This window comes from Arthrobacter sp. SE2 (genome assembly GCF_058244265.1).
On record NZ_JBZAYA010000005.1, the window covers coordinates 1 to 57,671 of the forward strand.

The 57,671-nt window shown below is 64.2% G+C and carries 46 protein-coding genes; 17 read left to right on the forward strand and 29 right to left on the reverse strand.

Annotation, left to right across the window (positions count from 1 at the left end; all coding sequences use genetic code 11):
• Positions 1–98: 98 nt before the first annotated feature.
• From AC4CS3_RS08465 to AC4CS3_RS08490, 6 genes are all read right to left on the reverse strand, one after another.
• Positions 99–3,284 carry an efflux RND transporter permease subunit gene (locus AC4CS3_RS08465; RefSeq protein WP_490783059.1) on the reverse strand — a complete coding sequence of 1,062 codons (3,186 nt, stop codon included), beginning with the start codon at positions 3,282–3,284 and terminating at the stop codon, positions 99–101.
• 1 nt (position 3,285) lies between these two features.
• Complete coding sequence (locus AC4CS3_RS08470) at positions 3,286–3,750, reverse strand: hypothetical protein (RefSeq protein WP_490783060.1); 465 nt, start codon at positions 3,748–3,750, stop codon at positions 3,286–3,288.
• Positions 3,747–6,914: an efflux RND transporter permease subunit gene (locus AC4CS3_RS08475; protein WP_490783061.1), complete on the reverse strand. Its 3,168-nt coding sequence runs from the start codon at positions 6,912–6,914 to the stop codon at positions 3,747–3,749. Before AC4CS3_RS08475 ends, AC4CS3_RS08470 begins: the two co-directional genes overlap by 4 nt.
• 273 nt (positions 6,915–7,187) lie before the next feature.
• Complete coding sequence (locus AC4CS3_RS08480; protein ID WP_490783062.1) at positions 7,188–8,180, reverse strand: hypothetical protein; 993 nt, start codon at positions 8,178–8,180, stop codon at positions 7,188–7,190.
• A 422-nt stretch (positions 8,181–8,602) separates the two neighbouring features.
• Positions 8,603–11,368, reverse strand: a complete 2,766-nt coding sequence (locus AC4CS3_RS08485) for a PAS domain S-box protein (RefSeq protein WP_490783063.1) — start codon at positions 11,366–11,368, stop codon at positions 8,603–8,605.
• A gap of 140 nt (positions 11,369–11,508) precedes the next feature.
• A complete protein-coding gene (locus tag AC4CS3_RS08490; protein ID WP_490783064.1) occupies positions 11,509–12,399 on the reverse strand; it encodes a ribonuclease Z in 891 nt (296 codons plus the stop codon).
• 104 nt (positions 12,400–12,503) lie between these two features.
• Here AC4CS3_RS08490 and AC4CS3_RS08495 point away from each other — a divergent pair, with 104 nt between their 5' ends.
• Entirely contained in the window at positions 12,504–13,478 is a 975-nt protein-coding gene (locus AC4CS3_RS08495) for a dienelactone hydrolase family protein (RefSeq protein WP_490783065.1), read from the forward strand.
• 33 nt (positions 13,479–13,511) lie between these two features.
• On the opposite strand, the gene AC4CS3_RS08500 is transcribed toward AC4CS3_RS08495, so the two are convergent.
• The 3 genes from AC4CS3_RS08500 to AC4CS3_RS08510 form a co-directional block, all read right to left on the reverse strand.
• Positions 13,512–14,039, reverse strand: coding sequence for an LGFP repeat-containing protein (locus AC4CS3_RS08500; RefSeq protein WP_490783285.1), 528 nt, complete (start codon positions 14,037–14,039; stop codon positions 13,512–13,514).
• Positions 13,937–15,124: a polysaccharide deacetylase family protein gene (locus AC4CS3_RS08505; RefSeq protein WP_490783066.1), complete on the reverse strand. Its 1,188-nt coding sequence runs from the start codon at positions 15,122–15,124 to the stop codon at positions 13,937–13,939. Before AC4CS3_RS08505 ends, AC4CS3_RS08500 begins: the two co-directional genes overlap by 103 nt.
• 117 nt (positions 15,125–15,241) lie before the next feature.
• The gene (locus tag AC4CS3_RS08510; protein WP_490783067.1) at positions 15,242–16,372 is read right to left on the reverse strand and encodes a PDDEXK nuclease domain-containing protein; all 1,131 of its coding nucleotides are present in this window, start codon (positions 16,370–16,372) and stop codon (positions 15,242–15,244) included.
• A gap of 188 nt (positions 16,373–16,560) precedes the next feature.
• On the opposite strand from AC4CS3_RS08510, the gene AC4CS3_RS08515 reads away from it, so the two are divergent.
• The 5 genes from AC4CS3_RS08515 (at position 16,561) to AC4CS3_RS08535 (ending at position 21,280) form a co-directional block, all read left to right on the forward strand.
• The gene (locus AC4CS3_RS08515) at positions 16,561–16,755 is read left to right on the forward strand and encodes a DUF1918 domain-containing protein (RefSeq protein WP_236811241.1); all 195 of its coding nucleotides are present in this window, start codon (positions 16,561–16,563) and stop codon (positions 16,753–16,755) included.
• A 67-nt stretch (positions 16,756–16,822) separates the two neighbouring features.
• Positions 16,823–17,311, forward strand: coding sequence for a DedA family protein (locus AC4CS3_RS08520; RefSeq protein ID WP_490783068.1), 489 nt, complete (start codon positions 16,823–16,825; stop codon positions 17,309–17,311).
• Between the two features lie 32 nt (positions 17,312–17,343).
• Positions 17,344–18,147 carry a thioesterase family protein gene (locus AC4CS3_RS08525; protein WP_490783069.1) on the forward strand — a complete coding sequence of 268 codons (804 nt, stop codon included), beginning with the start codon at positions 17,344–17,346 and terminating at the stop codon, positions 18,145–18,147.
• On the forward strand, positions 18,147–18,923 hold the full coding sequence (locus AC4CS3_RS08530) for a lipoate--protein ligase family protein (RefSeq protein ID WP_490783070.1): 777 nt from the start codon (positions 18,147–18,149) through the stop codon (positions 18,921–18,923). Before AC4CS3_RS08525 ends, AC4CS3_RS08530 begins: the two co-directional genes overlap by 1 nt.
• Before the next feature lie 56 nt (positions 18,924–18,979).
• Positions 18,980–21,280 carry an FdhF/YdeP family oxidoreductase gene (locus tag AC4CS3_RS08535; RefSeq protein ID WP_490783071.1) on the forward strand — a complete coding sequence of 767 codons (2,301 nt, stop codon included), beginning with the start codon at positions 18,980–18,982 and terminating at the stop codon, positions 21,278–21,280.
• Positions 21,281–21,295: 15 nt separating this feature from the next.
• Here the strand turns inward: AC4CS3_RS08535 and AC4CS3_RS08540 are convergent, their stop codons facing one another.
• Both AC4CS3_RS08540 and AC4CS3_RS08545 read right to left on the reverse strand, forming a co-directional pair.
• Positions 21,296–21,553: a mycoredoxin gene (locus AC4CS3_RS08540; protein ID WP_441429747.1), complete on the reverse strand. Its 258-nt coding sequence runs from the start codon at positions 21,551–21,553 to the stop codon at positions 21,296–21,298.
• 124 nt (positions 21,554–21,677) lie between these two features.
• On the reverse strand, positions 21,678–22,067 hold the full coding sequence (locus AC4CS3_RS08545; RefSeq protein ID WP_437770321.1) for a hypothetical protein: 390 nt from the start codon (positions 22,065–22,067) through the stop codon (positions 21,678–21,680).
• A gap of 205 nt (positions 22,068–22,272) precedes the next feature.
• Here AC4CS3_RS08545 and AC4CS3_RS08550 point away from each other — a divergent pair, with 205 nt between their 5' ends.
• Entirely contained in the window at positions 22,273–23,472 is a 1,200-nt protein-coding gene (locus AC4CS3_RS08550; RefSeq protein WP_490783072.1) for an MFS transporter, read from the forward strand.
• Here AC4CS3_RS08550 and AC4CS3_RS08555 read toward each other — a convergent pair.
• The 3 genes from AC4CS3_RS08555 to trxB all read right to left on the reverse strand — a co-directional run bounded on the left by AC4CS3_RS08555 (position 23,462) and on the right by trxB (position 27,106).
• Complete coding sequence (locus AC4CS3_RS08555; RefSeq protein WP_490783073.1) at positions 23,462–24,709, reverse strand: APC family permease; 1,248 nt, start codon at positions 24,707–24,709, stop codon at positions 23,462–23,464. The genes AC4CS3_RS08550 and AC4CS3_RS08555 overlap by 11 nt on opposite strands.
• Positions 24,710–24,713: 4 nt before the next feature.
• On the reverse strand, positions 24,714–25,964 hold the full coding sequence (locus tag AC4CS3_RS08560) for an Nramp family divalent metal transporter (RefSeq protein ID WP_490783074.1): 1,251 nt from the start codon (positions 25,962–25,964) through the stop codon (positions 24,714–24,716).
• Between the two features lie 164 nt (positions 25,965–26,128).
• Positions 26,129–27,106 (reverse strand): thioredoxin-disulfide reductase, encoded by a 978-nt coding sequence (gene trxB, locus AC4CS3_RS08565; protein WP_490783075.1) that lies wholly within the window; start codon positions 27,104–27,106, stop codon positions 26,129–26,131.
• A gap of 66 nt (positions 27,107–27,172) precedes the next feature.
• On the opposite strand from trxB, the gene AC4CS3_RS08570 reads away from it, so the two are divergent.
• Positions 27,173–27,691 carry a GNAT family N-acetyltransferase gene (locus AC4CS3_RS08570; protein ID WP_490783076.1) on the forward strand — a complete coding sequence of 173 codons (519 nt, stop codon included), beginning with the start codon at positions 27,173–27,175 and terminating at the stop codon, positions 27,689–27,691.
• Positions 27,692–27,710: 19 nt separating this feature from the next.
• On the opposite strand, the gene AC4CS3_RS08575 is transcribed toward AC4CS3_RS08570, so the two are convergent.
• The 3 genes from AC4CS3_RS08575 to AC4CS3_RS08585 all read right to left on the reverse strand — a co-directional run bounded on the left by AC4CS3_RS08575 (position 27,711) and on the right by AC4CS3_RS08585 (position 31,221).
• Positions 27,711–28,307, reverse strand: a complete 597-nt coding sequence (locus AC4CS3_RS08575) for a TMEM175 family protein (RefSeq protein WP_490783077.1) — start codon at positions 28,305–28,307, stop codon at positions 27,711–27,713.
• A gap of 182 nt (positions 28,308–28,489) precedes the next feature.
• A complete protein-coding gene (locus AC4CS3_RS08580; protein WP_490783078.1) occupies positions 28,490–29,533 on the reverse strand; it encodes an NAD(P)-dependent alcohol dehydrogenase in 1,044 nt (347 codons plus the stop codon).
• 125 nt (positions 29,534–29,658) lie between these two features.
• Positions 29,659–31,221 (reverse strand): CehA/McbA family metallohydrolase, encoded by a 1,563-nt coding sequence (locus AC4CS3_RS08585; protein ID WP_490783079.1) that lies wholly within the window; start codon positions 31,219–31,221, stop codon positions 29,659–29,661.
• Between the two features lie 233 nt (positions 31,222–31,454).
• On the opposite strand from AC4CS3_RS08585, the gene AC4CS3_RS08590 reads away from it, so the two are divergent.
• Complete coding sequence (locus AC4CS3_RS08590) at positions 31,455–31,697, forward strand: hypothetical protein (RefSeq protein WP_490783080.1); 243 nt, start codon at positions 31,455–31,457, stop codon at positions 31,695–31,697.
• Positions 31,698–31,787: 90 nt separating this feature from the next.
• Here the strand turns inward: AC4CS3_RS08590 and AC4CS3_RS08595 are convergent, their stop codons facing one another.
• The 4 genes from AC4CS3_RS08595 to AC4CS3_RS08610 form a co-directional block, all read right to left on the reverse strand.
• On the reverse strand, positions 31,788–32,390 hold the full coding sequence (locus AC4CS3_RS08595; protein ID WP_490783081.1) for a DUF305 domain-containing protein: 603 nt from the start codon (positions 32,388–32,390) through the stop codon (positions 31,788–31,790).
• Between the two features lie 155 nt (positions 32,391–32,545).
• Entirely contained in the window at positions 32,546–32,974 is a 429-nt protein-coding gene (locus tag AC4CS3_RS08600; protein WP_490783082.1) for a hypothetical protein, read from the reverse strand.
• Positions 32,975–33,065: 91 nt separating this feature from the next.
• Positions 33,066–33,896, reverse strand: a complete 831-nt coding sequence (locus tag AC4CS3_RS08605; RefSeq protein WP_490783083.1) for a slipin family protein — start codon at positions 33,894–33,896, stop codon at positions 33,066–33,068.
• Between the two features lie 208 nt (positions 33,897–34,104).
• Entirely contained in the window at positions 34,105–34,290 is a 186-nt protein-coding gene (locus tag AC4CS3_RS08610; protein WP_490783084.1) for a hypothetical protein, read from the reverse strand.
• Positions 34,291–34,388: 98 nt separating this feature from the next.
• Between AC4CS3_RS08610 and hrpB the strand changes: the two genes are divergently transcribed.
• From hrpB to AC4CS3_RS08625, 3 genes are all read left to right on the forward strand, one after another.
• Complete coding sequence (gene hrpB, locus AC4CS3_RS08615; protein ID WP_490783085.1) at positions 34,389–37,103, forward strand: ATP-dependent helicase HrpB; 2,715 nt, start codon at positions 34,389–34,391, stop codon at positions 37,101–37,103.
• Positions 37,104–37,172: 69 nt separating this feature from the next.
• Positions 37,173–37,925, forward strand: coding sequence for a M50 family metallopeptidase (locus tag AC4CS3_RS08620; protein ID WP_490783286.1), 753 nt, complete (start codon positions 37,173–37,175; stop codon positions 37,923–37,925).
• A gap of 112 nt (positions 37,926–38,037) precedes the next feature.
• Positions 38,038–40,215 carry an elongation factor G-like protein EF-G2 gene (locus AC4CS3_RS08625; RefSeq protein ID WP_490783086.1) on the forward strand — a complete coding sequence of 726 codons (2,178 nt, stop codon included), beginning with the start codon at positions 38,038–38,040 and terminating at the stop codon, positions 40,213–40,215.
• Positions 40,216–40,236: 21 nt separating this feature from the next.
• Here the strand turns inward: AC4CS3_RS08625 and AC4CS3_RS08630 are convergent, their stop codons facing one another.
• From AC4CS3_RS08630 to AC4CS3_RS08650, 5 genes are all read right to left on the reverse strand, one after another.
• Entirely contained in the window at positions 40,237–40,902 is a 666-nt protein-coding gene (locus tag AC4CS3_RS08630; RefSeq protein ID WP_490783087.1) for an alpha/beta hydrolase family protein, read from the reverse strand.
• Positions 40,903–40,904: 2 nt separating this feature from the next.
• On the reverse strand, positions 40,905–41,525 hold the full coding sequence (locus AC4CS3_RS08635; RefSeq protein WP_059389303.1) for an L-threonylcarbamoyladenylate synthase: 621 nt from the start codon (positions 41,523–41,525) through the stop codon (positions 40,905–40,907).
• A 27-nt stretch (positions 41,526–41,552) separates the two neighbouring features.
• The gene (locus AC4CS3_RS08640) at positions 41,553–42,353 is read right to left on the reverse strand and encodes an ABC transporter permease (RefSeq protein WP_490783088.1); all 801 of its coding nucleotides are present in this window, start codon (positions 42,351–42,353) and stop codon (positions 41,553–41,555) included.
• A gap of 76 nt (positions 42,354–42,429) precedes the next feature.
• A complete protein-coding gene (locus tag AC4CS3_RS08645; RefSeq protein ID WP_490783089.1) occupies positions 42,430–43,416 on the reverse strand; it encodes an ABC transporter ATP-binding protein in 987 nt (328 codons plus the stop codon).
• Positions 43,413–44,498, reverse strand: a complete 1,086-nt coding sequence (locus AC4CS3_RS08650; RefSeq protein ID WP_490783090.1) for a LolA family protein — start codon at positions 44,496–44,498, stop codon at positions 43,413–43,415. The genes AC4CS3_RS08645 and AC4CS3_RS08650 overlap by 4 nt, the downstream gene beginning before the upstream one ends.
• A gap of 506 nt (positions 44,499–45,004) precedes the next feature.
• Between AC4CS3_RS08650 and AC4CS3_RS08655 the strand changes: the two genes are divergently transcribed.
• Positions 45,005–46,597, forward strand: coding sequence for a S8 family serine peptidase (locus tag AC4CS3_RS08655; protein ID WP_490783091.1), 1,593 nt, complete (start codon positions 45,005–45,007; stop codon positions 46,595–46,597).
• Between the two features lie 16 nt (positions 46,598–46,613).
• On the opposite strand, the gene AC4CS3_RS08660 is transcribed toward AC4CS3_RS08655, so the two are convergent.
• From AC4CS3_RS08660 to kynA, 3 genes are read right to left on the reverse strand one after another with little or no spacing between them, the layout of a single operon-like run.
• Complete coding sequence (locus tag AC4CS3_RS08660; protein WP_490783092.1) at positions 46,614–47,444, reverse strand: PaaX family transcriptional regulator; 831 nt, start codon at positions 47,442–47,444, stop codon at positions 46,614–46,616.
• On the reverse strand, positions 47,441–48,679 hold the full coding sequence (gene kynU, locus AC4CS3_RS08665) for a kynureninase (RefSeq protein WP_490783093.1): 1,239 nt from the start codon (positions 48,677–48,679) through the stop codon (positions 47,441–47,443). Before kynU ends, AC4CS3_RS08660 begins: the two co-directional genes overlap by 4 nt.
• A gap of 46 nt (positions 48,680–48,725) precedes the next feature.
• Complete coding sequence (gene kynA, locus AC4CS3_RS08670; protein WP_490783094.1) at positions 48,726–49,610, reverse strand: tryptophan 2,3-dioxygenase; 885 nt, start codon at positions 49,608–49,610, stop codon at positions 48,726–48,728.
• 166 nt (positions 49,611–49,776) lie between these two features.
• On the opposite strand from kynA, the gene AC4CS3_RS08675 reads away from it, so the two are divergent.
• The 4 genes from AC4CS3_RS08675 (at position 49,777) to AC4CS3_RS08690 (ending at position 57,513) form a co-directional block, all read left to right on the forward strand.
• Positions 49,777–51,243 (forward strand): aspartate kinase, encoded by a 1,467-nt coding sequence (locus AC4CS3_RS08675; protein WP_490783095.1) that lies wholly within the window; start codon positions 49,777–49,779, stop codon positions 51,241–51,243.
• Between the two features lie 112 nt (positions 51,244–51,355).
• Positions 51,356–52,774, forward strand: a complete 1,419-nt coding sequence (locus tag AC4CS3_RS08680; protein ID WP_490783096.1) for a diaminobutyrate--2-oxoglutarate transaminase family protein — start codon at positions 51,356–51,358, stop codon at positions 52,772–52,774.
• A 33-nt stretch (positions 52,775–52,807) separates the two neighbouring features.
• Positions 52,808–56,962 carry a Pls/PosA family non-ribosomal peptide synthetase gene (locus tag AC4CS3_RS08685; RefSeq protein ID WP_490783097.1) on the forward strand — a complete coding sequence of 1,385 codons (4,155 nt, stop codon included), beginning with the start codon at positions 52,808–52,810 and terminating at the stop codon, positions 56,960–56,962.
• Between the two features lie 53 nt (positions 56,963–57,015).
• Positions 57,016–57,513: an HAD domain-containing protein gene (locus tag AC4CS3_RS08690; protein WP_490783098.1), complete on the forward strand. Its 498-nt coding sequence runs from the start codon at positions 57,016–57,018 to the stop codon at positions 57,511–57,513.
• Positions 57,514–57,671 lie beyond the last annotated feature (158 nt).

A 57,671-nucleotide genomic window follows, 5' to 3' on the forward strand; every position in this document is an offset into this window, starting at 1 on the left:
TCCAGGCTGTCCTTCGATCCATACCCTCAGCATCGCAGGAGGCACCGACAATTTAATATTGGCGCCGCTGGGCGCGTGCGCGAGGCAGACACACTCGGCTAACTATGTTCCTGCGCTCGGGAAGGAACCATTCGCCTGAATCCCCGGAAAAGGAAGGTGAGTCCCCTCCGTGAAGCTCCGCTCGGGATGGACGCTGCTTTTGCGAAGCGGAGGTAGAGCGAAGGAACAATGAACAAATTGAGCAGTGTGGACGTGACCAGCCCGCCCAGAATGACCACGGCCATGGGGTGTTCGATTTCATGGCCCGGGATGTTGCCCATGACTACTAAGGGCACAAGGGCAAGTCCGGTAGCCAAGGTGGTCATGAGGATCGGGGAAAGCCGTTCCGCAGCCCCGCGCATCACGAGGGCGCGGCCGAAGGCTTCGTCCTCGTTCCTTTCCAGATGCTGGCAGTGGCTGATGAGCAGGATTCCGTTGCGGGCTGCGATGCCCATGACCGTGAGGAACCCGACGAGTGAGCCGAGCGAGAGGACCCCGCCGGTGATGTAGGCGGCGAAAACTCCGCCGACCAAGGCTATGGGGAGTGTCAGCAGCGCGAGTAGGGCCAGCCGCCAACTCCGGAACGATGCCTGCAGTAACAGGAAGATCAGGGCTAGGGCCGCTATGGCGAAAATCGTCAGGCGTTCGGTGGCCGCCTGGCGTTCCGTGTACTCACCGAGGAGTTGGACGCTGTAACCCGGCGGCAGTTTCATCTCTTCGAGGCGTTCCTGTAGCGTGCGGACAACGGTCCCGAGGTCCGCCCCCTGATCGATAAAGGAACCGACCTCCACGCGGCGGGATCCGTTGGTGCGGTCAATGAGGTTGGGTGTCGATTGCACACTGACAGCGGCGACGTCGGCCAGCCGGACACGCTGTCCGCTGGGGGTGTCGAGCGGCAGTTCCTCGATGCTGGTGACGCTGGCGCGGGTCTCCGGTGTGCTCCAGACTTGGACGTCATAGGCGCGTCCGTCCCTGAATACGTCGCCTACTTCTTCCCCGGCCACGAGTGTCGCGGCTGCCCGCCTGACGTCGCCGGGTTTCAGCCCGTACTTTTGCGCCGCGGCAAGATCCACCTTGACCGTGATCTGCGGCACCTCGACTTCCAGGGAAATGTGGGGTTCATTGGTGCCCTGGATGTGGTCAAGGATGGATTTGATCTTCTGGGCCTGATCCCGAAGCACGTTGAGGTCATCCCCGTAGACCCGGACCAGGATTGGTTCGCTGGAGCCGGTCAGGACCTCTTCGATTCTCTCTTTCAGGTAGGTCTGGACGTCGCGGTGTAGGCCCGGATAGCCGTCGACAACCTCCTGGACAGCTGCCACCGTTTTATCGTAGTCAGCGTGGCGGTCGATGCTGATCCAGTTTTCCCCGGCGTTGACGCCGACAATCTCGTCTGCGGTGAATGCTTGGCCTATGTGGGTACCACAGTTCAGGACTCCGGGCACCTTGAGGAGCTCCTCACAGCCCCTCTGTGAGATGCGGTATTCCTCCGCTGCCGAAGTGCCGGGCTCTGAGACCCAGTGCATGAGGAAGTCCCGTTCCTTGAAGGTGGGGAACAAGGACTGGCCCAGCAGGGGAGCGACCACCAGGCCCGCCAAGGCGACGGCACCGAAACCGGCGTAGCCGTAGCGGGGCCGGTTCATGGTCCGGGACAAGGCGGCGTGATATCCGCGTTTGAGCACCCGGACCAGGGGAGGGTCACGCTGCTCCAGTTTCGCCTTGCCGAGCAGAATCAGTGCCAGTGCCGGTGTCACGGTCAGCGCGACCAGCATCGAGGCGAGGACGGCCAGGGTATAGGAGACAGCCAGCGGCCGGAAAAAGACGCCGGTCAGTCCGTCGAGGAAGAAAATGGGAACGGCCGCGACGACGATGATCAGGGTCGCGTAGACAATGGGACTTCGCATTTCCAAGGAGGCCCTGAGCACCACCGAGGCCGTTGGTTCCCCGCTGCCCATGGCCCTATGTTGCTTGAGCCGGCGCATGATGTTTTCGACGTCGATGATCGCGTCGTCGACGACCACACCCACTGCGATGACTAGCCCGGCCAGGACCATGGTGTTGATGGAGCTCGCTGTGTAGTACAGCACGAGCGCCGCCGTCAGGAGGGAGAGCGGAATGGCCACGAGACTGATCAGCGCGGTGCGCCACTGGAAGAGGAAGGCGCCGAGGATCATGACCACCAGCAGGCAGCCAAGGAGCAGGGCGAGGCTCAGGTTGGAAATCGCCTCCTCGATGAAGCTCGCCGGACGGAAAATGGTGGTGTCAAAGGTGATTCCACTCAACCCTGGCTGGAGATGGCGGAGGGCGTCCTCAACTCCTTTGGTCACATCGAGGGTGTTTCCCCAAGGAAGCTTTTCGACGATAAGCATGAGCCCGTGACCGTTGTTGATGACCGCGTCGCCGATGAGCGGCTGGTGGTCCTCCACGACCTTGGCCACGTCGCCCAGATGAAGCGCAACGCCGTCCTTTTCCCTGATGGTGACCTGTGCCAGATCCTCGGGGCTGGAAACCGCCTGGACATGCTGGACGCCCATTCTCTGGTTCGGACTATCAATGAAGCCTCCCGTGCCGATGAACCGGCCGGGGGAATACTTCAGCAGTCCGGCGTCCACGGCTCCGGCGGTGACCTCCATGACCTCGTTGAGCGAAACGTTTTCAGCCTTCAGCCGGTCTGGCTGCACCTGGACCTGCAGCATCTGGAGCCGTTCACCCCAGATGGCGACATTGGCCACCCCGGGCACCCGGAGCAACCGGGCTCGGATCGTCCAGTAGGAGAGCATGGACATCTCGATGAGGGACCGGTTGGAGGAGGTCATGCCGATCTTCATCACGCGGCTCGTCGACGACAAAGGCTGAAGCATGACCGGCGGTGCTGCCCAGGTGGGCAGGGCGGAGGTCACTGCCGCCATCCGTTCAGAGACCACCTGGCGGGCGTTCAGCAGATCGGTACCCTGCTTGAAGACGAGCACAATCGAGGACAGCTGGGGCACGGACTTGGAGCGCAGCTCATCAAGGCCGGGCATGCCGCTCAGGGAAGCCTCGATGGGGACGCTGACCAGCTCTTCCACTTCCTGCGCAGTCAGGCCGAGGCAGGCCGTTTGGATTTCCACGCGCGGGGGCGCGAATTCCGGAAAGACATCGATGGACGCTGAGCTCAACTGTACGGAGCCCAACAGCATCACCGCGCAGGCCAGTGCAACAACCACCGTCCTGAATTTGAGGCTGATGCCTATGATCCAACGCATCTCAGTGGGCCGTATCGAATTCCTCGCCGAACAGCTCCTCGGCCCCCAACGTCACCACAACCGTGCCGACCGGCGGACCGTCCTTCAGCAAGGCGGCTTCGCCGGCGATTCGCTCGACGCTTACGGCCTGGCGGACATACACGCGTACGTCCGGATTTGTGTAGACCCAGGTCCTGCCTTGGCTGTCGTACAGGATCGCCCCGTACGGGACTGTCAGCTTCCCCTGCGGACCCGACGCCGCCATCCCGGTCTTCAGCCCAAGGCGTTCGACGGCGCGTTCCGTCAGGGTGATGCGGTGCAGGTCCGTCCCCGGGACATCTTCCAGGGTGGCAGGGGTGTCTGCGGCAGGCACGGCCTCGGCTTGCGGCTGGGAACAGGCCGGCAGCGACAGCGTCAGGAACGCGGCCACCACCAGGGCGACCAGGACCTTGGTGATGTGGCCCCGTCGGGAAGCTAACTTTTTCATGGTGTGTCCTCGCTCTGTGCCCGGAGCAGCGAATCGTTCCGGCGTGCGGTCCTGGGCGCCCGTTCCGGTCCGAATCGAAGCAACAGTGCGGGCAAAACAAATAGCAGGAAAAGAGTCGTGGTCAGCAGGCCGCCCCAGATGATGACGGCGAGCGGTTGGATGATTTCCGTTCCGACCACGCCACCGATGAGCACGAGCGGCAGCAGGGCAAGAGCCGTGATCAGGGCTGACATCAGCACGGGCATCAACCGGTCCCGCGCGCTTCGGATCACGAGCGCGGGTCCATAGGCCGCGCTGTCCTCGGACGTCAATCTTCGGACGTGCCGTATCAGCAGAATGGAACCACGCACGGCGATGCCCAGGACGGCAGAGAAAGCAGGAAGCGAGATCAAGGAGTTGATTCCGCCCGTCATCCCTGCCGCGAGCACCCCGCCCGAAAGTGCCGCAATAAGGCCCAGGAAGACGGTCGCACCTAGGCGCCAGCTCCCGAGCGCGGTCTGGAGGAGCACGAGGATTCCGGCCGCAGCGACCGCCGCCAGGAGCCACAGCCACCGAGCGCTGTTTTGCTGCTCTGCGTACTGGGTGAGGATTTCCGCATGGTAGGAGAGCGGGAACTGAAGCTGTTGGAGGCCCTTCTCGATGTCCTGCTGCACGTCGTTGAGAGCGCGCCCCTGAATTTCAGCCTTCACGTCGACCCGGCGCGAGGTGTCATCGTGCAGGATGACCGCCTCGTTCCCGACGATGTTGACCTGGGCAACGTCGCCGAGGCGTACATGCCCGCCGCCGGGGGTGTCGATCAGCAGCTCGCGGACGCTGGTGAGGCTGTTCCTGGTGGACGGGGTTCCTTTGACGATCACCGAGAAGACTTTTTGTTGCTGGTAGATGTTGCCGACTTCGATCCCCTGCAGCAGGGCAGCGGCCGCGCGCCTGACGTCGCCGGGGATGACGCCGGCCTTCTGGGCCGCGGCCAGGTCAACCTGGACTTCCACGATTGGTTGTTGCGCGGGCGCGTCGACATGGGGATTGACGACGCCGCCGGTCCGGGCCAGGATCTGCCGCACTTCCTCGGCCTTCTGGCGGAGCGTGGCCATATCCAGGCCGTAAACCCGGACGGTGAATCCGGGGTCGGAGGCCTGATGGATCTGGTCGATCTTCTCCTGCGGATACGTGGATACTTTGCTGGTCAACCCCGGATACCCATTTACCACGTGCTGGACGGCCGCCGCCGTGTCGCGGTAGGAGGCCTCCGCGGAAACTGTTACCCAGAGCTCCCCGGCGCTGATGTCACCCACCTGGTCCGAGGTGATGGCGCGCCCGACGTGTCCCCCCACATTGGCGACGCCGGGAAGTGCCCGGAGCTCTTGGGCAGCCGCATCAGTGATCCGGCTCATTTCCTGGTCTGATGTGCCAGCAATCGCATTCCACTGCACCACGAGGGTCCTGTCCGGCAGGACGGGCACGGTCGGCTGGCCGGTGGCCAGCTGGGGCGCGAGGGCAAGTCCGGCGACGGCGATGGCCGCGGCGCCCGCGAATACCCACCGGGCCTTTCCCGCCACCCGGCCCAGGGTGCGGCGGTATCCGCTGTGAACCCGGCCCAGGGTGCGTCCTTCCCTTGCGGTGGTCCGGCTGACGGGCAGGACGAAGACCAGTGCCGCGGTGACAGTCAGCGCCACGATAATCGCGACAGCCAGGGTGAGCAGGTAGGAAAGGAGTAGCGGGCCGAAGAGCGCTCCGTCCTCGCCCGGTACGAAGAACACGGGCAGCACCGACAACGCCATGATCAGGAAGGAGTAGAGAATCGGCGTTCGCACTGCCCGCAGGGACCCCGTCACCAAGGTGCCGCTCGACTCCGCGACGCCGGGCCCGACGCCGGATCCGACGCCGGCCCTGCCAGCGCGGACAGCGCCATTGAGGTCTTCGGCGACGTCTCCGACGATGACGGCCAAGGCCAGGATCATGCCCGCGAGGACCATGGTGTTCATCCCGTTGCCCGTCAGATACAGCACCAAGGCCGCCGCCGTCAGTGAGACCGGAATCGTGACCAGGCTGATGATCGCGGTTCGCCAGGATCGGAAGAACGCTCCAAACATGGTGACTATCAGCAGCAGCGAGGCAATCAGTGCGACACCAAGCGTGCCGACCTCTTCCTGGATGAACGCTGCTTGTCGGTAGACAGTGGTATCGATCGTGACGCCGGACAGCCCGGGCTGGAGGGCATGGAGCGCATCATCGATGCCCCGGGTCACATCCCTCGTGTTCGTCTCCGGGAACTTCTCGATGACCAGGAGCAATTCGGCATCCTTGCCGGAAAGTGCATCCCCGATCAGCGGCTGGTGATCGGTCACGACGTGGGCGACATCGCCCAACACCAGTTTTCCGGCCGGCCCCTCCAAGCTGACTTGGCCCAGATCCTCGGGCGTGGTGATCGGCAGGACGTGCTGAACTCCGAGCCGCTGGTGGCCGGTCTCCAGAAAACCGCCGGTGCCGGGTGTGGACGCCTCAAGGTAACTCAAAGGCGACACCCACACGGCGTTGCCCGTGGTAGTAATGACCTCGTCCAGCGTCACGCCCTTGGACTCAAGTTCCCCAGGATCGACCAGGACCTGCAGTTGCTGGTCGCGGAGGCCCCAAATAGCCACGTTCGCGACGCCGGGCACCGCCAAGAGGCCGGGCTTCATGGTCCAGCGGGCCAGAACAGACAGGTCAATGGCGGACAACTCTTTGGAGGTCAGCCGAATCATCATGACCCTGCTCGTCGATGAGAGCGGCTGCATCAGGACGGGCGCGGCAGATACGTTCGGCAACGCGCGTGCCTGGGTCAGACGTTCAGACACAAGCTGGCGGGCCCGAAAAAGGTCGGTCCCAGGCTTGAACACCATCTGGATCGATGAAAGGCCCGGGACGGATCTGGAATGAATGGCTTCCACCCAGGCCACACCGTTCAACAGGTCCGCCTCCATAGGGGAAGTGATCAGCTGTTCAACTTCCGCGGCGGAGAGCCCCAGGGCCTCAGTCTGGATTTCAACCTGTGGAGGGGCGAATTCCGGGAAAGCATCCACTGCCATGCCCGGCAGGCTCGCGAAGCCGAAACCCAGGATTCCCACTGCCAATGCCAGGACCAGAAACCGGAACTGGAGTACCCACCGGAGAATCGTGCTCATCATGGCCGGTCACCCGGTTCTTGGGGTGGGACGGTGGAGAAACCGTAGCGGGGAGGAGACACCCCGGAATCGACGTCCGGTGAGTGCCTGCTGAAAAAGTTAGATCCCCGGTACCTGCCCACCACGCCGCTCCTTGGAACAGTGCCAAAGCGCCCCCAGACGTGTACGTCAATAATGAGCCTCGGGCAAACCCCGGGTCAACGCTCAGTGCAAGGATTCTCAGGATAATGACAGGAAATTTTCCGTCTTTTCATAATTGATAGTGGTATGCGCGCACTAGCCAGCAGAGGCCGGCGTCGCAACCTCGGCGTGGGGCGTCGTGGCGTAAACACTTCCACTGACCTGGTAGGCGTGCCCGTCCAATTCCAGTGCCTGCCGATTGATCTCAGTCAACGCGGAGTCTGCGAGCGCCTCCGCTTTGACGAGGTCCAACGACTCCTGGTCCACACCGCCAACCGCTGTCACTTTCACCAGCCCCGTGCCCGCTGAATAGAGCTTTTGCTGGTGGCCCACAGACGGTTCCAGCGGATTGTATTCATCAACAATCAACACATCGTCGTAGCACGCGGTGGGGACGCATACCCGCTCGTGCTGCTTGAAGACAGTTCCACAATCCAGGAAGCCCACGTCGGGTGCATGGGCCTGCACGTATCCCGGGGTACCGGTCACCGGCTGATCCTGCATGGCGATCCCTGCCTGGGCCTTGGAAATGCCGCTAATGAAAGTGCGGGGGGCGCCGGTGAAAGTGCCGTTCTCGTACTCTTCCGGATACTCCCCGAAGAGCCAGACCGCGCCCTTTGCCGTCTGGGCGAAGAAGGCCAGTTCGGACTCCACGAGCTGCCCGTCGAAGTAGTCCCGGTCCCACATCACGAGGGTCTTCACGCCGTCTATTACCTTTGTCAGTCCGGTCACGGAGTGGACCACCGTGCGCTCCGAGGTGCCATCGGCACTCTTCACCGTGCCCTTCGTCGTGTACTGCATGCCGGGCTTCAGCGGAAACCACTTGTTGTCAATCCTGGGCGTCAACTGGAAGGCGGAGCGGTCATAGTGGATGGCGGACCCTGCCCCGCAGAACTCCGCGGCGTCCGACGTCACTGTCGCGGTCGCCGTCGGCGAGGCAGATCCCGACGTCGGCCCTGTCGGCGTCCCGCTCGACGTGGCCGGGGAAGGCGTACCGCTTGGCCCGGAACACGACGCCACCGCGGACATTGCCAGAACCAGCACGAATGCGGATCCCAACGCTGTTAGTCGTTTGCTTGGCTGGAACATCTCGGCGTCCTTTCACAACAGGCTGATGAAAGGAGGACCGGAACAGTGCGAGAGAGTTTTCATGCCGCACCGCCCACGGTCCAACATTTCTCAATTGTGCTCCGGCAGGCGCAGAAAAAGAACAGACGCCGCACAAACCTGATGAGGCGAGCTTGGATTCCTGTGGGCAACCCCGGGGGGCCGGCGGCGTCTGGGGTAGAGAGCCCCGAGCCCCGGGCTCCAGGGGCACTCCCGCCGTCGGCCCCGTCCAACGCCGGTCCCGGAGGGCCGGCTGGTCTGTCTCAAGCCGCGGATGTATTCCTGTGTTAATTCAACATCTTTCCAGGCCCTGAAGCACGAGTGCCGCCTACTCGTTTTCCAAGGTACGCGCGGCCACACACGCGGAGAGCCCTACGTAAGCAGGGCTTTCTCCGCGTCCACGGTCATCGCGTCCTAGATCCCTCCCGCCGGGGAACCCACCGGTTCAGGGCCGCATCCAGGGCAGCCAGATCGACCGGTTTGCTGAGGTAATCATCCATGCCGGCTGCGAGGCAGCGCTCGCGGTCTTCGTCCTGAGCTCCGGCGGTCATGGCGATGATGGGCAAGCGCGCGCTGCCGTTTTCCCTCGCTCGAATGCTCCTGGTGGCCTCGAAGCCGTCCATGACGGGCATGTGGCAATCCATGAGCACAGCCGCATAGGAGCGGGCGGCGATGGCGGAGACTGCCTCGGCGCCATCGGCAGCCAGCTCGGCTTCGTAGCCCAGTTTGGCAACCATTTCACGGGCGACGAGCTGGTTCACCTCGTTGTCCTCCACTACAAGGATCCTTCCTTTGGAAGGCCTGGCCGGCCTCGGGGGCCGTTCACGTGCGAACGCCGGCCTGGTCGCTGGCTTGCCAGTTACCAGCCGGATCAGGCGGTCGTAGAGTTCGGAGCCGCGTACAGGTTTCGTGAGCCATTCCCGGATTCCCGCATCAGTCATATCGGTCTTGGATACCTGGGGCGCGGACGTCAGCATCATGAGCCGGAGGCCCCGAAGCCCGGGATCGCTCGAGAGCCCGTAAGCAAGCTCAAGGCCGTCCATGTCCGGCATGCACATGTCGAGCATGGCAACGTCGAAGGGCTTCCCTGCGGCGGCCGCCGCCCGCAACCGGTCGAGTGCCGTGCGCGCGTCGGCAACCGCGTCCGGCCGCAGCCCCCATGTGTTCAATTGCGATTCCAACACGAACCTGTTGGTGGCATTATCGTCGACGACCAACACGCGCAGACCCGCCAGCAGGCTCGGGACCGGACGCTCCGGAATCGGCCCAGGTTCCGTAGTCAGCGGCAATCGGAGAGAGAACCAGAACGTGCTTCCCTCGCCAGGGGTACTGTTCAAACCGATGTCCCCGCCCATCACTTCCGTCAGCCGACGGCAGATGGCCAGCCCCAGCCCGGTTCCACCGTACCGACGCGTGGTGGAGGCATCCGCTTGGGAGAACGAATCGAACAAGCGCAAATGATCCGCAGCGTGGATACCAATACCGGTATCGCTGACCTCGAATCGCACAAGCGCGGTTCTTGCGTCCTGGTCCTCTACGTTCACCCGGATGGCGACTTCACCGGACGCAGTGAACTTCACGGCGTTCGAAGCCAGGTTCAACAGGATCTGCCGGATCCGGCCGGCATCACCAGCCAGCTGTGCGGGAACATCGGGGTGGCAGTACGCGATGAGTTCCAGGCCCTTGCCCTGAGCTGCTTCGGCCAGGAGCGAGGCGACTTCCTCCATCAGGTACTGCGGATCGAAGGAGGTGATGTCCAGGTCGATCTTCCCCGCTTCCAACTTCGAGAAATCCAGGATGTCGTTAATCAGGGTCAACAAAGCTCCGGCGGCAGTCTGAACCCCTTCGGCGTATTTGCGTTGTGTTTCATCCAGCGGCGTGTCCAACAAAAGCGTTGTCAGGCCTACGACTCCGTTCATGGGGGTACGGATCTCATGGCTCATCGTCGCGAGGAACTCGGACTTCAACCTGCTCGATTCCAGGGCCTCCTCCCGGGCGGCCAGCAGGTCAGCATCTGCGGCACGCCGGGCGGTTATGTCCTGGCCGATGGTCGCAATCCCGATGACTCCGTGTTCGCCTCGGATCGGGGAGACCGTCAGGGACACGGGCACGATGGACCCATCCTTGCGCATCCGGTCTGTCTCGAAGCTGTGGGCCTGTCCGCCATTCTGGACGGCGGCCAGCACTTCGTCCTCGGCCTGGAGGTAGTCCGGAATGAGGAGCCTGACGTTCTGCCCGGTCGCTTCAGCGGCAGTGTATCCGTACAGCTTCTCCGCCCCGGGGTTCCAGCTGGTGATGAGGCCCGCGGGCGTCATACCGATGATCGCGTCAGCCGAAGACTCAACGATGGCGGCCAGGCCCTCCACTTGGGCGAGCGCCTCCCGCGCCTGGTCCTGTGCGCGCTGACGTGAAGTGACGTCACGGAAACTCCAGACCCGTCCCACGATCTCATCACCGACCTGTTGGGGCCGGGAATACCGTTCAAACGTCCGCCCGTCACGGAATTCCAACATGTCCAGGCTCTCCGCCCCCGGATCGGCGTACAGTTCCTGGACCTTGCCTATGAAGCCATCAGGATCAGTGAGCTGGTCGAGGACGAAAGCCAACAGGCGGCCGTCGTCGTGGGACTCCAGGAGATCCGCGGGGATGCCCCACAACTCGGCAAATCGCTCGTTCGCCCCCGCGATAGTCCCGTCCGCCGCGACGACCAGAATGCCGTCGGCCGTGGACTCAAGGGTGGCACTGAGAAGGGAGAGGGCATCGCGGAGTTCGGCGTCAACGCGGACGTGGTCACTTACTTCCCGGATGGAGGCGACGAGTTGCATGCCCGGGGGGTCGCCTAGTGGAGCGAAGCTGACCTCAATGGGAAACTCTGTGCTGTCACGGTGGCGGCCGAACAGTTTCAGGTCCCTCCCGGCCCTGCGTACTCCAGGATCACGGGCAAAGAGATCCCGGATGGCGCCACCCTGGCCCTTGAACCGCGCCGGAAGCAGCATCTCATAGTGCTTGCCCAGCAGTTCGCTGCGCGAATAACCGAAGAGCTGCTCTGAATAGGCATTGCCGAACGTGATCTGACCGTCCGCGTCGATCACGAGCAAAGCATCCGGCACGGCTTCGACCAGGCCCCTGAAAGAGCCGACGCGATCCAGCGGCCGCATTTCGTTTGTCATTTCGGCCCCCAGAGCTGAATAGATGACAAGCCCGCCCACATCGGCGGACGCGTGGGTGTGCCGGTGTGGCACTCCCCACGGACAGATTATCCGGGAACCTACCTGAAAGCATCACAAAATTGCCGGGTACTTCGAGTCCCCTACAACCACCGCTGCCGCTTCGGGAAGGGAACCCGGTCCAGGTCGTTCGCGGCCATGACGGCAGCCGCGCCTGACCTCGCCCGGGCTTGCTCCGCCAGCAATCCGACGTCGGGATAGCGCGACGAGAAATGGGTAAGGATGAGCATGCCCGCTTCGGCAGTTGCAGCCAACGCCCCCGCCTGCCCGGCGGTGAGGTGGCGGTACTGCGCGGCGAGGGCGTCGTCGTCGTCGCTGAAAGTGGACTCAGCCACGAGAAGGTCAACGCCCTCGGCGAGTTCCTCAGCACCGTCACATGGCGCCGTGTCCATGACGAAGGCGAAGCTCTGTGCGGGCCTCGGCACGCTCACGTCTTCCAATCGCACGCCGCCCAGGCTCCCGTCCCGCTGCAGGAGGCTGATATCCGATCCGCTGATCCCCGCCGCCGCAAGCCGCTCCGGCAGGAGGCTGCGGCCCTCGGGCTCGACAACCCTGTAGCCGTAGGTCTCGATTCGATGGAGCAGCGGGCGCACCTCCACTCCTGCGGCGATAGGACCGGGTCCGCCGTGCGGATGAAGCCGAAGGTCGATGCCGGGGGACGCAACAGCCACGAGGGCGCGGATCATGTCCTCGCCGGACGCGGGATAGTGCAAGTGGATTGGATGCTCCACCCGGTCCAGCGCCATGCGCGAAAGTACGCCCGGCAGCCCGAAACAATGGTCGCCGTGGACATGGGTAATACAGATGCGCGTGATCTGGCTGGCCGAGACGCCGGCTTGGATCATCTGCCGCTGGGTGCCTTCTCCAGGATCGAAGAGCAGGCCCTCGCCATCCCAATGGAGCACGTATCCGTTGTGGTTGCGGGTCCTGGTCGGGACCTGGGAGGCGGTGCCGAGAACCACGAATTCACGCATGGAACCGAGTGTCTCATTACTTGGCGCCTACACCCACCATCCTGGCACCCTTGCCCGGTGACGGTCTTCGGAGGAGGATATGCGGCACACTCAGGAGGCCTGCCATGATCCAGCTCGGGAAATTTGAAAAGTACCTGGTCGAGGAATTCTTCGACGACTACCGCTCGGGCGACATGTCGCAGCGAGCGTTCATTCGCCGGCTCGCATTTATCACCGGGAGCATGGCCGCCGCCTCCTCGACGATGCTGCAGCTCGGATGTACTCCGGATGAGGTCCCGCGAAGCACCGATCCCATGCCGAGCCCCGAAGTTTCATCCGCCCCACCCGCGGCGACGGCGACTGCCGGGCCGGTACCGGGGGCGAAGAGTCCACTTTCCGTACCTGAGGGAGCCGCTGGCCTTGTGACCGCCACCGTCCGGTTCCCCGCCGGCGGAACCGGCATCAGCGCCTACCTTGCCAGGCCTGAGGGGGCAGATGCGGGACCGGCCGTGCTCGTCTGCCATGAGAATCGCGGACTTACCCCGCACATCCAGGACGTGGCCCGCCGGTTTGCCAAGGCCGGGTACGTTGCCTTGGCACCGGATCTCCTGAGTAGGGAGGGAGGCACACCGAGCGTGGATGCCGACGCCGTGCCCGGAGCGCTGACAAGGGCAGGGGCCGAGCGCCATGTTTCCGACTTTTCCGCGGCCTTCGATTACCTCCGGTCACTGGATTTCGTGGACGGGGAGCGGATCGCGATGAACGGCTATTGTTTTGGCGGCGGCATCACCTGGCAATCCGCGACCGAGATACCCAGCCTGAAAGCCACAGCGGCCTTCTATGGCCCCGCGCCCGAGCTGGACAAGGTTCCATCCATAAAACCGGCCGTCTTTGGAGTCTATGCCGAACTCGACCAGCGCATCACCGGCGCAATGCCGGCACTTCGGGATGCGCTCGAAGCCAACGACGTCCGCCACAATCTCACTGTCTATCCCGGCGTCGACCATGCCTTCCACAACGACACCAGCCAGCGGTACAACGAAACCCAGGCGACAGCCGCCTGGCAAGACATGCTGGCCTGGTTTGGCGAGCACGTCTGAGTCCACGCCCTGTTGCTTCCCTATTTCACTGCTTCAATTTGCGATGATAGTTGCGCCACGGGTTGGCGACCACGTGATCAAGCCTCCTTGGTAATTCTGGGTTATGGAACCACCCGCTGAGGCGTACTCCTCGCTTGTCGGGTAGCCCAGGCGGCCGTTTTCCCAGCCTTGGGAGGCCCAGGCGGCGTCGATGGCTGCCCTGGTGATGTGTGCGCCGGTGGCGGGTGACCAGTGGATCTGTCCGCCTTGGAATGCTTGGTAGGCGCCGCCGTTCTTGAGTCCGGTGATTTCATTCGTTATGGGGTAGCCCAGGTAGCCGTTTTCCCAGCCTTGGGAGGCCCAGGCGGCGTCGATGGCTGCCCTGGTGATGTGTGCGCCTGTGGCGGGTGACCAGTGGATCTGTCCGCCTTGGAATGCTTGGTAGGCGCCGCCGTTCTTGAGTCCGGTGATTTCATTCGTTATGGGGTAGCCCAGGTAGCCGTTTTCCCAGCCTTGGGAGGCCCAGGCGGCGTCGATGGCTGCCCTGGTGATGTGTGCGCCTGTGGCGGGTGACCAGTGGATCTGTCCGCCTTGGAATGCTTGGTAGGCGCCGCCGTTCTTGAGTCCANNGACCAGTGGATCTGTCCGCCTTGGAATGCTTGGTAGGCGCCGCCGTTCTTGAGTCCAGTGATCTCATCGGTGACAGGCAAGCCCAAGGGGCCGTTTTGCGATCCCTGTGCTGTCCACGCGGCGCCGATCGCTCCGCCCGTGGTGTGCCCGCCCGCTGGTGGCGGTGGCGGTGGTGGCGGCGCTGTCGACTGCCCCAAGGCCTGGGCGACGGTCCGGACCGATGTGGTTCCGTTGGCAGTCCGCGCAGCCAGCCAGGTGACGAACGTGTCAAAGAGCGTTGGGCTAATGGTCAGCGTGGGATCAGTTCCGACCGCGATGTGGTGGAAAGTCAACTCCAACCATCCGCCGGTGCTTTCGGCGTTGGTGACAAGGTCCTCCAGATTCTGGAGGGTCCATGTGCTGTCGACTTCGTCCGGGGCCTTGGTGACCAGGGGATTTGCCGGGGGAAGGGTCTCAGCGAACGGGCAGCTCGGGCAGCTGGCCGGCGAACGGATGTCGCCCAGCCCTCGTCCGCTGGCAAATCCACAGTTCTTTACCTCAGCTTGGACGGACGCATTTTCGGCGGCAAAAGGATAGGCGAAGTTGTTCACCTGGAAGCCCCAGCTTTCCAGCGTCGACTTGCCGTTGCAGATTTCAGCGCTTGCGGCTGCGGCGGTGAGCGTGGTCAGATCCGGGTGAGTAACTGTGTGGCCCCCGATCTCGTTGCCGTCGCCCGCGATGGTGTGCAGATTCGCCTGCGTGAGATAACCCGGGGTGCCGATCCAACTGGTGGTAATGAAGAAGGTTCCCACCAGCCCGTGGGCTTTCAACACCTGTTCGGCGGCAAGCTGGTTGCCGTTGCCGTCGTCGAAGGTCAAACTCACGATGGTGGGGGATGCTGCCCTCGCAGGAACGGCGACTCCGCTGAGGGCTCCTGCGGTGATCAGCAGGGCACCCAAGACGGCGACGATCCGCTTGTACTTTTTCGGGTTGTTTATCCGACGAAACCCGGCCGCTCGTGGGCCTTGCTTCCTGAAACGCTGATCCAAGCTGCGCATGGCTCCTCCACGAGACGAGGGCCCCCAGGCGGCGTATGAATGTAGGGTACGCCTTCAATCGCGCAGGTTGAACCTAAAAAACGGGCAGCGGCCGAATTCACAGCTTGCGTTCAGGTTCTACGGCAGGCCACGTCCCGCGGCCGCGACGTTTGCCGGTTCGTCAGCCAGTTCGGCCTCAAGGAGTTCGATGCTTGGCAGGCTTGAGGCGAGTTCCTCCGGCAGCGATTCGATGATTTTGCTTTGCCACTCCGACACGCCGATGGGCAGGTTGATTCCCCGCAACGCGTACTCGGCCACCACGTTGTTTTTCTCTTTGCAGAGCAGGAGCCCGATGGTTGGCTTGTCATCGGGATGCGCCAGAAGATCGTCCACGGCTGACATGTACATGCCTAGCTGGCCGACAAATCCAGGCTCGAACTTCACCGCCTTGAGCTCGATCACAACATAGCAGCGGAGCTTCAAGTGATAGAAGAGGAGATCGGCGAAGAACTCATCGCCGTTGATTTCCAACCTGACCTGCTCGCCGACAAAGGCGAACCCTTGGCCCAGTTCCAGGAGGAACTTCTCCACATGCTGGACGAGCTGAAGCTCCAGCTCCCGCTCGCTGCGGCGGTCAGTCATGGCGACGAAGTCGAACACATACGGGTCCCTGGTGGCTTGTTGGGCAAGGTCCGAGTCCGCCGGCATCATGGTGGTTTTGAAATTGGTAATCGCTTGCCCGGAGCGCTCGTGGAGGCGCGTTTCGATCTGATGGGCAAGAACGTTGCGCGACCATCCGTGTTCGACGGCGGCCGCCGCGTACCAGAGGCGGGTCGCGGCGTCGTCGAGCTTCTCAAGCAGCGCGATCTGGTGGTACCAGGGCAATGTTGCAAGCGGCGCTTGCAACATTGGGAACTCCGGCCAAGCCTGGGCGAAAGTCTTCATGTAGCGGAGGTTCCGTGGCGAGAATCCCTTGGAACCAGGGAACCGGGCCTGTACGTCCGCCGATAGGCGGGTGACGACTTTGGAGCCCCAGCCCTGCTCTGATTCCCGCTGTGCCAGGTGCCGGCCGATGGACCAATAGGAGGCAAGCAGAGCCTTGTTCGCTGCGGAAATGGCCCGTGAACGTCCCGCGCCGACCTCCTTTGAGACACTGGCAAGCAGTTCGGGGTACCAGTCCGGCATGGAGGTGCGCGCGGGAGGAGCCGCGAACGACGCCGTTGCTGCCGCCGTCGTGGCCTGTTCCGGTTTCAGTTCTTGACTTTGCACTGGCTGCCCTCTTCTGTAGCGACTATGTACGGCGACGCGGTTTGTCAGCCATGTCGTCAAACGTAGGGGAGGGGGCTGACAGTTTAGGCGCTGCGACGCGCCACTGCCCGGCCAATTGGATGGGCCACCTGCGGCCTGTTCCCACGGCGGCCCAACACTCGTAATCTGAATGCTGGGAGGTGGTTCCTGTGGAAGCAGCCCAGGGAGATCGGATCATCATTCATGGCAGGACGGTCGGGGCGGCCGACCGGCACGGCGAGATCATCGAAGTCCGCGGTGCAAACGGTGCGCCGCCGTATTTCGTGCGTTTTGACGATGGCCACGAGACCATCCTGTATCCGGGTGGTGATTTCACGATCGACCGCGCAGTCGGGAGTTCGTAACTCGCGGACCGGCCGCCGCGTTCAGCTAAGGTAAGACTTAGCTGCGGAGACGACCGGGGAGGGACGCGTGGACCAGATCCTGGACCTGCCCTTTGAAGTGGCGCTTGTGGTACTCTTCGCCATCGTGATGGTCCGGGTCAACACGACGTACTGGATCGGCCGCGGCGCGGCGGCTGGACTCGAACGCACGCGTTTCGCACGCGCCTTGCATCGCCCCAAAGCCGGCAAAGCACAGGCCTTGATTCAGCGCTTTGGCCCCTACGCCGTCGTGCTGACCTTCCTGACAATCGGGCTCCAGACCGCCGTGAACCTGGCTGCCGGGGCTGCGAGAATGCCGCTCAGCCGGTATCTCCCTGCGGCAATCGTTGGCTCGGGCATCTGGGCCCTCGTCTACGCGACCATCGGCCTGGCGGCGATAGATGCCTGGTTCGCTGTCATGGCGGCCTCCCCTTTGGGTGCCGCTCTCCTGCCCCTCTCAGTAGCCGGACTGGCAGTCTGCCTGGTCATGCGGCGTCGACGTCGAACGGCTGTGGCGCCAGAAGATACAGTGGTCTGAGTTCCATTACCGGACCGGCGAAAGGGCAGGCGTTGAGTATTGAGCTTCCGGACCTTGCGGAAGGCGACTTCTACTACGAATCGCTCGGGAATGGGCGGTTCCGCTCAACCATCCACGCCCAGGGCGCATGGAATCCGCACGAGCAGCACATGGCGCCCGCATCGGGCATTATGGCTGATGCCCTGCTCCGCCATGAGCCCCGCGACGACGTCCGGATGGCGCGCCTCAGCTACGAAATCCTTGGATTGATCCGGGGCGGCGAATTCGAAATCACCACGGCCACGGTCCGCCCCGGCAGAACCATTGAACTGATCCAGGCGGAACTCTCGGCGGCAGGACGCGTGGCTATCCGGGCCACCGCCTGGCGCATGGCAACCAGCGACACGAGTGCCGTCGCCGCTATTGAAGACGTTGAAATGCCGGCCCCGGACGAATGCAAGCTGTGGGACGGTGCGAGCGTGTGGCCGGGTGGCTACATCCGGTCCTTGGAAATGCGGATAGCGGAAGGACACCGGGCAGGCTCGGGCAAAGTCTGGATCCGTACGGAGCATCCCCTCACCGATGCGGCGGACAGCCGCGATGTCGCGAGGCTCATTGGACTCGTGGACACAGCCAACGGTATTGCCGCGCGCGTTTCGCCGGGCAAGAACAGCTACATCTTTCCCAACCTTGACCTGCAGATCCACATGTACCGTGAACCTGAGGGCGAATGGCTCGGCCTGGACAACATGGTCTCATTCGGCAATGACGGCATCGGCCTGACGTCCACGGTGCTTCACGACATCAGCGGCCCCTTCGGCCGCGCGGAGCAGATCCTCACGTTGAGGAAAAGCTGATGGTTGAGGACCTCGCCCGGACACAGCGCACGCTCACGGTGGTGCGCCAGGAAGAGTCGCTCGGCGTCGCTGATGACCTGGACTTCGGGATCGAGCTCCTCAACCGTGCCCGCAGGGGGCTTCTGGCGCCGACGCTGCGGTTGTACCGGCCCCGCCCGACCGTGGCGTTCGGGCAACGCGATGCCAAGCTGCCGGGATTCCAGGCCGCGTCCGAGGCTTGCCGGGACCTCGGTTTCGAACCGTTGATCCGCAAGGCCGGAGGCCGGGCAGCGGCCTACCACCGGGGCACCTTGGTGATCGACCACGTGGAGCCGCACGCCGACGCGATTGCCGGGGCGAAGGCCCGTTTCTCCCTCTTTGGCGAGCTCCTCGCGGGTGCGCTCCGCCGCGTCGGCGTTCAGGCCGCCGTCGGGGAGATCCCCGGCGAGTACTGCCCCGGTGAGTTCAGCGTCCACGGCCTGGATCCGGATTTTCCAACACACCAGATCAAGCTGGTCGGCACCGCCCAGAGGGTGGTCTCCGGGGGATGGCTGTTCAGTTCGGTGATCGTCGTCGAGAACTCCGCACCCATCCGTGAAGTCCTCACTGCCAGCTATGGCGCCCTCGGACTGGAGTGGGATCCGGCCACGGCCGGGGCGGCCAACGACCTTTTGCCGCAGCTGGACGTACCCGCAGTGGAGGACGCCGTCGTCGCGGCTTACGCAGAATACGCCGAACTCATCGACGGCGATTTCCAGAGCCTGCTCCCTGTGACGAGCACCAGCACGCCGTTGTAGACGAATACCACCAGGACTACGCTTGAGGCCACAACCAAGTGGACCGAGGTAGAGCAATGGACAAGAAGCCATCCGTTGTCCACGATTCCGACGCGGACCTCACCGTCGGACCGCCGAAGCGATCCGCCGCGGGTTTGCCCAGCCTGGTGGACTCCTTACCCCATGCGTTGAGCCAGATGGGACCGTCCCGCACCTGGAAGTCCCTGCTGGCCATGAACCAGAAGGACGGCTTCGACTGCATGAGCTGCGCCTGGCCGGATCCTCCGGAGCGGAAGCTGGCCGAGTTCTGTGAGAACGGCGCGAAGGCCGTCGGGTGGGAGGCTGATCCGCTCAAGGTTCCGTCCGGTTTCTGGGAGGCGAACGACGTCGATTCCCTCGCCGAGCGCTCGGAATACTGGCTGGGCCAGCAGGGCAGGCTCGTTGAGCCCGTCTACAAACCTGCCGGTTCGAGCCATTACAGTCCCATCAGCTGGGACAATGCGTTCCGGATTGTTGCCCGTGAACTGAATGCCCTGGAATCGCCCGACGAGGCCACTTTCTACACGAGCGGCCGGACGAGCAACGAAGCCGCGTTCGTCTACCAGCTCTTCGTCCGGGCCTTCGGGACCAACAACCTGCCCGATTGCTCGAATATGTGCCATGAGTCCACGGGGCTGGCCCTCGGTGAGACGCTCGGCGTGGGCAAGTCCGCTGTCAGCTACACGGACTTCGCCAAGGCTGATTTGATCATCATCATGGGCCAGAATCCGGGGACCTGCCATCCCCGGATGCTCACCGCCTTGGAAGAGGCAAAACTCGCCGGTGCCAGCATTGTCGCCGTGAACCCTCTTCCAGAAGCCGGACTCATCAACTTCAAGAACCCGCAACGGCCCCGTGGGCTGGTGGGCAAAGGAACGGACCTGGCGGACCAGTTCCTTCAGATCCGCCTCGCAGGGGACATGGCGTTGCTTCAAGCCGTCTCCAAGCGGGTCCTGGAGGCAGAGAAGGCGGCACCGGGGGCAGTTCTGGACCATGCGTTCGTCGAGGAGCACTGCCAAGGCCTCGAAGAGTTCCAAGCCCATATCGAAGAGCTTGATGAGCAGGACGTCCTCGCCGCAACGGGCTTGAGGGCGGAGGAAATCGATGAGCTCGCCTCCCGCTACCTGCGCGCGGAGAAGGTCATCATTACCTGGGCCATGGGCCTGACCCAGCACAAGAAGGCCGTGGCGACCATCAAGGAGATCGTCAATCTGCTCCTGCTCCGCGGGAACATCGGCAAACCCGGCGCCGGCCCGTCGCCGATCCGTGGGCACAGCAACGTCCAGGGCGATCGGACGATGGGTATTTGGGAGAAGATGCCCGAACCGTTCCTCAACGCCCTGCAGCAGGAATTCGGCTTCGACCCGCCGCGGCACCCAGGCGTCGACTCCGTGGACAGCATCCGCGGCATGCGGGACGGCCGGATCAAGGTGCTCGTCGCGCTCGGCGGAAACCTCGTGCATGCGATGTCGGACACCACTGCGGCCGAGGCAGCCGTCCGCAAGACCCGCTTGTCCGTCCAGATCTCCACGAAGCTCAACCGTTCCCATGCCGTGGTGGGGGAACAAGCGATGATCCTGCCGACGATGGGCCGCACCGAAATAGACCGCCAGGCGAGCGGCGAGCAGTTCGTCACCGTCGAAGACACCGTCTGCGCGGTACACCGTTCGGCGGGAAGGCTGGAGCCGATCTCCGACAAACTCTTGTCCGAAGTGGCGATCGTGTGCCGCATGGCCGGGACGGTACTCGGCAACAAAGTCCCCGTTGATTGGCGAGGTTTCGAGGCAAACTACGACTCAGTGCGCGAGCACATTTCCCATGTGGTGCCGGGCTTTGAGAACTTCAACCAGAAAGCCCGGAGCCGTGACGGCTTCGTCCTGCCCCATGGCCCCCGGGACGAGCGGAAGTTTCCCACCGTCACGGGGAAGGCAATGTTCACGGTCAACGACCTTGAGACGATCCACGTCCCGCAGGGGCGCCTGTTGCTCCAGACCGTGCGCTCGCACGATCAATTCAACACGACCACGTACAGCATGAACGACCGCTACCGGGGCGTGAAGAAGGGCCGCATGGTCCTTTTTGCGCACCGCGACGACCTGGCTGACCTGGGCCTTGCCGATGGCGGCTATGTGGACGTCCACAGCGAAGCCGACGACGGCGTGGACCGGGTCCTGCGCCAGTTGCGGTTGATCGCGTACCCCACAGCCCGCGGTTGTGTGACTGCGTATTACCCGGAAGCGAACGTCCTTGTTCCGCTGGATTCGACCGCCGAGGGCAGCAATACTCCCGCGTCTAAATCCGTGGTGGTGCGACTGGAATCGGTCGCACCACCTGGATAAGTCCGCTATGGCGGTTCAGGCGGCGAGGCGCGCCTCGACCTCGGCGGCGGAAGGGTTCGTGGCAGCGGTACCGTCCGGGAAGAGGACCGTGGGCACGGTCTGGTTGCCGCCGTTCAGCTTCTCCACGAGTGCGGCAGTGCCCTCAACCTCTTCGATGTTGATCTCGTTATAGCCGATGCCCTTGGCGTCCAGCTGCTTCTTCAGTCGGTTGCAATAACCGCACCAAGTGGTCGAGAACATAGTGATGGTGCCGGATTCGGGGGTGAAGTCCACGGATTCTCCTGCCGTCGTTGTTATGAACTATTCGCGTCAACGGTAACCCGGCAGGTGCTATTCCTTTGCGCGCATGTGTCACATGACACGCAAGGGCGAATCGGGCATGGATTTGGCCGCCCGGCTAGAGCGACTCCTCGACGGCGACGCCGGACTGGAACTCGCGGCCGTCGGCTTCACTGAAGGCCGTCATCACGTGTCCCTTGCCAAGGCCGTTGATCGCAGAGAGGGGGAAATGGCCGGTAATGACGTTCCCCGAGTGTTCAACACCCTTGAGGTCGTAATTTTCTTCGGCGCTTTGGTCATGGTTGAACGAGAAGAAGGCAATCGCCTCCCCGTTCATGAACTCGATGCCCAGTCTTCGTTGAGAGGAATAGTCCGGAGTCGCCGCGACCAGGCCCACGACAAAGGCGCCGGAACCAGGGATGTTGCCCTCGATCTCGAACTTCGCCACGAGCGTGGCTTCCGTGGCGGTAATGCTGGCCTGCTTCAGAAGTGCCTCATGGATGCTCATGGCTCAATCCTGCTCTGTGCGACCTCCGCCGTCCACCCCTGATTCGGGTTTTGTCAGAGCTCGCCCGCCGGCAGGATCTGATCGGGGCGACGTCCAAAATCAGCCCTGACCAGCCGGAAGACCTGCTGATACAGGTACCGGCAGGGCCTCCCTCGCGGCCCGGAAGGCTTCTAGGGTTGAGGGCGTGGATAAACGGAATGGAAGCATGAAGCGTCTGCTCGTCCCCTCTGCGGCGCTGTTGTGGGGGCTCCAGTTCGCGTTCCTCAACCCTGCCCTGGCCATCCTGCTGGTGGCCCTCTTCAACGCCACCCCGGCCGAGGTGGGATGGGTTCTCGCCGTCTACAATGCCAGCGGCTTCGTCGCGTCCCTTCTCGTGCCGGCCTATGCAGACCGCGCAAACGACTACCTGCGTCCCATGCTGGCCTGCGGCGTCCTGACCTTGGCGCTGTCCGCCCTCCTGGCCGTGAGCACTTCGCTGCCGCTCGCCGTCGTGGGCTTGATCGTCCTGGGCGGCCCGGCGGGGGTCGGCAGCTCGCTGCTGTTCGCCCACCTCAGGCACTCAGGTGCCGGAGCGACCGATGTGGTGAACACGCGCGCAATTGTCTCCTTCGCCTGGGTGGCCGGGCCGCCCCTCGCGACATTCATCATGGGCGCCCTGGGCAATCGGGCCATCCTGCTCGCCCTCGGTGCGGTCGCCGTCCTCAATGTCGCCACCACTGCTGCCATGATTTCCCGGCGGCGCGCTGCCGCCGTCGAGGATCGGCCCAGGGCTCATGGCGAAGAGGATGGGCACCCGTTCTCGAAAACGGGGGTCGCCGCCGTCGTCCTCGGCTTTATCGCCCTGCAGGCAACCAACAGCGCCGCTGTGTCCATCATGGGCCTTTTCGTGACCCAGGGGCTCGGCGTGGACATCATCTGGGCGGGCATCGCGCTCGGCGTGTCTGCCGCGCTTGAGATCCCGGCGCTCTTCCTGATCGGGCGGCTCGCGCGCCGCTACTCCAGCCGGGCGCTCATTGCGTCGGGATGCGTGGCCGGGATCGCCTACTACGCGGCCATGGCTTTTGTCTCCAACCCGGCCACCCTGATTGCGCTCCAGGTCCTGAATGCCTGGTTCTTCGGGATCGTGGCGGGTGTGGGGCTGACCTTGTTCCAGCGGCTGATTCCGCGTCCGGGCCTGGCCTCCGGCCTCTACACCAACACGAGGCGCGTCGGCGCCATCGTTTCGGGTCCGATCATCGCTTTGGGATCGACGACGGCGTTCGGCTACCAAGGCGTCTTCGCGGCTTGCGCGGCTCTCACTGTCCTGGCCCTGCTTGTCATTGGGTTGGCCGGGCGGCCGTCGCGGCGGATGCCGCCGAAGGAACGGCCTGCTGCCTCCGCGCCCGCACACGACGCTATCGCTTAAGCCTGACCACGCGCAGGATGATGCCGGCCGCGAACATGAGCACGCCCAGGCCTGCCGATAGCGGCGGAAGCGTGGCCACGAGGACTACGCAAGCCAGTGCGCCGAACACTTGGAGCGCTTTGGGGTATCGGCGGTCTTCGGCCGGCTGGGTGAACGCCGCAATATTGGCGACCAGGTAGTAGATGAGCACACCGAAAGAAGAGAAGCCGATCGCGCCGCGCAAGTCGGCGACCGCGACGATCACGCAGATCACGACGGCGAGGGTGACTTCGGCGCGGTGCGGGACACGGTAGCGGGGATGGACTGCGGCGAGCCAGTGCGGCAGGTCGTGGTGCCTGGCCATTGCCAGGGTGGTCCGGCCCAAGCCGGCGATGAGCGCCAGCAGGGCCCCGAGGGAGGCGACGGCGGCTCCCACGCGGACCACCGGAACGGCCCAGGAAAAAGTCCCGGCTCCGACCGCGGCAGCGAGCGGCGTTGAGGTGCCGGCCACACGGTCCGGGCCGAGAGTGGCGAGAAGGGTCACCGCGATGATCGCGTAGAGGACGACGGCGATGCCCAGCGCGATCCCTATGGCACGTGGAATGGCGTGCCGGGGGTCGCGGACTTCCTCTCCCATGGTCGCGATCCTCGCGTAGCCGGCGAAGGCGAAGAACAGCAACCCGGCTGATTGGAGGATCCCGTACCAGCCGTGTGCAAGCAGTCCATCGCCGGGGATGTTGGCCGGGGACGGAGCTGAACCGCCCCAGCAGGCTGCCACGCCAATGGCGAGGGCCGCCAGTACTGCGAGAACGAGGATGCGTGTGAGGCCGGCTGTGCGGGTCACCCCGTGATAGTTCACGGCGGCGAGGACGACGACGCCGGCGATCGCCACGGGACGTTCCCACCCCGGAGGGGCCGCATAGGCGGCGAAGGTCATGGCCATGGCCGCCGCGCTGGCGGTCTTCCCGATGACGAATCCCCAACCGGCCAGATATCCGGACCACGGTCCCAGCCGTTCACGACCGTAAACGTAGGTCCCGCCCGACGTCGGGTATGCGGCGGCGAGTTGGGCGGAGGACGTCGCGTTGCAGAATGCCACAGCAGCCGCGACGACGAGTCCAACCAGCAATCCTGATCCCGCGGCGGCAGCGGCCGGAGTGAAGGCCGCGAACACGCCGGCGCCGATCATGGAGCCCAACCCGATCACGACCGCGTCAAAGGTGCCCAGCCGACGGGCCAGGGCCTGGGGGTTGCTCATGGACCTAGGACTTCCCTGTGACGGTCAAGACGATGAGGACACAGTTGAGGCCCACAATCAGTGCGGCGCTGGTCCACCCGGCAATCTTCAATGCCGTGGAATCCGTGTGGATGCCCATGACCTCGCGCTTGCCGGTGAGCCGGATGAGCGGAATCAAGGCGAAAGGAATGCCGAAGCTCAGCAGGACTTGACTCAACACGAGCGCCAGGGTGGGTTCGATGCCCGCGCCGAGAATGACGAGGGCAGGGACCAGCGTGACTACCCGGCGGAGCAGCAAGGGCACCCGGATCTTGAGGAGTCCGCCCATGACCGTTGCGCCGGCGTAGCATCCGACGGAGGTCGAAGCGAGGCCCGAGGCTAGCAAGCCAACGCCGAAAGCCACGCCGATGACTGGACCAAGGGCAGATGTCACAGCGGCATGGGCCCCGGCGATGGTGTCGGTTCCTTCGACTCCCCGCAGGCTGGACGCGGCCAAAAGGAGCATGGCGATGTTCACGACTCCGGCCAGCATCAAAGCGGCCGCGACGTCAACGCGGGTGGTCCTGATGAGCCTTGTCCGTACAACGGGATCTTCCGAGAAACCATGCCGGTCACGGGCCAGGGCCGAATGCAGGTAGATGGCATGCGGCATGACGGTGGCGCCGAGCATGCTCGCAGCGAGGAGGACAGTGTCCGTGCCTTCGAACCGCGGCACCAAACCAGCCAATACTCCACCGGTCTCGGGGGGATTGACGAAGAGCCCCGAAACGAAACCGACGGCGATGACCGCCAGGAGCATCATGATGGCGTACTCAAAGGACTTCTGGCCCCGTGACGACTGGAGCGCCAGGAGCAACATGGATGCCATTCCGATGATGATTCCACCCATGAGGAGCGGCAGTCCGAAGAGAAGGTTGAGGGCTACCGCTCCGCCGATGACTTCGGCCATGTCGGTAGCCCCGGCAACTACCTCTGCCTGGACCCAGAACAGTCTGCGGCGGTGGGTTCCCAAGCGTTTGCCCAGGAGTTCCGGAAGGCTTTGTCCGGTTGCCAAGCCAAGTTTTGCGGACTGGTACTGCACCAGGACCGCCATGATGTTTGCCGCTACCAGGACCCACACGAGCAGGTAGCCGTAGTTGGCTCCGGCAGTAAGGTTTGCCGCGACGTTTCCAGGATCCACGTATGCGATCGCAGCCACGAAAGCCGGACCCAACAAAAGCAGCCGGGACTTCCACCGGGTCTTGCTCGCCGGTCGCTCCGCGATAGTCGCAGCCATGGCTTCCTCAACATCGGGGATACGGACATGATGAGGATACCGTTAAGTTAGGCATGCCGAAAAGTGGGTTTTAGGTCCAGCTTGATTAACGTGCCCAACTGACTGGCATTAGTTGTCGCTTTGAGCCCTCAAAACGACATCAACTGCGAGCCAGTTGGGTGGGTTCAGGCGTGGGTGGGTTCTTCCACCAGCGCCGTGGCGATGCTGTCCGCGTCGTCGAGCGCGGCGAGGTACCGCTCGGCATCCAGCGCCGCTGCGCAACCCGTGCCGGCGGCGGTGATGGCCTGGCGGTAGCGGTGGTCCACCGCGTCACCGCAAGCGAAGACTCCGGAGAGATTGGTCACCGTGGTGGGGGAGTCCACTTTGATGTAGCCCTCAGCGTCGAGCTCCACTTGTCCCGCAACAAGGTCCGTTCGAGGGACATGTCCGATGGCCACGAATATGCCCGTAGCCGCATGTTCACGCGATTCGCCGGAACGTGTGTCGGCCAGGGTCACCCCGGTGACTTTGGTGTCGCCGTGGATGGCGGTGATGGCGGAATTCCACGCGAAGCGGATTTTCGGATTGTCCTTGGCCCGCTGGGCCATGATCCGGGAGGCCCGGAGCTCTTCCCTGCGGACAACCACGGTCACGGCCTTTGCGAACCGGGTCAGGAACATCGCTTCTTCCATCGCGGAATCACCGCCGCCCACCACGATGATTTCCTGCTCGCGGAAGAAGAAGCCGTCGCACGTGGCGCACCACGAAACGCCGTGACCGCTCAGTCTCTTCTCTTCGGGCAAGCCGAGTTCCTTGTAGGCGGAACCGGTTGCAAGGATGACAGCCGGTGCCTCGTGGGTGTCGCCCGAGCCGGTGACCACACGTTTGAGGTGGCCACGCAGCTGGACTTCAGTGACGTCGTCGAACGCTATCTTGGCGCCGAAGCGCTCGGCCTGCTCCTGGAGGCCATCCATGAGCTCGGGGCCCTGGATTCCAGCGGGGAAGCCGGGGAAGTTCTCCACCTCCGTGGTGTTCATCAACGCGCCGCCGGCGGTGACCGATCCGGCAAGGACGAGGGGGCTCAGGCCCGCCCGGGCGGCATAGATTGCCGCGGTGTAGCCGGCAGGGCCGGATCCGATGATGATCAGCTGTTCTTTGCTCATGGGACAAGTGCAACAAGGTCGGGGACTTCAATCAAGGGCTCGTCAATCCACGTGCATAATGGGTGGATGTCCAGCGAAGCCGGAGCCGTCCTGATCCGGCCCATGAGTCCCGATGATTGGCCCGAGGTCCGTGCGATTTTCACGGAGGGTATCGAGACCGGGCAAGCAACCTTTGAGGCGGCAGCTCCTGACTGGGAACAATTCGACGCGAGCCGCCTTCCTGATCACCGATTCGTGGCTGTTGCGTCCGGCCACGTGGTGGGATGGACGGCCGTTTCCATGGTGTCTGCGCGCCCCGCTTATGCCGGCGTCGTCGAACACTCCGTCTATGTCGCCGGTTCTGCCCGCGGACGGGGTGTCGGAAGCCTGCTGCTGAAAGCGCTGGCCGCGTCGACCGAAGAGCATGGCATCTGGACCATCCAGTCGAGCCTTTTCCCCGAAAACCAAGCCAGCATCCGCCTTCACCAGGCCAATGGCTTCACCATCGTTGGCCGCCGTGAACGCATCGCACGAATGAGCGCGGGCCCCCTTGCCGGCCAATGGCGGGATACGCTCCTGCTTGAACGGCGCTCACGCCGGGTCTGAGGTGCTTCGGCGGCTCGCGCTACTCCGCTCGCTCCTGGTGTGCGCGGATGACAAAGTGTTCAACGCGGCGGTCCGGAACCAGCCAGATCAAAGCCACGACGGTGTACGCGGCGACGGCAAGCAAAGGATGCAGAAGACAGAGGCCAAGGCCGGCCAGATAGATGAGCGGCGACGTCTTCCCCTTCCAGTCCCGGCCAATCGCCTGGGCGAGCGCACCCTGCCGTCCCTGGTGCCGGATCAACGACTGCTGCAGGACGAAGTAGGCAATCGCGGCGCAGAGCAGGTTGAACCCGTATGCCAGCACGGGGACCTCGGCGAAGCCCGACTCATCCATCCAACGTGTGCTGAACGGGAAGAGGGATATCCAGAACAACAGGTGCAGGTTCGCCCACAGTATCCGGCCGTTGACTCGATCCGCCAGATGGATCATGTGGTGGTGGTTGTTCCAGTAGATCCCCACGTAGACGAAACTGAGCAAGTAGCTGAGGAACGTGGGAAAGACGCTGAGCAAGGCATGCCAGCTCGGTTCCGGCGGAACCCGCAGCTCAAGCACCATGATGGTGATGACAATGGCCAGGACGCCGTCACTGAATGCCTCGAGTCGGTTCTTGTTCATCGGATTGCCTTCATGGGGACATCATCGTTGCTGCGGGCTCCCGCGGCCAAGAGAGGCTCGCGGACAGCAAAAAGTCCCTGCGCGGCACAAGCGAGCGGCCGGTGCCACGTGCTTGTGCCCCGCAGGGACCTTATTTACGGGGAGGGACGGGACCCGCGCACTGACGTTACGCTTGCCCTCGCCTAGCCCAGTGTGGACGCGTCAATGACGAAGCGGTACCGCACATCGGAGGCGAGCACGCGCTCGTAGGCGTCGTTGATTTTCTCGGCCGGGATGACCTCGATCTCGGCGCCAAGTCCATGTTCGGCGCAGAAGTCGAGCATTTCCTGGGTCTCGCGAATGCCGCCGATCGCTGATCCCGCGAAGGAGCGGCGTCCCGTGATGAGTGAGAACACGTTGACCGGTAGCGGTTCGGCCGGTGCACCTACGTTCACCAGCGCGCCATCGAGGGCCAGCAACTGAAGGTAGGAGCTGATGTCGATGGGGGCACTGACGGTGTTGATGATCAAGTCGAAGGTTCCCGCAAGCTCTTCGAAGGTGGCCGGGTTGCTCGTGGCGAAGTACCGGTCCGCGCCCAAGCGCAGGCCATCTTCCATCTTCTTCAGCGATTGGGACAACACCGTGACTTCGGCGCCCATGGCGTGTGCGAGCTTGACGGCCATGTGGCCCAAGCCGCCGAGTCCGACGACGCCGACCTTCTTGCCCGGGCCGGCACCCCAATGCCGGAGCGGCGAATACGTGGTGATGCCTGCGCACAGCAGGGGGGCGGCGGCGTCGAGCTCTATCCCTTCGGGGATCCGCACCACGAAGTCCTCGGTCACGACGACGTGGGTGGAGTAGCCGCCCTGGGTGATGGTCCCGTCGCGGTCAACGGCGCCGTAGGTCCCGGTCATGCCTTTCAGGCAGTACTGCTCCTCGCCCTTGCGGCAGTTCTCGCATTCGCGGCAGGAGTTGACCATGCAGCCGACGCCGACGCGGTCGCCGACCTTGTGGCGGGTCACTTCGGAGCCGATTTCGGTGACAATTCCGGCGATTTCGTGTCCGGGCGCGAGTGGATAGGATTGCGGTCCCCAGTCGCCGCGGACGGTGTGGATGTCTGAATGGCAGATGCCTGCGTACTTGATCTCGATCAGCACGTCGTGGGCGCCGACGTCGCGGCGCTCAATGGTGGTCGGAACGAGCCCTTCGCTCGCGGACGGGGCGGCGTAAGCATTTACGGTCAGCATTATTCTCCTGTTAGTGGACGGAGGATTGGCACTATCCACCCAACACGAGATTTCCGATGTGAGGGAGTCCCTGCTGGTAGGGGTACTGGCAGGGCCTCCCTCAACTCAATCGGATCTGTTGCCGACTAGCTGGCGCCCAGGAAGATCGGGTTCGTCAGCGCCGCCATGGGCCCGAGGGGGATGACCGTTCCCATCTCCGTACCGCTTCCGGACGTTCCGTCGATCTTCGGATGCCGGACCTCCACGCGCACGTACGCCGCAAGCTGCGGGGTGGTAACCCACGTGCTGGTTCCCTGACCCGACGCGGGAAGCGTCACCTGCTGGGTCTGTCCTTCGTCCGTGATGAAGCGTACGACGCCGTTCGGCACGCCGGCGATTTTCGCCGTCACCGTGACAGGGGCGTCCGCCGCAACCTTGAGCCGGTCGCCAACGGTCGCACTCTTGCCGCCGGACGTGACCTGGAAGTCCACCGAGACGTCGGCGGACTCGGCGATCCAGTTCCGGCCATTGCGGATGCCGTCAAGCAGGGCATCGCGGGACAATGCTGCGGCGTTGACCACGTTGTGGGGGAAGCCGATGACCTGCGGGGCGCTGTGGGCGTCGCTGTTGCCCATCGCGGGGAGCCACCGGCCCCCCGTGCGCACGGAATGGGCCAGCATTGAGTCCCACGTGTTGACGGAGGACTCATCGTCAATGGTCCATGGGCCCGTCCATACCTCTACGGCGTCGGCGTCGTCGTAACCGAACTTCCAACGGCAGGCGACATACGGGCAGTACGGGTGGGCCGGAACAACAATGCCCCCCGAGGAGTGGATCCGCTGGGCTTCCTGCTCGAACCCCTTGTCGCGGGCCCGGTAGCGCCAGTCGATCCATTCGCCCGGCTCCAGGCCGAGCGCGAGGTAGTGACCGTTTCGCGTGGTGACTTCCTCGCCCGTGAGGATGAGGAGGTCGTTGCCGGCGAGCGGTCCCCAGACGCCGTGCGATGCCGGAGTGTTGTGATCCGTGGAGATCATGAAGTCGAGACGCGCGGCGCGGGCGCCGGCTGCGACTTCCTCGGGGGTGCGCTTTCCGTCGGAGTAGACGGTGTGCAGGTGCGCGTCGCCGCGGTACCAGGCTGCGCCGCGGCCGGCGATCTGCTGCGGCGGGTACTGGGGCTTGAAAGGAGTGACGTCGGGTCCGTACTCAAGGGTGACGTTCACGGTGTAGTCAAGGCCCTGCTCGGCCACCTGGTAAGGGCCGAGAACGACGTTCCACGTGCCCTTTCCAATCGATCCCGGCAAGTAGCCCGGCGTCGTTTCGCCCGCGCTGATGCTGAATTCGGTCCGGAAACCGCCGGACCAGCCGCGGAAACCCTTTCCAGCGAGGTCGGTGCCCTTCTCATCGAAGATTCCGATGTCGCAGGCGTTCCCGAGGAGGCCTGAGGCCACCTGGGGCTTGCTGTAGGTGTACGAAACGCTGATCTTGTTGACGCCAGCCGGGACCTCGATCGGCAAATAGACGAAGTCTGCGGCGCCCGGATCCAGATGGCCGGTGATCGTCTTGGTCTTGCTGGTTCCGGTAGCGGCTGCCGCGAACGAAACCGGGGCCAGGGTCAAGGCCGCGCCGGTCAGTGCGGCGGCCAGGAAGCCGCGCCGGGTAGAGGAGAAGGAGACATTTTCGCCCGAATGGGCTTTGCATGGTGAAGTCACTCCCTCGATGTTGCCTACCGTTACTGAACAGTAGGCAACGGAACCAAGAACGCAGCATGAAACAAGGGTCGCAGGCAAGCGGCGTCCAGTTAGTGGGCTGGTCATGTTTGGACCCTTGCCATGAGCGACGCCCGGCCTTACTGTTCTTGGCATGCACCAAGGGCTGGGGCGACGGCGCAAACCATTCCCATGTACCGAACAGGACGGTGTTTTAGATGTGCGATATTCCGGGTTTGATCAGTCGCCTTGAGGCCGAAGACCTAGCTCGATTGCGCGAGGCAGGCAAAGAAAAGCCCCTGGAGCCGGGGATGATCGCCGCGATAGATGCCGCGGCCGGCGGCCCAGGCGAAGGCCGCGGTTACTACGTTGTCAGTGGTTCCCTGTATCCGGTCGACGCCAGGGAATACCACCTCAGGGAAGATGTGGCGGAAGCGCTGTTCGCGGTGGAAGAAACCTCCGTAGGCGTCACGGCATAGGCCCGGAAGACGTCCTTGTCCAGGCCACCGGCACCGGCCCACACTGGAAAACCAGGTGGACCGGTGCTTTGGGCTACAGGGTGCTTTGGGCTACAGGGTTCCCAATAGTTCCTGCATTTCCTTGATCTCGGCCTCCTGGGCCGTCACGATGTCCTTGCCGAGTTTGAGGGCATCGGCGTTCTTACCGTCGGCGCCTTCCTTTTGCGCCATGGCCACCGCCCCTTGGTGGTGGGCGATCATTTGGGTCAGGAACAGCCTGGCTGCTTCGCGGCCTTGGGCGGCCTCGAGTTTCTTCAAGTCCTCGTCGCCCACCATTCCGTTCATGCTGTGGTCACCCGACATCCCGGCCGGCTCGTTCCAGTCCTTGAGCCAGCCCGTCATCTTTTCGATCTCCGGGCCTTGGGCTGCCTTGATCCTGCCGGCGAGCGCAGTCACTTGGGCAGGGAGTCCGGTCTTGGCGAGCACGACGTCGCTCATCTGAACGGCCTGGGCATGGTGAGGGATCATCATCCGGGCAAACTCTGCGTCCGGCGCGTTGTGGCCTCCACCCGCGGGCGTGGCCGCACCGGAAGTGTCCACAGCCGAACCGGACGAGGAGGCGCTTCCGTGGTTCATTCCCGGCATATTGCCACCGCCGGTTCCGGCCGAGCAACCGGCAAGCGCGATTGCCGTGGCAACGGTAACAGCGGTCATGGTCAAACTTTTTCTCATGGTTTTGGAGTCCTTCAATCAATCAGCCTGCAGAGCTACGGCTGCGTGGGACGCGCACGGCAAAGGCCACCGTGTGGGCGGCGCGTCAGGGTGGTGTCATGTACGACGGGCAGAGCAGCCCGACGCGGCAGTGCATTTTACGTGCGGCTGATGCAGAGATCGCCCGGGGAAGGACTTCCCGGGCGGTGCGAATAGCCGCGGACTTGGGCGCCAGCCTCGGCCGTGACCGCATTGGCATAGGGCGGGACGCCGGGTAGGGGTGCTGTCAGCGTGTTATGGCCCGGAGCAGGGACGCAGACGGCGTGCAGGGCAGACATCTCCGTGCAGGTGCCCGAGCTTGTGCACGACGGCGCGGGTGGAGGAGCCGCGTGGTGGACCGCATGGTGGCTAACGACGGAGGCTTGGCTCACGACGGCGGCCGGGCCCGCCACGGGGGCGGCGTGCATGCTGTGGCCACCCGCCATGACATGCATCCCGAGGATTCCGGCGATGATCGACAGCAGTCCCGCCAACAGGCCGATGCGGAGGAGGAAGGCGGTGGCGCGGCCCCGTAGGGGGTCGGTCATGGTCTTCCTCCTTCTGCGGCTTGTACGCTCGGTTCTCAGCTTACGACGGGTTCAACGAGCATAGGCGCCGTTCAGTTTCACCCTGCCGCCTTCACCCTGCCGCCATAGTCCGGCCCGTCATGGTCCTCGGTGGCTGCGCGGCTTTAGCGGCAGCGGCTTCGCGGGCAAGGAATGCTCCGAGCTCGCCGATAGTGCTCATCAAGGGCGCCGGGAAGACAACCGTGGTGTTCTTGTCGACGCCGATCTCCACCATTGACTGCAGATTGCGCAACTGCAAGGCCAGTGGGTGGGCCATCATGGTGTCGGAAGCCATGCCCAGAGCAGCGGCGGCCAATGACTCGCCTTCGGCGGCGATGATCTTTGCGCGCTTCTCACGTTCGGCCTCGGCCTGGCGGGCCATGGCGCGCTTCATGCTGTCCGGCAGTTGGATGTCCTTGAGTTCCACGAGGGTCACTTCGACGCCCCATTCCAAGGTCAGTCCATCCAGGATCTGACGGATGTTGGCGTTGATGACATCCGTCTCTGCGAGTGTTTCGTCAAGCGAGTGCTGGCCCACTACTTTGCGCAGCGTGGTCTGTGCGATCTGGTCAATTGCGGCGTAGACGTTTTCGATGGCGAGGACGGACTTGATGGCGTCCACCACCCGGAAATACGCGACGGCGGAAATGTCCAGGCTGACGTTGTCCCGGGTGATGATGCCTTGGGACTGGATCGGCATGGTGACGATCCGCAGGGAGATTTTCCTTAGACGGTCGACGAACGGAATGATGATCACAAGCCCCGGGGACCGGAGGCCCTGGATCCTCCCCAGCCTCAACAGGACGCCGCGCTCATACTGCGTGACAATGTGGACGGCCATCGCAAACCAGATGACCAGCAGGACAATCAAGACAATCAGCCAGGTGATGGCGTCCGCTGTCATGGCCGCCCACCGGCTTCGTCGCTTAGTGCTGATGCGTTCATGGCGGTGATCCTTCGGTGGCAGTGGAGGGAAAAGGGAGCCCAATTTCCGCAGCGAGGCAGGCGAACCCGCTTACGTTGTATCTCCAGTAAATACCTTGGATTCGCCGAGTTGTAGGGCCACAAATGAAAGGAACGCCCCTCTGGGACGTTCCCTTCAATTTCGTGGCTTAGACCCTTTCGCGGGTCCGGTCGATAACCGGCTCCGGATCGTTCCTGAACTCACGGTGGCGGCGTGGGAAGGACCAGAACATGAAGTCCTTCGCGTCCACCTTGGGCTCAGGGCGTTCCTCGGGTTCCTGTGAGGCATCTTTCCTGGTGTCCCGCCGGAAATCCTTGTTGTAGCCGTAGCACATCACAGACCTCCTTCTAGCAACTGCCCTTTAATCGTCCTCCCGATTCGGCAAGCAGTCCACCTTTCAGGCGCGGATCCGCATATAGGCACAATGGAGGAGTGAAATCCCCACTCGTTCCCCGGAACGCCGAGCTCGCATACCGCCCTTTCGACCTGGACACGATCGGCGCGGGACTCGTCTTCGGAGAATCGCTGGGGGAACTCGCCAAAGCCCTCGGTGCGGGAGGAACGGCAGGAACCGCCGTCGTGCAAGCGCCCCCGGGGACCGGTAAGACGACGCTCGTACCGCCTTTGCTTGCCAATATCGCGCTCGCCAGGACCGCGGCCGATGCCAGGAAAGAGCGCCCCCGCGTGATCGTGACCCAACCGCGAAGGGTCGCCGCGCGCTCAGCCGCTCGGCGCCTCGCAGCCCTCGACGGCAGCCGGCTCGGCGAGCGCGTCGGGTACACGGTCCACGGAGAAAGCCAGACAGGTCCGGGGACCATCATTGAGTTTGTCACCCCCGGAATCCTACTGCGCCGCCTGCTCTCGGATTCGGGCCTTGAGACCGTCAACGCTGTGATCCTGGACGAGGTCCACGAACGTGGCCTGGAGACAGACCTGTTGCTCGGAATGCTCATCGAGGTCCGTGAGCTGCGGGACGACCTCACGCTCGTCGCGATGTCGGCAACCCTCGACGCGCCACGGTTTGCCGCGCTGATTGGGGGTTCCAGCGTCGGAGAAGGCACAGACGGAAAGCACGACGGCGGCAGGCCGGCACCCGTCGTCGACTGTCCGTCCGCGCTGCATCCCCTGCAGGTGGATTGGGCGCCCGCCGTAGTGCCAAGGTTGGACGGACGCGGCGTGACCCGCGCCTTTTTGGACCATGTGGCGGAGACTGCCGGGTCGTCGTACTCGGACACGCTCGCAGCCGATCCGAACGTCGACGCCCTGGTCTTCGTCCCGGGTGCGTGGGAAGTCTCATATGTCGCTTCCCGGCTGCGCGCCGGCCTCGCTGCGAGGGTACCGGACGCGGAGGTATTGGAGCTTCACGGCCAGGCAAGCCCGGCGGAACAGGACCGGGCGGTCTCCGGCCGTGAGCCCGGCGGATCTCCCCGGATTGTCGTCTCGACTGCCCTGGCCGAATCCTCCCTGACAGTTCCGGGAGTGCGGTTGGTCATCGACTCGGGCCTGTCCCGTGAACTGCGGCGTGACGCCAACCGCGGCATGTCCGGATTGGTCACCGTCTCGTGCTCCCGTGCCTCCGCCGAACAACGCGCCGGACGCGCTGCACGCCAAGGGCCAGGACGAGTGGTCCGTTGCTACGAGCAAAAAGCGTACGGAGCCGCACCGGCCCACCCCACACCGGAAATTGCGGCCGCCGACCTGACGGGCGCCGCGCTGGTCCTGGCCTGTTGGGGATCGCCGGGTGGCCGGGGGCTCGCACTTCCGGACGCACCGCCGCAAGGCGCGATGGACGATGCAATGGAAGTGCTGCGGGAACTTGGTGCGATCGACCCGGACGGGCTTGCCACGGACTTGGGAAAGACCCTGGCCAGGGTTCCCGCCGATCCACGACTGGCCCGCGCACTGCTGGATGGTGCCGCCACAGTCGGGCACCGGGCGGCTGCCGAGGCGGTCGCCCTCGTGGCCGGCGATCAACGGGCCCAGAGGGCCGACCTGACGCGCCTCCTGGCCACGCTCCGGACGGGCAAGGACCCAGCAGCCCGGCGTTGGGAGGAGGATGTCCGCCGCATGGAGGCGATCGCACGCCAGGGGGGATCCGGCGTCGGGCCTTCCCTGACCGCACCGCCGAGCCTGTCTTCCCCCGCGAGCGCTGCCGAGGCCTTGGGGTTCGTCGTCGCGCTCGCGTTCCCGGACCGTGTGGCGCGCCGTGTTCCAGGCACCGGCCCTGAACGTTACCTGCTGACGTCCGGGACGCGGGCCGGGCTGCCGGCTGGCAGTCCGCTCACCGGCCATGAATGGCTCGCCGTCGCCGAAGTGTCCCGCGCGGAGGGCCGGGACGCGGCAGGGACCGGCGCCGTCATCCGTTCCGCTGCGCCCTTGGCAGCGGATGCGGCGGAAGCTGCCGCCAGCCACCTCCTGGGCGACACGGTGGAAGCCGAATTCAAACAAGGCCGTGTCACCGCCAGGCAGGAACGGCGGCTGGGAGCGATCCTGCTTTCGTCGACGCCCGTGCGGCCCTCCATCGACGACGGGCGCGTCGCCGTAGCCCACGCGCTGGCGAAGGAAGGTCTGGGGACCATTGGATGGTCGCCGGCTGCCGATGCGTTGCGCCGGCGATTGGCTTTACTGCACAGGGAACTGGGCGATCCATGGCCGGACGTCTCCGAGCCCGCGTTGCTGGCCCGGTTGAAGAAGTGGCTGGCACCGGAGCTCGAAGCGCTCGCGGGAGGCGCTGCGACGAGCGGGATCGACTTGGCCGAGCCGTTGCGGCGGCTTTTGCCGTGGCCGGAAGCGGCCCGTCTCGGTGAACTGGTGCCGGAATGGCTTGAGGTGCCGAGCGGTTCGCGGGTGCGGATCGACTATCCGGACGCGGCGGACGACGGCGGCCGGCCGGTAGTGGCCGTGAAGTTGCAGGAGTGCTTCGGTTGGGCAGAGACGCCCCGCTTGGTCGGCGGACGGGTGCCGGTGCTGTTCCACCTTCTTTCTCCGGCCAGGCGGCCCCTGGCTGTGACCGGCGACTTGTCCTCCTTTTGGTCCGGCCCGTATGCGCAGGTCCGTGCGGAAATGCGCGGCCGCTATCCGAAGCACCCCTGGCCCGAAGATCCGTGGACGGCGCCCGCCACGGCCAAGACCAAACGGAAGATGTGACCTCGGCTCGCAGGCGGTTCCAGCGGCCTGGGAGGCATTCACAGGCTCTTTCCTTAGGATGCGACGGTGATGAACATGGAATTGCGTCCCTCTGACCTGGCCAACGACTGGTGGCAGGCCGTGCTGCGGGGATTCACGACGGCGGAGGTGCCGAACCTCGCGACCCCAGTGGTGTTCGGCATCCTGGCTGCGGCCGTCGTACTGAGCATCCCGCGGGCCACATGGCGTTGGTTTGGCCTTTACGTGACCTTCGTGCATGAATTGGGCCACGCGTTCGCCGCCCTCATGACGGGGCGGGTCGTCCACGGGCTCAAGATCGGGCTGGACCACTCGGGACAGCTCCTGAGCAGCGGGCGCGGTAAGTTCGGCGCAGCCTGGTCCGGTTTCTGGGGATATCCGAGTCCCGCGGTGGTGGGTGTGGCGCTTATCTGGTCCGTGTCGGCAGGGCGGTCGGGAGCGGCCATGTCCATCGGCGCGTTGGTATTGCTGCTCGCACTGATCTTTCTGCGGAACTTCACCGGAATCTTCGTCGCGGTCCTGAGCGCGGCGATTGCCCAACTCCTTGTCATGTTCGCCAACGCCTCGACGGTCAGCCATGTTGTGCTCGGACTCGGCATAGCCCTCAAGGTGGGCGCCGTGCGGGACTGGTTCAAGGTGGCTTCGGTCCACACCAGTCGGCGGGACCGGCTCGCGTCGTCGGATGCCTACATCCTGGCCCGTTCCACCGGGGTGCCGTCCTTGCTGTGGCTGGTGGCTTTCGCCGTTGTCATTGCAGCAAGCGCGACCATATCCGTTCGCCTGGTGTGGGGCATGCTCTCCTAAGCGTGCGGTTTCGGACAGACTGGGTCGATTGCTCTTGCCGTGCGCCGGTCCAGGGTGTGGAATCGGTTAGCAAAGGACGCGGGGGATCCGGCTTCTACTCCAGGAGGTGCTCATGTCGGTGAAAGGCCCAGGCAGTACGACGAAGGGGTCGAACCGGACCAACCCCGATCTTCGACGGGCGGACCCTTCCTCGGCGCCGGCCGATCGGCCCGAGAATATCCGCAACGTCGTCTTGATTGGCCGCTCAGGCGCCGGAAAGACGATGCTGCTCGAATCGCTCCTCTACGCTGCCGGCGTCGTGTCCCGCATGGGTTCGATCGTGGATGGAACCACGGTGAGTGACTCCGAAGCGACGGCCATCCACCAGCAGCGATCCATCGGGCTGTCGGCGGCGCCCCTGGTCTTCGACGACGTCAAAGTGAACCTTCTCGACACTCCGGGCTACGCCGATTTCATGGGAGAGTTGCGCGCGGGGCTCCGTGCTGCGGATGCAGCGTTGTTCGTGGTGTCGGCGGTTGACGGGGTCGACGTCGGAACCACCGCCCTGTGGGGTGAATGCGAGCGCGTTGGCATGCCCAGGGCAGTGGTGATCAGCCGGCTCGACCATCCGCGGGCGAACTACGATGCTGTCCTGGCCGAATGCCGGGCCGCCTTCGGCGATTCCGTCCTGCCGCTTCACTTGCCGGTCCGCAAGGAAGACGCTGTCTCGGGCGTACTCGGGCTGCTTTCGGGCTCGGTGTCGGAGTACATCTCCGGGGAGCCACGACCTGCCGTGCGTCCCGCGACTGCGGCCGAACTGGCCGGCGCGGAGGGTGTCCGAGGGGAACTCATCGAGGGCATCATTTCCGAGAGCGAGGATGAGACCTTGATGGACCGGTACCTCGGCGGCGAGGAGGTCCCCATCGATACCCTTGTGGAAGATTTAGAGACTGCGATCGTCCGAGGGACATTCTTTCCGGTGCTGGCAAGCTCCTCCGTGACCGGAGTCGGCACGGCCGAAGTACTGGAGGTGCTGACCCGGGCGTTTCCGTCTCCGACTGAGCGAAACCTCCCGACGGTAACCGACCTGGGCGGGACACCTGTCCCACCCCTGACATGCGATCCGGATGGTCCGCTCCTTGGTGAAGTGGTGCGGACTACCGTGGACCCGTTCCTGGGACGGGTGTGCCTTGTCCGGGTCTTCTCAGGGACGCTTCGCGAGGACTCTGCGGTGCATGTCGGCGGGCACGGCCTGGCCGAACGCGGCCACCCCGACCACGACAGCGACGAGCGGATCACGCATCTCTACTCTCCGTTGGGGTCCAGCCTTCGGCCGGTACAGTTCGCCGTGGCCGGGGACATCTGCGCGCTGGCGAAGGTGGCGAGCGCGGAGACGGGAGACACGGTTTCCGCACGCGAGGCTCCATTGCTCGTGGAAACCTGGGACATGCCCGAGCCGCTGATGCCTGTGGCGATCGAGGCGGCCTCGCATGGCGATGAGGACGTGCTGTCCAAGAGCCTGGCCAAGGTAGCGGCGGGAGATCCGACCCTGAGGGTGGAGCGCAACTCGGAGACGCACCAGCTGGTCTTGTGGTGCATGGGCGAGGCCCACTCGGAGGCCGTCCTGGACCGGCTGCGCGAGCAAGGGGTGAAGCTGCAGACCGTGGACGTCATCACGCCGCTCCGGGAGACCTTCGCCGCCCAGGCCGCCGGCCACGGGCGCTATGTCAAGCAATCCGGCGGCCACGGACAGTACGCGATTTGCGATATCGAAGTGGAACCCCTCGACCGCGGGGGAGGTTTCGAATTCGTCGACAGGATTGTTGGCGGGGTCATCCCCGGAACGTATGTTGTGTCGGTCGAGAAAGGCGTCCGGTCCCAGATGGGCAAGGGGGTGCGGGCAGGTTTCCCGGTGGTCGACATCAGGGTGATCCTGGTAGGCGGCAAGACGCACAGCGTCGATTCATCGGACGCGGCTTTCCAGGCGGCCGGCGCGTTGGCCTTGCGGGAGGCCGCCGCGGCGAGCAGCATCCAACTTCTTGAACCGATTTCCGCCGTGACGGTCCTTGTGGCCGACGAGCATGTGGGTGCGGTCATGAGCGATCTGTCCTCCCGCCGCGGACGCGTCACCGGGACGACATCCGTGGGCGGAGAGCGTACTGAGATCAGCGCCGAAGTCCCGGAACAGGAACTGCTGCGGTACGCGATCGTGCTGCGGGGACTGACGGCCGGCAGCGGACGATTCCGCCGGGAGTACTTGCGGCACGAGCCGCTGCCGCCCGGCATAGCCGTTGCCACGGCGAAAGCCTGAGGCTCAGCGTCTGCTTCCAGCTCAGCGGTTCTTACGAAGGAACGCTGACACCGGAGCCGCCAATGAGGCGCCCACCTCCGCAGCGCTCTTCTTGACTCCCACGCGTTCAAAGGAATGGTTGCCGCCGTCCCACCATTCGATGGTGGCTGTGGGTCCGATCCGGGCGACCACGTTTTCGAGCAGCTCGGGCGTCGCGAAGGTATCCCGTGTGCCTTGCAGGAAGAGCATGGGCAGCGTGAGCCCGTAGAGGTGCTCATCGCGGAGCTTCTCCGGTTTTCCGGGCGCGTGCAGCGGGTAGCCGAGGTAGATGAGTCCGGCCGCGGACATGCCTTCGGCGACTGCCATCGACGCCATGCGGCCGCCGAAGGACTTGCCGGCTGCCCACAGCGGTTCGCCCTCTGAACGGGACGCCGCTTCCGCCATGACGGCCCGCCAGGCGGCGATTGCGGCCGGCGGCCGGTCCGGGAATTTCTTGCCGGCCTCCCGGTAGGGGAAGTTGAAGCGCAAGGTCGCGACGCCGTCGTCGTTCAACGCGTTCGCGAGGCCGCCCAGGAATGGATGCTCCATGCCCGCACCGGCTCCGTGGGCAAGAACGAGGGTCGCGACCGGTTTGTCCGGCCGGGCGTAGATACCCGAGATCGCCGTACCGTCGACGTCGATCGTGACACGGGATTCGGCGATGCTCATGCTCACTCGAATCGGGAGGGATCGCCGGTGCCGCGCCTGACCACTTCCGCCGTGCCGCTCGAGAAGTCCACGACGGTTGTGGGCTCTGCGCCGGTGTCTCCGGAATCGATCACCGCTTCGACCAGATTGTCCAGGCGTTCCTTGATTTCCCAGCCTTGGGTCAAGGGTTCCTCTTCGTCGGGGAGCAGCAAGGTGCTGGAAAGAAGTGGTTCGCCCAGTTCGGCCAGCAGTGCCTGGACAAAATTGTGGTCCGGAATCCGCACGCCTACCGTCTTCTTTTTGGGGTGCAGGAGACGGCGCGGCACTTCCTTCGTGGCCGGCAAGATAAACGTGTAGCTTCCCGGCGTGACGGCCTTGATGCTTCGGAAGACATCGTTGTCGATCATGACGAACTGCCCGAGTTGCGCGAAATCCTTGCAGACCAAGGTGAAATGGTGCTTGCTGTCGAGCTGCCGGATCGAGCGGATCCGATCGAGCGCTTCCCTATTGCCGATTTGCGCGCCGAGAGCGTAGCAGGAATCGGTGGGGTAGGCGATGAGCCCGCCGGACTGGAGGATATTCACCACCTGGGCAATTGCGCGTGGTTGGGGGTCCTGCGGGTGAACATCGAAGAATCTTGCCATGCCACGAGCTTACGGGCAGGCCCTACTTCAGGACAGGACATCCTTGCTCGTGAATCTGCCATAAGCCAGCGCACCGGCCGCCACGATGTAGCCCGCCTGCAGCAAGGCATTGTCGCCGAAGCTCGTCCACGAGATGGGTTGGCGCAAGAGATCGGCAAAGCCCAACCAGTAATGGCTGAACAGCCACGGGTGCAGCCACTCCAGTTGCGGCAGGTTGTCGGCCACTTGCGACACAACGGACAACACTATGGTTGCAGCCATGGCCCCGACCGGCACGTCCGTAAAGGTGGAAATCGCCAGCCCGATAGCGGACAGCCCCAACAGCGACACAGCAATGTATGCAGCAATCAGCAGGGAACGCACCACGGATTCGCCCACGCCGATCGTGTCTCCCGACAGCAGGGTGACGGGACCCACCGGGAAGAGCGCGACGCCGGCCAGCGCACCGGCGGCGGCCACCGTAAGGCTCGCTGCCAGGCAGAACGCCGCGGCGGCCGCGTATTTGATCAACAGGAGGCGGACGCGTCCCGCCGGGGCGACGAGCAAGTACCTGAGCGTGCCAAGATTCGCTTCTCCGGCAATCGTGTCGCCGGCCACCACTCCGATCGTGAGCGGAAGGAACAAAGGCACGGAGACGATCATTGCCGTGACGCCGACGAAAAGCCCGTTCTGGGTGATGCGATCCAGGAACGGCGGACCGCGCCCCGGGGCCACGGGATGCGAGCTCAGCTTGACCGCGGCGGCGATGAGGATGGGAATCGCTGCGAGCGCCAGGAGCATGGCCCATGTCCGCAGCCGCCTGAACAGCACCGAGAGCTCCGAAGCCATGAGTGACCACGAGCTTGATGGCCGGGGGCTAGCCAGTGAGACGCTGGGCGCGCCGGCCAAAGATTCGGTTCCGTGTTCAGCCGGCAATGTCGAAACCCTCTCCGGTAAGGGAGACGAAACGCTCCTCCAGGCTGGCGTTCTCCACGCCGAAGCCCTGGACCCGGACGCCGTCGGACACGAGGGCAGCCACGATCGCCTCGGGAGCGACTTCGTGCCCCGGTGGACCGGTGCTGACGAGGCTCTGGCCATCGGCACCGTACGAGCCGGGCGGCGGAACAGACAGTTCCGATTGCAGGCCCAGCCTGGAAAGGACACGGACGGCGGCTTCGATATCGGGCGTGTGGAGCCGGATCGTTGCCTTTCCCGCGGCGCGCAGTTCGTGCAGGGTTCCTTGCGCGACGAGCTTGCCCACACTCATGACTCCCACATGGGTGCACATCTGTTCCACTTCCGCGAGGAGATGGCTGGAAACGAACACTGTGGTGCCCCCGGCGGCGAGCGAGCGGACCAGGCTGCGCACCTCCCGGGTCCCTTGCGGATCCAAGCCGTTGGTGGGTTCATCGAGGACAAGCAGTTCCCTCGGACGAAGCAGGGCATGCGCAATCCCCAGCCGCTGCTTCATCCCGAGGGAATAGGCGCGGACCTTCTTAGCTGCGGCATGCGACAACCCCACCCTCTCGAGCGCGTCATCCACCCGCGCGGCCCGGGTCCGCGGGGAGGCATGAAGATCGGCACTGTCCAAGCGCCGAAGGTTCGCCGCCCCCGACAGGAAAGGGTAAAAGGCCGGGCCTTCCACCAGCGAGCCCACGTTCGGCAGCACCGTTGCAAGCTGGCGCGGCATCTCGCCGCCAAGTACCCGGATGTGGCCGCTCGTGGCGGCCGCCAAGCCAAGCAGCAACCGGATGGTGGTGGTCTTGCCGGAGCCGTTTGGGCCAAGGAAGCCAAAAACCGAACCGCGGGGAACTGCAAGGTCAACGCCGTCGACGGCGGCCCGGTGCCCAAAGCGCTTGCTCAGGCCTTGGGTCTCGATCGCCAGTTCAGCTGGCGCGGCCGCCTCCGTCATTTCGTGGCGGCTGCGGACTGCAACCGCTCGAGTGGCACCATTCCCGCGAAGACGCGGCCGTCGTCGAGCACCAAGACAGTTGCCAAGCTGGTCGTCAGCGCACGGCCACCCGCGACCGGCTGGGTGAGCTGGGCCAACATCGGAGCCGAGCGGACATCCGTGGGGACCGTGCCCGAGGGCAGGGCGATCACTGTGTCCCAACCGGTGCCTGTGATCGTTGGCCGGCCGGCTGTTGCGTTTGCCTCCGGTGCCTGCCCGGTCTTCCCGGGGAGGGCACGCGGCTGCGGGGTTGCTTTCTCTTCAACCGCGGCACCGCGCGGCGGGGTGAAGCTGAACACGGCGGCGTCGGGCGCTGACAAGTTCAGCTCGGTGAATGCGAGCGAAAAGGCCGCTGCGGCTTGGCCGCGTGCCCGCACGTCGACGCCGAGCGGCAGGCCCGAGGCGGAGTCAACGGCGATTGTCACGGAATCTACGAGCGTCGCGGTACTGCGCGGCTTGATCACCAATTGGTAGGCCGTGTGGCCGGCCACCGTGGTTCCGTCGCCCACTGTCACGTCCGTGGTGGGCCCGACGGCGGCGAGGAAGTGCTGCGCGACGACGTCAGGAGTGGTTGCCCCCGGAGTCGGGGTCGCGTGCGGGGTCGCTGCGCGCGCCGGTTCAGCGGGCATCGTCATGTGCGCCGCACTGTTGTCGGCCGAGTTGTAGAGCCAGAGATCGTTTCCATTGCGGACGACGTCGCGCTCGGCGAGCATGTCCATCACTTGGAACCTGGCCTTGGCGGGGCCGTCCAGATAGACCCGGGCCGTGTGTGAACCGCTCAAAAGCTCGATGACCGAAGCCGGACCCTGGGTTGCAGTCGGCCCGACGGAGGGGAGCTGGGGGAGTCCCAGTTCGGAACTTTGTTGAAGGGTTCCGGACAAGGAGTGGACGTCGGCGCGGCCGATCATCGCGATAATTTCCTCTGCCGTTTTGTGCGGCAGACTCGTCGCGGCCCCTGCCTGGTAGGAACCAGCCAGGGCAGCCGCAGCAAGCGCTACCGGAACCAGCGCAGCTGGCAACCAACGCAACCAAGAGCGGGTCATGGCAACCTCGCGAACCATCCACCATCGGCGAAGTTCATGCTTCCAGAGTACGCCTGGTGTCCGGAGTGATCACGTGCCTCGTTGAGGAAGGAATATTTTCACTTTGGGCCGCGTCCCCGACTTTTACCGAAGAATCCAAAGTTCAACCAAGGATCGCCGCAGTTTCCTCATTGAGGGGTTTGCGCGAACTAAGCTTGGTCCAGCTAGCTCCTGGTTTGAGCGTCCGGCCCGACACCTGAAGGAAGTCCAAAATTCGTTCCGCGTCCGTTTCTCGTCATATCCTGTCGCTGCTGCTGGCCACCTTCGCTGTGGCCTTTTCCGGAGTTTCCGCGGGAGCCGCCTCGCCGATCCCATCAATCCTGGCAAGCAGTGCGAAGGATGATGGACATTCCCGCTACATCGTGAAGTATGCGGCTGGAACGGATGCCGCGGCGGGGGCGCAATCCTTGCGTTCCAGCAACGTCACGGTCGCAAGGACTTTTACGAATGCGATGCAGGGGGCCGTCGTGACCGCTACCCCGGCCCAAGCGGATGAGCTGAAGCGTTCCGGGCAGGTTGCCGCCGTCGAGGTTGACGCACCGCTCAAGGTGTCGGCTACCGAGCAAGGCGCGCCGTGGGGATTGGACAGGATCGACCAGCGCACCCTGCCGTTATCCGGCACCTATACCCCCGTTGCTTCGGGTGCCGGGGTGGTCGCCTACATGATCGATAGTGGTGTGCTTGCAAGCCACACCGAGTTCGGTGGCAGGGTGGCAAACGGCTGGACTGCGATAGCCGACGGCCAGGGAACAAACGACTGCGATGGCCACGGCACCCACGTCGCCGGAATTGTCGCGGGCCAGACGTACGGAGTTGCCAAAAGTGCCACGATTGTGCCCGTGCGCGTCGTCGACTGTACGGGCAGCGGGTACACCTCCGACTTGATTGCCGGACTCGATTGGGTTGCGGCAAACCACGTTGCCGGTACACCGGCCGTGGCCAATATGAGTATCGGCGGCCCTCCCAGCCCTATGGTCGACGCCGCGGTGCAGGGTCTCATCTCCAAGGGCATCACTGCGGTCGTCGCGGCAGGCAATGCCACGACAGACGCTTGTAATACTTCCCCCGCACGGGTCCTGGACGCCCTTACCGTCGCCGCGAGCGACTCCTCGGACCGGCAGGCGTCCTTTTCCAACTTCGGCAACTGCGTCGACCTTTATGCTCCAGGAGTGGGCATCACGTCAGCTGGGATCGCATCGAACACCGCCACGGCCGTCATGAGCGGAACGTCTATGGCGGCTCCGCACGTCACGGGCACAGTGGCGGCCCTGTTGTCCTTGTACCCGCGGTTGTCTCCGTCCGCCGTCGGGACGCTCCTGCTTTCTGAAGCCTCGTCCGGCGTCGTTTCCGGCTCCAGCCCGGGAACTCCGAACCGCCTGCTGTTTTCGGCGGCACCCACACCTGCGTCCGTTGACGCTGCGACGACGATCACGACGGCGGCTGCCGCATCCCCAAGTGTCGGTGCAGCGGCCTCTGTGATGGTCTGTGGATTGCGCAACGATGGTTGCTACGAGATGTATCAGGGGGGTGCGATTGTCTGGTCCCCTGCGACCGGGGCGCACGTGAGTGTCGGGGGAATCCGTGCGGCTTGGGCTTCTACCGGTTATGAGAACGGCCCGCTCGGCTACCCGACGACGAATGAAGTGTGCGGGCTGCGGGACGGCGGTTGTTACCAGATGTATCAGGGTGGTGCGATTGTCTGGTCTCCCGCGACCGGGGCGCACGTGAGTGTCGGGGGAATTCGTGCGGCTTGGGCTTCTACCGGTTATGAGAACGGCCCGCTCGGCTACCCGACGACGAATGAAGTGTGCGGGTTGCGGGACGGCGGTTGTTACCAGATGTATCAGGGTGGTGCGATTGTCTGGTCTCCTGCGACCGGGGCGCACGTGAGTCTCGGGGGAATTCGTGCGGCTTGGGCGGCAACCGGTTACGAGAACGGCCCGCTCGGCTACCCAACGACGAACGAATACCCAGCCGGAAACGGCGGGGTGGTGCAGAACTACCAAGGCGGGCGCATCGCATGGACCCCCACAGCGGGAACGACTGTGACCTACGGCTGAGGAGGAACTGGACCCGCTACCCTTCCAGCGTCCTCCGCACGAAGTCCGCGCTAGGCCGTGAATAAGCGGACCCGAGGCGCTCGAAGAGCGCGATTCCAGCCATGCCAGGCCAATCCTCGGGAAGGAAATCCGCCGTCAGTCCCGGATCCAAGTACGGAATGATCCGCCAGCGGTCGATGCATCGGACATAACGCGCGAAGGTTTCGGCCGAGGCCGGGCCGTCGTCGTCGGCCGCGGAACCATGATGCCGGATGAAGTCGCGATGCAGTTCTGCGACCGCATCCAGGTCCCACCATGCGGATGCGGCATCGCGGAGGCTGCCGCCGACCAGGGGAGTGTCCGCGACGAACAGCGTGGCCATACCGCGCAGCTCCAGGTCCTCCAGGATCTCCTCCACTTCCTCCCGAAGCGAATCCGGGCAGATCCACAGCCCGGCTGCCACCGTGCCGCAGCCGATCCAGTGCAGTCGCCGCCGCAATTGGTGCCGCTTTTCCCGTTCCGTCTCCGGAATGGAAAAGGAAACGAGGCACCAGCGGTCCGCGGAGGACATGTGGCGTGGGTTGAATATCCGCCTGTCGCCGCGGGCAAGCATCGATGCGGCGCCCTCGGTGACGGCGAAGCCGGGAACACCATGACGCACCTGAGGAACGACGATTTCCTTCTTCTTCAACCGTGACAATGCCGTCCGGGAAACAGCCGCGGTTACATCAAGAGCCTCCAAGAGGGCGATGATGTGCCTCGTGGACATCCATCCGCCGGCATCGCGCAGGTACAGCCCGATGACCGTGCGAAGCAACGACGTGGTACTCCCGGGCCGGGAGTCCATGTCGTCGAGGACAGCGCTCACAGGAGTTCGGTGAGGGCGTCCCGGATGGCTGTCACTCCCAGCTCAACCTCCGCGTAGCTGGTGCTGAGCGGTGAGAGGCCGATCCGCAGTCCGTGCGGGGGACGGAAATCGGGAATGACACCGCGTTCCCAGAGTGTCTGGGTCACCTCGGCGAACAAGGGATGGTCCACCGTGATGTGCGAGCCACGCTCTGCGGTGTTGCGCGGGCTGACAATTTCGACGCCGAGGGGGACCAGCATGTCCTCAGCCAAGGCGATTGCGTACTCCGTCAGCTTGATGGACTTCTCCCGCACGGCATCCATGCCCACTGATGCGATCAGCTCAACCATGTCCTTGAGCGGTTGCATGGCCAGCACCGGGGGAGTGCCGGTGATGAAGCTTCGGATCCCTTGTGCCGGTTTGTAGCTTTCCGTCATGCCGAAGGGGTTGTCGGCGCCCATCCAGCCCCAGATCGGCTGCTGCAGGCGGTCCTGCTGCGAAGCGTTGACGTAGGCGAACGCGGGGGAGCCCGGGCCGCCATTGAGGTATTTGTAGGTGCAACCCACGGCAAGGTCCACATCCCAGGCGTCGAGTTCGAGGGGCACCGAGCCTACGGAGTGGCACAGGTCCCAGAGCATGAGCGCACCGGCTTCCTTGACCATCGCGGTGATCGCCGCGGCATCCGCCAGGAAACCGGAACGGTAAGCGACGTGGCTGAGTACCACGACGGCGGTCCGCTCGCTGAGCAGTCCCTCGAGGTCTGCGGTCCGGACGCCGCTGGCCGGATTTGAAGCAACCCACTTGATAGTGGCGCCCTTCTCCGCGGCGATGCCCTCGATGATGAAACGGTCCGTGGGGAAGTTGTCCCGGTCCACGACGATCTCATCACGACCCGGTTGGGCGTCGACCGCTGCCCGGATGAGCTTGTAGAGCATCACGGAAGTGGAATCTCCCACGGTGACCTGGCCGGCGGCAGCCCCCAGGGTGACGACGCCGATCCGGTCGCCCACCGTGGTGGGCTCGTCCATCCACTGTTCGTCCCAACCACGGATGAGGCGGCTGCCCCACGCCTCTTCGACGAAGGACGCGAGCTTCGCCGACGTCGCTTTGAGCGGCCTGCCGAGCGAGTTCCCGTCGAGGTATGCGGTGAGCTGGCCGTCCGCCGGGGCGTAAAAGGCCTCACGCTGCCCGGCGAGGGGATCCGCGGCGTCGAGCTCTCCCGACGTCGGCCGTTGCGTTTGCTGTGCGCTGTTCATGTCTCTCCTGAAGAAAACTTTGGGGTTGCTGGAACGGGGTTGCTGTTCAGTTGCCGATCTCGGTGCGGACGGCGTAGAGCTCCGGGAAGAAGGTGAGGTCAAGGGCCCTCTTGAGGAAGTCGACGCCGGACGAGCCTCCCGTCCCCACCTTGAATCCGATGGTCCGTTGCACCGTCCGTAAGTGGCGGAAGCGCCAGGCGTGGAAGTTGTCCTCGATGTCTACGAGGTCTTCGCAAGCTTCGTAGAAACCCCAGGGCGTAGCTTCTGATTCGTAGATCTCCTGGAAGACCGGGACGAGGTCCTTCCGGAACGTCCACGGTTCGCTGGTGTCACGTTCCAGGATTTCGGCGGGAACGGCATAGCCGGCCCGCGCCAGCACTGCGAGGAAGGCGTCGTAAAGCGTCGGCTCCTCCAGGAGCGTGCTGAGCTGGCTGTGCGCCGCCGGATCGCTCTCGAAGACCCGGAGCATGCCGCGGTTCTTGTTGCCCAACAGGAATTCGACGGCCCGGTACTGGTGGGACTGGAAGCCTGACGAGCTGCCCAGGAAGCGCCGGAATTCGGAGTACTCGCGGGGAGTGAGCGTGCCCAGGACAGACCACTGTTCGGTCATGGTGCGCTGGATCGCCTTGACGCGTGCGATGCACTTGAGGGCTTTGGCCAGGTTGTCCGCATCAAGGAGCCGGCGGGCTTCGAGGAGTTCATGCAGGACGAGCTTGAGCCACAGTTCGCTGGTCTGGTGCTGGATGATGAACAGCAATTCGTCATGGTGTTCCGGCGTGCTCAACGGGTGCTGGGCCGTGAGCAGGCGGTCCAGATCCAGATACCCGCCGTAGGACATGGCCTGGCTGAAGTCGGTGCGGACCGAATCCTCGATGGGCCTGATGTTTTGGGCCCTGATGTTCTCTTCGGAGTGGCCGGTGCTGTTTTCCATGCATTGAGATTATCACTTTTGTGACGAACGTCAAGATAGTGATAATCCGCGAAGCGCTGGCTCCCCGTGGCGTTCCAAAGGTTCGTTTTTGTTGCCTAGGTGAACCGCCCGCGAGGTCTATACGTTGTAAGATCGGCAAGGGGGTATGCGGGCTCCAGGAGGCTCCATGTACCAGCAGACAGTCAGCATTCGGGATCTACCAGCAGACAGTCAGCATCCGGAGGTGGACGGACCAGAACGCTTCCCCGGTCTCGAACAGACGGCGCTACGCACGCGTACCAAGCTTCGGGCCCGGGACCTCATAGTGCAGAAATACGGAGGCTCCTCCGTAGCCGATGCAGCAGCCATCAAACGAGTGGCCCGGCGGATCGCGGAGACCCGGGAGGCCGGACACCCGCTGGTGGTCGTGGTTTCGGCCATGGGCGACACCACCGACGAACTGCTTGACCTGGCCGTGTCACTCAGCCCCAGTCCTCCCGCCAGCGAACTTGACGCGTTGCTGACCACAGGTGAACGGATCTCCGTGACGCTCCTGGCGATTGCCCTGTCCGACCTTGGTGTCCCTTCCCGGACCTTCAGCGGAAAGAAGGCCGGACTGATTACCGACGGCATCCACGGCAAGGCGCACATCGTCAACGTTGACCCGCACCATATCCGCGCCTGCCTGAAACGCGAAGAAGTTGCCATCGTGGCTGGTTTCCAAGGGAAGGGCCTCAAGAAGAAAGAGGTCACCACGCTGGGCCGGGGCGGTTCGGACATCACGGCCGTCGCCTTGGCCGCCGCGTTGGGTGCCGGTATGTGCGAAATCTATACCGACGTCGACGGCGTTTATACCGCGGACCCGCGGGTCGTTCCCCGCGCGCGGAAAATCGATGTCATTTCAAACGAGGAAATGCTGGAATTGGCTGCGTCCGGTTCCAAAGTGGTGCATGCCAGATGCCTTGAGTATGCCCGCCGTTTTGGCGTCCCCATCCATGTGCGTTCGTCTTTCAACCGTGTCATGGGAACCCTGATCCTCCCAAGCCAGGACCAAGAGGCGGTGTGGGACCACAAGCCGGTCTGGGAACGGGCTCCGGCCGTTGAGCAGCCAGTGGTATCTGCAGTTCTCTGTGACCGGTCCGTGGCGAAGCTGAAGGTCATAGGCGTTGCGGATGGCGTGGGAAAGTCCGCGGAAATCTTCGGGCTTCTTGCCGATGCGCGCGCCCAGGTTGACATGGTCGTTCAAAACAGCTCGTCCGCGCGCGCCGGCGGCAGAGACATTTCGCTGGCGATTCCCAGCCGGGACGGATTCCGTGTCCGTGAGGCCTTGTCCATTGCCCAGGGGGCCATCGGCTTCATCGACCTCCAGTACGACGGCCAGATCGGCAGGCTGTCGCTGATCGGAGTGGGCCTGCGCACTGACGCCCAGGTCTTTTCGCGGCTCTTCAAGGCCCTTTCGGACGTGGGAGCCGAGATCGAGTTGATCTCGGCGTCCGACGTGCGCATCGACGTCGTTGTCCGCGCGGCAGTGCTCGAGGACGCGCAGCGCGCCGTGCGGTTCGCCTTCGGGCTCGATCATGCAGGACTGGATCATGCAGGACTGGATCATGCAGGACTGAACCAGGCAGGGGAGGAGGCCTCCAAAGCGCCGTAGCGGGGCCGCAGCATCGGCGCCCCATCCTCCCCGCCTCGCCAAGGCACGGCCGCGGGAAGCGCTCAATCATTGATCCGCCTCGGCGGATCCCCGGGATAAGGACCCGATCGCCATGAACACTCTCCCGCAGCAGGCTACCTTGACCTCGGCACATGTAACCGGGCCCCTGCCAGGACCCGGATCTGCCGAGTTGTTGGCTCGCCAGGAACTCCACGAATCCAATGCCCGTACTTATCCGCGGCATCTTCCCATCGCGATTGCCGAGGGCTCCGGTGCCTTTGTGCGGGACGTCGATGGCAATGTCTTCATTGATTTCCTGGCCGGTGCCGGGGTTTTGTCCCTCGGGCACAGCCATCCGGAACTGGTCGAGGTCGTGGCGGAACAAGTGCGGATCTTGAGCCATGGGCTTGATTTCCCGACGCCGGTGAAGGACGCCTTCACGAGCGCACAGCTGTCCATGCTTCCTTGGGGACTTGGCGATCGGATGAAGATCCATTTCTGCGGACCGACCGGTGCAAATGCCGTGGATGCTGCGATCAAATTGTGCAAGACAGCCACCGGACGCGGGGACATCGTGTGCTTCCAGGGAGCATTCCATGGCAGCAGCGCCGTGGGGATGGCGTTGACCGGACTAGTTGAACAGAAGCAACCGGTGGCGAACGGGATGCCCGGAGTGCACTTCTTCCCCTATTCCTACTGTGCACAGTGTCCCGTAGGCCTGCGCCCGGAGACTTGTGCGACCAACTGTGTCCAATTCTTCGAACATTCCCTCAAAGACCCGCTCGGGGGCATTCCACTTCCCGCAGCCGTCATCATGGAAATGGTCCAGGGCGAGGGGGGAGTTGTACCGGCCACCGTCGAATTCGCGCGAACCGTGCGCAGGGTGACCCGTGAGCTGGACATCCCGCTGATTATCGATGAGATCCAGACCGGGTGCGGGCGCACCGGAACGTGGTTCGCGTTCGAGCAGTACGGGATCGAACCCGATGTCATCGTGGCATCCAAGGCCCTTAGCGGAATAGGCCTCCCCGTTGCGCTGATCATCTACAACACGGACCTCGACCGCTGGCTCCCGGGTGCCCACACCGGGACATTCCGCGGAAACCAGCTGGCATTCGCCGCGGGGGCCGCAGCCGTCGAGATCATCCGGCGCGACGACGTTCTCGGCAACGTCCGTAGCCGTGGCGCGCAGATTGCCCGGCTCCTCGCGCCCTTGACCGCCAACCCCTGGGTGCGCGAGGTACGGGGCCGGGGCCTGATGTGGGGAATCGAGCTCTGCGATCCGGGGACAGGACGTCCTGCCGGACACCTGGCCCGCGCAGTGCAGCGAAATGCCCTGGAGCGGGGCCTGATCCTAGAATGCGGCGGGCGGGACGACTGCGTGGTCCGGCTCTTGCCGCCGCTGAACATCGCGGAGGAACTCGTCGACGCCGCTTGCGAGCTGCTGCTGGCTGCCATTGCCGAACAAAGTTCCATTGCCGACCAGCGTGCCATTGCCGGACACAGGACCACGACAGGCGCGGCCAGATAAGGCCAGGCACAAGTCCAGGGCAAGGAGGCGAATATGGGGAGGCATGTGGACCCGGGCCGGACCTCCGGCGGAGCGGCCACAAGCGCCCGGTCCCTGATCCAGCTCAGGGACGGTGTCCCTGTTCTGGTCGGCGCTGCACCGGCCAATACGGCGCTGGACAACCCGGCGCAGGGCACCGCCATCCGGTGGAGTCCCGGCGAGCGGCTTGAGGAGCTCTTCGAGAACCGGTGCGACCGCCAACGGCTCGAGGGCCACAGCAGTCATCCTGCCGTGGAAACGGCGGACGGTTCGCTCAGCTACGAAGAACTGGACGCCCTGGCCAACCGGCTCGCCCGCTACCTTCTCGCCCGCGGGGTACGCCCGGGCGACAGAATCGCACTGCTGTTCGATGACGCGGTGCGGTCCTATGTCAGCATGCTCGCGGTCCTCAAGGCCCATGGTGTCTACGTGCCCCTCGACCCGGCGTTCCCTTCCGAGAGAATCGCCTACATCGCCAAAGACGCCGACGTCACCATGATCCTGACTGTCTCCCGCCTCGCGGACAGCCTCCTGACCGGGACTACGGCCCTCGCGGTTCGCATGGACAAGGAGGACCGCCGCATTGCCGCGTTCGAACCCTCCCGCTTGGGCTGGGCGGGGCAGGAGTCCCCGGCCAACGGACTGGCCTACATCATCTACACCTCGGGATCCACCGGACGGCCAAAGGGAGTAGCCATAGCGCACGCCAGCATCTGCCATTTCGTACGGATTGCCGCCGAAACCTACGGCTACGATTCCGGCGACCGGGTCTACCAGGGCATGACCACGGCTTTCGATTTCTCCGTGGAGGAGATCTGGGTGCCTTGGATGGCGGGGGCCACCTTGGTGCCCCGGCCGCCCGGGAACAACCTCCTCGGGCCGGATCTTGCCGAGTTCATCGAGGCCCGGAACATCACCGCCCTTTGCTGCGTGCCGACCCTGCTCGCGACGCTCGATGACGACCTGCCCGGGCTGCGGTTCCTGCTTGTCTCCGGTGAAGCCTGCCCGGAGGATCTTGTGGAGCGTTGGCACCGGCCCGGCCGGCGCTTCCTGAATGTCTACGGGCCCACCGAAGCGACCGTGACAGCAACCTGGGGCACGGCGGAGCCCGGCAAGCCCGTGACCCTTGGCAAACCGTTGCCCGGTTATTCGGCAGTCATCCTGGATCCCGTCCGGGACCGTGCACTGCCTCACGGCGAGCTGGGCGAAATCGGCCTGGCAGGCGTCGGGCTCGCCCGGGGCTACATCAACCGGCCCGAACTAACAGAAAAGGCATTCATTCCCGATTTCCTGGGCCTGGAGGACAACCCGTCCCATCGTATTTACCGCACAGGTGACCTCGGCCGGTTCAACGACGACGATGAAATCGAGTACCACGGCCGCACCGACACACAGGTGAAGGTCCGGGGCTATCGGATTGAGCTCAGCGAAATCGAAAGCGTCCTTCTGCAGATGCCCGGGATCGCGATGGCTGTTGTGAAGACCTGGGAGCCCGGGCCGGGAATTACGGAACTCGCCGCCTACTTCACGCTGCACCAGAACGCACCCAAGGTGGAAGGAACCGACATCCGCGCCTGGCTGCGCGAACGGCTCCCCGCCTACATGGTGCCGGGCTACTTCCAGTCCCTCCGGACCATGCCGATGATGGTCAGCGGGAAAGTGGACCGCAGCCGCCTTCCACATCCCACCGGGCCGCGCACGGTCAGTACAGACTTCGCTGACACCAGTCCGGTGACGCCCACGGAACGAATCCTCGCCCCGGCTTTGGCTGCGGCGCTCCGGCTCGCGTCAGTTTCCACCACCGCCAACTTCTTCAACGACCTCGGGGCAAACTCCCTGCTGTTGGCGCATTTCTGCGCCAACGTCCGCAAGGAAGCCAACTCACCCTCAGTCTCAATGCGCGAAATTTATGCACACCCGACCATTGCCGCCTTGGCGGCCGCCCTCGACGCCGCGAACGACGAGGCACTGGCGGGGGTCGGCGCCGGAGGCAGGGGAACTGCGACGGCTGAACCGTTCCTGCGCGTGGGGACTGCCCAGTACCTGCTGTGCGGGGTTTTGCAGGCGTTGGCCGCCATGGCCTACGCGTACGTCGTCGTGCTCATTCCCTCCGCCGGCGAACAGTGGATCGGCGTGTCCCGGCAGCCGGGAGTCCTCGTGGCGCGCTCCGTCGTCGTCGGCACCATATCGTTCGTGGCCTTGGCAGTCATGCCCATTGCGCTCAAATGGGCGCTCATCGGCCGGTGGAAGACCGAGGAGTTCCCTCTCTGGTCCTTGCGGTACGTCCGCTTCTGGTTCGTTAAGACATTAGTGAACACAAGCCCTGTCCGCTTGTTCGTCGGGACACCGATCTTCCCCCTGTACCTCAGGGCGCTGGGGGCCAGGATCGGCCCGAGGGTAACCATCCTCTCCTCAAGGATTCCGGCCTGTACCGACTTGCTGACTGTGGGAGCGGACACGGTGATCCGGAGGGACTCAACGTTCAGCGGCTACCGTGCCCACGCCGGCCGGATCCAGACGGGGCCCGTCATCCTGGGCCGAAACGTCCTGATCGGCGAACAGACGACGCTGGAGATTGACACGGCCATGGGCGACGACGCCCAACTGGGGCACAGTTCCTGCCTGCATCGCTTCCAGAGCGTTCCGCCTGGCGGCACTTGGGCCGGCTCCCCGGCCGAGCCCACCAACACTAGCTACCGCCGGGCGGGACAAGCCGCGTCCGGGACGGCCCGCCGGGCCAGTTTCAGTTTCTGGACCGTGGTGGTCCACGTGGTACTGGTGTCGTCCATCGGGTTTGGAGTCATCGACGTCGTACTCGCTTCCCTCCCCACGGGCGAAACAAACCCGGCCAAGCCGCTTTTCTGGCAAGCGCTTCTGCTGATCTCCGCCGTTCTTCTTTTCGGCAGCATCCTGGCCGCTTTCGCCGTCGCCGCTACCGTTCCGAGGCTGCTGGCGTTGCTTCTGGTTCCAGGCAAGGACTACCCGCTCTACGGCGTCCGCTTCGGACTGTTGCGGACAGCCCAGCGGCTGACCAACCTCAAAGCCCTTCTCCAGCTCACCGGAGACAGTTCCCTGATCGTGTACTACCTGGACGTCCTGGGCTACCACCAACCGGACATGGTGCAGACCGGATCCAATTTCGGCGTCGGGCTGAAGCATGACAGCCCCACCCTGACTACGGTCGGCAGCGGCACCATGGTCTCGGATGGGCTTTCAATCATCAATGCCGACTACTCGAACACCGCTTTCCGCCTTTCGCCTGCCACCATCGGGGCCGGGAGCTTCTTCGGCAACAACATCGCCTATCCCGCCGGAGCCAGGATGGGGGACAACTGCCTCCTGGGGACCAAGACCATGGTGCCTTTGGACGGTCCGCTACGCGAGGGGGTGGGCCTCCTGGGCTCACCGCCCTTTGAAATACCGCGCACCGTAAACCGTGACAACGCCTTTGATCGGTTCAGGACGCCGGAGGAATTGCGGCGCCGGATCCCGGCAAAGAACCTACACAACACCGTGACAGTGACTCTCTACCTGCTTGCCCGGTGGGCTGAACTGTACGTGATTCTCCTCGCCGCCTGGGCATCGCAGGCCTTCCTTCCCGCCGCAGGGGGGCTCGCTGCGGTGGCCGCGCTGGGAACAATGGTCATCACCACGGGCGTCCTGATGGTCCTCGTGGAACGGGCGTCCCTCGGCTTTGGACGACTTTCGCCGACCTTCTGCTCCATCTACGAAGTGCCATTCTGGCGGCACGAGCGCTACTGGAAACTCGGCGCCGGGGGAATCGTGCAAATGTTCAACGGCACGCCCTTCAAACCCGTGATCTGGCGGATCCTGGGGGTCCGGATGGGCAAGAAAGTCTTCGACGATGGTTGCGGGATCCCGGAAAAGACCCTCGTCACCATCGGGGACTACTGCACCCTCAACGCTTACGCCGTGGCGCAATGCCACTCCATGGAGGACGGCGCGTTCAAACTCGATGCCATCACCCTTGGCGCCGGCTGCACCCTGGGCGTGGGTGCGTTCGTCCATTACGGCACCACCATGCATGACGGCTCGGAACTCGAAGCCGACTCCTTCCTGATGAAGGGCGAGGACGTCCCCGCCCACAGCATCTTCGGCGGCAATCCTGCACGCGAACTGACCCGGCAAACGGGCCCCGGACTGCTATAACGCCAACGTGGGGCTTACGCTGGCCTTGTTGGCACGTCCGGGAGGGGGACTGCATGACCACCGTGTCGCTGTATCTGGACGTCGACGGCGTGGTGAACCCCTTCGGTCCCATGGGCTTCACTGATTGGGGTACGGAATGGAAAATCGCCGACGCCGGAATCCTCGACGTCGTTTACGCCTCCGAACTGGTTGGCGAACTCAATGAGCTGGCCGCGCACCCCGCGGCGAGGTTTGTTTGGCTGACCACGTGGCAGCGGCTCGCGCCTGAGTTCCTGTGCCCTGCAATCGGTCTCCATGGCGAGCATTGGCCCGTCCTGACCAGCGACGGTTGGGACCAGACCGCCGATTGGTGGAAGCTGGACGTCTTGCAGAAGGACGTCCAGGAATCCGGAGCCGAACGCATCGTGTGGATGGACGATCAGCTGAACCATGAAGCCGCTGCCCGGTCCTGGGCCGAGTTCCTCGGCAACCGTGTGCTTTGGATCTCACCGGACCCGCGGCGGGGTCTGTCGCGCAGCAATATCGCGGCTGTTCGGCAATTCCTTGGATGATTCGATGTTTGGCCATGCCGGCAATGGCACGTAAGATTCTTAAGGTTTCACGCCCGCCATAGTTAATTCCGCCAGTACAGTCAGATGAACGCGCGCTGAACTGTGTTTTGTTGGGCAGGCCCGGGGAAGTGGAACTGCGCATCATCGACTCTGCAGAT

Bases quoted from the DNA above. Each gene is read 5' to 3' on its own strand.
- AC4CS3_RS08465 (WP_490783059.1), bottom strand. From the start codon at position 3,284: ATGCGTTGGATCATAGGCATCAGCCTCAAATTCAGGACGGTGGTTGTT.
- AC4CS3_RS08470 (WP_490783060.1), bottom strand. From the start codon at position 3,750: ATGAAAAAGTTAGCTTCCCGACGGGGCCACATCACCAAGGTCCTGGTC.
- AC4CS3_RS08475 (WP_490783061.1), bottom strand. From the start codon at position 6,914: ATGATGAGCACGATTCTCCGGTGGGTACTCCAGTTCCGGTTTCTGGTC.
- AC4CS3_RS08480 (WP_490783062.1), bottom strand. From the start codon at position 8,180: ATGTTCCAGCCAAGCAAACGACTAACAGCGTTGGGATCCGCATTCGTG.
- AC4CS3_RS08485 (WP_490783063.1), bottom strand. From the start codon at position 11,368: ATGACAAACGAAATGCGGCCGCTGGATCGCGTCGGCTCTTTCAGGGGC.
- AC4CS3_RS08490 (WP_490783064.1), bottom strand. From the start codon at position 12,399: ATGCGTGAATTCGTGGTTCTCGGCACCGCCTCCCAGGTCCCGACCAGG.
- AC4CS3_RS08495 (WP_490783065.1), top strand. From the start codon at position 12,504: ATGATCCAGCTCGGGAAATTTGAAAAGTACCTGGTCGAGGAATTCTTC.
- AC4CS3_RS08530 (WP_490783070.1), top strand. From the start codon at position 18,147: ATGGTTGAGGACCTCGCCCGGACACAGCGCACGCTCACGGTGGTGCGC.
- AC4CS3_RS08535 (WP_490783071.1), top strand. From the start codon at position 18,980: ATGGACAAGAAGCCATCCGTTGTCCACGATTCCGACGCGGACCTCACC.
- AC4CS3_RS08545 (WP_437770321.1), bottom strand. From the start codon at position 22,067: ATGAGCATCCATGAGGCACTTCTGAAGCAGGCCAGCATTACCGCCACG.
- AC4CS3_RS08550 (WP_490783072.1), top strand. From the start codon at position 22,273: ATGAAGCGTCTGCTCGTCCCCTCTGCGGCGCTGTTGTGGGGGCTCCAG.
- AC4CS3_RS08555 (WP_490783073.1), bottom strand. From the start codon at position 24,709: ATGAGCAACCCCCAGGCCCTGGCCCGTCGGCTGGGCACCTTTGACGCG.
- AC4CS3_RS08560 (WP_490783074.1), bottom strand. From the start codon at position 25,964: ATGGCTGCGACTATCGCGGAGCGACCGGCGAGCAAGACCCGGTGGAAG.
- trxB (WP_490783075.1), bottom strand. From the start codon at position 27,106: ATGAGCAAAGAACAGCTGATCATCATCGGATCCGGCCCTGCCGGCTAC.
- AC4CS3_RS08570 (WP_490783076.1), top strand. From the start codon at position 27,173: ATGTCCAGCGAAGCCGGAGCCGTCCTGATCCGGCCCATGAGTCCCGAT.
- AC4CS3_RS08575 (WP_490783077.1), bottom strand. From the start codon at position 28,307: ATGAACAAGAACCGACTCGAGGCATTCAGTGACGGCGTCCTGGCCATT.
- AC4CS3_RS08580 (WP_490783078.1), bottom strand. From the start codon at position 29,533: ATGCTGACCGTAAATGCTTACGCCGCCCCGTCCGCGAGCGAAGGGCTC.
- AC4CS3_RS08595 (WP_490783081.1), bottom strand. From the start codon at position 32,390: ATGACCGCTGTTACCGTTGCCACGGCAATCGCGCTTGCCGGTTGCTCG.
- AC4CS3_RS08600 (WP_490783082.1), bottom strand. From the start codon at position 32,974: ATGACCGACCCCCTACGGGGCCGCGCCACCGCCTTCCTCCTCCGCATC.
- AC4CS3_RS08605 (WP_490783083.1), bottom strand. From the start codon at position 33,896: ATGACAGCGGACGCCATCACCTGGCTGATTGTCTTGATTGTCCTGCTG.
- AC4CS3_RS08610 (WP_490783084.1), bottom strand. From the start codon at position 34,290: ATGTGCTACGGCTACAACAAGGATTTCCGGCGGGACACCAGGAAAGAT.
- AC4CS3_RS08620 (WP_490783286.1), top strand. From the start codon at position 37,173: ATGAACATGGAATTGCGTCCCTCTGACCTGGCCAACGACTGGTGGCAG.
- AC4CS3_RS08625 (WP_490783086.1), top strand. From the start codon at position 38,038: ATGTCGGTGAAAGGCCCAGGCAGTACGACGAAGGGGTCGAACCGGACC.
- AC4CS3_RS08630 (WP_490783087.1), bottom strand. From the start codon at position 40,902: ATGAGCATCGCCGAATCCCGTGTCACGATCGACGTCGACGGTACGGCG.
- AC4CS3_RS08635 (WP_059389303.1), bottom strand. From the start codon at position 41,525: ATGGCAAGATTCTTCGATGTTCACCCGCAGGACCCCCAACCACGCGCA.
- AC4CS3_RS08640 (WP_490783088.1), bottom strand. From the start codon at position 42,353: ATGGCTTCGGAGCTCTCGGTGCTGTTCAGGCGGCTGCGGACATGGGCC.
- AC4CS3_RS08645 (WP_490783089.1), bottom strand. From the start codon at position 43,416: ATGACGGAGGCGGCCGCGCCAGCTGAACTGGCGATCGAGACCCAAGGC.
- AC4CS3_RS08650 (WP_490783090.1), bottom strand. From the start codon at position 44,498: ATGACCCGCTCTTGGTTGCGTTGGTTGCCAGCTGCGCTGGTTCCGGTA.
- kynU (WP_490783093.1), bottom strand. From the start codon at position 48,679: ATGAACAGCGCACAGCAAACGCAACGGCCGACGTCGGGAGAGCTCGAC.
- kynA (WP_490783094.1), bottom strand. From the start codon at position 49,610: ATGGAAAACAGCACCGGCCACTCCGAAGAGAACATCAGGGCCCAAAAC.
- AC4CS3_RS08675 (WP_490783095.1), top strand. From the start codon at position 49,777: ATGTACCAGCAGACAGTCAGCATTCGGGATCTACCAGCAGACAGTCAG.
- AC4CS3_RS08680 (WP_490783096.1), top strand. From the start codon at position 51,356: ATGAACACTCTCCCGCAGCAGGCTACCTTGACCTCGGCACATGTAACC.
- AC4CS3_RS08685 (WP_490783097.1), top strand. From the start codon at position 52,808: ATGGGGAGGCATGTGGACCCGGGCCGGACCTCCGGCGGAGCGGCCACA.
- AC4CS3_RS08690 (WP_490783098.1), top strand. From the start codon at position 57,016: ATGACCACCGTGTCGCTGTATCTGGACGTCGACGGCGTGGTGAACCCC.